General features: G+C 44.3%; 46 protein-coding genes, 1 tRNA gene and 1 riboswitch (2 of these 48 cut by a window edge). Of the genes, 30 read left to right on the top strand and 17 right to left on the bottom strand.

The annotated features are described in order from the left end of the window. The 5 genes from ssb to JO154_RS22515 form a co-directional block, all read left to right on the top strand. Positions 1 to 324 carry the 3' portion of a single-stranded DNA-binding protein gene (gene ssb / locus JO154_RS22535; RefSeq protein WP_291950015.1) on the top strand. 87 nt of this gene lie to the left of the window's left edge, so 324 of the gene's 411 nt are visible here — the last part of the coding sequence; its start codon lies off the left edge, out of view; it ends in the stop codon at positions 322 to 324. 639 nt (positions 325 to 963) lie between these two features. Beyond that, positions 964 to 1035, top strand: a tRNA-Met gene (locus JO154_RS22530). Between the two features lie 242 nt (positions 1036 to 1277). Continuing rightward, entirely contained in the window at positions 1278 to 2150 is an 873-nt protein-coding gene (gene era, locus JO154_RS22525; protein ID WP_291950012.1) for a GTPase Era, read from the top strand. Positions 2151 to 2225: 75 nt separating this feature from the next. After that, entirely contained in the window at positions 2226 to 3539 is a 1314-nt protein-coding gene (der, locus tag JO154_RS22520) for a ribosome biogenesis GTPase Der (protein WP_291950007.1), read from the top strand. An 87-nt stretch (positions 3540 to 3626) separates the two neighbouring features. Continuing rightward, a complete protein-coding gene (locus JO154_RS22515) occupies positions 3627 to 3848 on the top strand; it encodes a hypothetical protein (RefSeq protein ID WP_291950005.1) in 222 nt (73 codons plus the stop codon). A gap of 155 nt (positions 3849 to 4003) precedes the next feature. On the opposite strand, the gene JO154_RS22510 is transcribed toward JO154_RS22515, so the two are convergent. Then, complete coding sequence (locus JO154_RS22510) at positions 4004 to 4876, bottom strand: transglutaminase-like domain-containing protein (RefSeq protein WP_291950003.1); 873 nt, start codon at positions 4874 to 4876, stop codon at positions 4004 to 4006. A 55-nt stretch (positions 4877 to 4931) separates the two neighbouring features. Further along, entirely contained in the window at positions 4932 to 7283 is a 2352-nt protein-coding gene (gene topA, locus JO154_RS22505; RefSeq protein WP_291950001.1) for a type I DNA topoisomerase, read from the bottom strand. Between the two features lie 217 nt (positions 7284 to 7500). On the opposite strand from topA, the gene JO154_RS22500 reads away from it, so the two are divergent. Genes JO154_RS22500 through JO154_RS22485 form a run of 4 tightly spaced genes read left to right on the top strand, consistent with a single transcriptional unit; the run spans position 7501 to position 10383 of the window. Then, on the top strand, positions 7501 to 8274 hold the full coding sequence (locus JO154_RS22500; RefSeq protein WP_291950000.1) for a Rossmann-like and DUF2520 domain-containing protein: 774 nt from the start codon (positions 7501 to 7503) through the stop codon (positions 8272 to 8274). A gap of 36 nt (positions 8275 to 8310) precedes the next feature. Continuing rightward, positions 8311 to 8832, top strand: a complete 522-nt coding sequence (locus tag JO154_RS22495) for a 3-deoxy-D-manno-octulosonate 8-phosphate phosphatase (RefSeq protein WP_291949998.1) — start codon at positions 8311 to 8313, stop codon at positions 8830 to 8832. A 36-nt stretch (positions 8833 to 8868) separates the two neighbouring features. Next, positions 8869 to 9810: a geranylgeranylglycerol-phosphate geranylgeranyltransferase gene (locus tag JO154_RS22490; protein WP_291949996.1), complete on the top strand. Its 942-nt coding sequence runs from the start codon at positions 8869 to 8871 to the stop codon at positions 9808 to 9810. Beyond that, positions 9811 to 10383, top strand: a complete 573-nt coding sequence (locus tag JO154_RS22485) for a Maf family protein (RefSeq protein ID WP_291949994.1) — start codon at positions 9811 to 9813, stop codon at positions 10381 to 10383. Between the two features lie 136 nt (positions 10384 to 10519). Here the strand turns inward: JO154_RS22485 and JO154_RS22480 are convergent, their stop codons facing one another. The 3 genes from JO154_RS22480 to JO154_RS22470 all read right to left on the bottom strand — a co-directional run bounded on the left by JO154_RS22480 (position 10520) and on the right by JO154_RS22470 (position 13325). Continuing rightward, entirely contained in the window at positions 10520 to 10756 is a 237-nt protein-coding gene (locus JO154_RS22480) for a hypothetical protein (RefSeq protein ID WP_291949992.1), read from the bottom strand. 147 nt (positions 10757 to 10903) lie between these two features. Continuing rightward, positions 10904 to 12088: a homoserine dehydrogenase gene (locus JO154_RS22475; protein WP_291949990.1), complete on the bottom strand. Its 1185-nt coding sequence runs from the start codon at positions 12086 to 12088 to the stop codon at positions 10904 to 10906. Positions 12089 to 12146: 58 nt separating this feature from the next. Next, complete coding sequence (locus JO154_RS22470; RefSeq protein WP_291949987.1) at positions 12147 to 13325, bottom strand: PLP-dependent aspartate aminotransferase family protein; 1179 nt, start codon at positions 13323 to 13325, stop codon at positions 12147 to 12149. Between the two features lie 177 nt (positions 13326 to 13502). Further along, positions 13503 to 13618: riboswitch (SAM riboswitch) on the bottom strand. A 132-nt stretch (positions 13619 to 13750) separates the two neighbouring features. Here JO154_RS22470 and JO154_RS22465 point away from each other — a divergent pair. Further along, positions 13751 to 15046, top strand: coding sequence for a DUF2851 family protein (locus JO154_RS22465; RefSeq protein ID WP_291949986.1), 1296 nt, complete (start codon positions 13751 to 13753; stop codon positions 15044 to 15046). Between the two features lie 47 nt (positions 15047 to 15093). Here JO154_RS22465 and JO154_RS22460 read toward each other — a convergent pair whose 3' ends face one another. Continuing rightward, positions 15094 to 15501, bottom strand: a complete 408-nt coding sequence (locus JO154_RS22460; protein ID WP_291949975.1) for an OsmC family protein — start codon at positions 15499 to 15501, stop codon at positions 15094 to 15096. Positions 15502 to 15631: 130 nt separating this feature from the next. On the opposite strand from JO154_RS22460, the gene JO154_RS22455 reads away from it, so the two are divergent. The 5 genes from JO154_RS22455 to JO154_RS22435 all read left to right on the top strand — a co-directional run bounded on the left by JO154_RS22455 (position 15632) and on the right by JO154_RS22435 (position 23441). Next, positions 15632 to 16474, top strand: coding sequence for a hypothetical protein (locus JO154_RS22455; RefSeq protein WP_291949972.1), 843 nt, complete (start codon positions 15632 to 15634; stop codon positions 16472 to 16474). A gap of 37 nt (positions 16475 to 16511) precedes the next feature. Continuing rightward, positions 16512 to 17411: a lipoyl synthase gene (gene lipA, locus JO154_RS22450; protein WP_291949969.1), complete on the top strand. Its 900-nt coding sequence runs from the start codon at positions 16512 to 16514 to the stop codon at positions 17409 to 17411. Between the two features lie 339 nt (positions 17412 to 17750). Beyond that, a complete protein-coding gene (locus JO154_RS22445; protein ID WP_291949966.1) occupies positions 17751 to 19085 on the top strand; it encodes a TolC family protein in 1335 nt (444 codons plus the stop codon). Between the two features lie 18 nt (positions 19086 to 19103). After that, complete coding sequence (locus JO154_RS22440; protein ID WP_291949963.1) at positions 19104 to 20234, top strand: efflux RND transporter periplasmic adaptor subunit; 1131 nt, start codon at positions 19104 to 19106, stop codon at positions 20232 to 20234. 24 nt (positions 20235 to 20258) lie between these two features. Further along, the gene (locus JO154_RS22435; protein ID WP_291949960.1) at positions 20259 to 23441 is read left to right on the top strand and encodes an efflux RND transporter permease subunit; all 3183 of its coding nucleotides are present in this window, start codon (positions 20259 to 20261) and stop codon (positions 23439 to 23441) included. A 104-nt stretch (positions 23442 to 23545) separates the two neighbouring features. Here the strand turns inward: JO154_RS22435 and JO154_RS22430 are convergent, their stop codons facing one another. The 4 genes from JO154_RS22430 to JO154_RS22415 all read right to left on the bottom strand — a co-directional run bounded on the left by JO154_RS22430 (position 23546) and on the right by JO154_RS22415 (position 28910). Further along, a complete protein-coding gene (locus JO154_RS22430; RefSeq protein ID WP_291949957.1) occupies positions 23546 to 24292 on the bottom strand; it encodes a hypothetical protein in 747 nt (248 codons plus the stop codon). 63 nt (positions 24293 to 24355) lie between these two features. Beyond that, the gene (locus JO154_RS22425; RefSeq protein WP_291949953.1) at positions 24356 to 25576 is read right to left on the bottom strand and encodes an MFS transporter; all 1221 of its coding nucleotides are present in this window, start codon (positions 25574 to 25576) and stop codon (positions 24356 to 24358) included. A 66-nt stretch (positions 25577 to 25642) separates the two neighbouring features. Next, positions 25643 to 26032, bottom strand: a complete 390-nt coding sequence (locus JO154_RS22420; RefSeq protein WP_291949950.1) for an SdpI family protein — start codon at positions 26030 to 26032, stop codon at positions 25643 to 25645. 163 nt (positions 26033 to 26195) lie between these two features. After that, entirely contained in the window at positions 26196 to 28910 is a 2715-nt protein-coding gene (locus JO154_RS22415; RefSeq protein WP_291949947.1) for an AsmA-like C-terminal region-containing protein, read from the bottom strand. A gap of 83 nt (positions 28911 to 28993) precedes the next feature. Between JO154_RS22415 and JO154_RS22410 the strand changes: the two genes are divergently transcribed. Beyond that, positions 28994 to 29584, top strand: a complete 591-nt coding sequence (locus JO154_RS22410) for an RNA methyltransferase (protein ID WP_291949945.1) — start codon at positions 28994 to 28996, stop codon at positions 29582 to 29584. A gap of 150 nt (positions 29585 to 29734) precedes the next feature. Here the strand turns inward: JO154_RS22410 and JO154_RS22405 are convergent, their stop codons facing one another. The 3 genes from JO154_RS22405 to JO154_RS22395 form a co-directional block, all read right to left on the bottom strand. Then, on the bottom strand, positions 29735 to 33499 hold the full coding sequence (locus JO154_RS22405; RefSeq protein WP_291949943.1) for a DUF3857 domain-containing protein: 3765 nt from the start codon (positions 33497 to 33499) through the stop codon (positions 29735 to 29737). A gap of 299 nt (positions 33500 to 33798) precedes the next feature. Continuing rightward, positions 33799 to 36174: a ribonucleoside-diphosphate reductase subunit alpha gene (locus JO154_RS22400; RefSeq protein ID WP_291949941.1), complete on the bottom strand. Its 2376-nt coding sequence runs from the start codon at positions 36172 to 36174 to the stop codon at positions 33799 to 33801. Positions 36175 to 36204: 30 nt separating this feature from the next. Further along, positions 36205 to 37179 (bottom strand): ribonucleoside-diphosphate reductase small subunit, encoded by a 975-nt coding sequence (locus tag JO154_RS22395; RefSeq protein ID WP_291949939.1) that lies wholly within the window; start codon positions 37177 to 37179, stop codon positions 36205 to 36207. Positions 37180 to 37596: 417 nt separating this feature from the next. Here JO154_RS22395 and JO154_RS22390 point away from each other — a divergent pair, with 417 nt between their 5' ends. Together JO154_RS22390 and JO154_RS22385 are read left to right on the top strand one after the other, a co-directional pair. Continuing rightward, positions 37597 to 38238 carry an ABC transporter ATP-binding protein gene (locus JO154_RS22390; protein ID WP_291949936.1) on the top strand — a complete coding sequence of 214 codons (642 nt, stop codon included), beginning with the start codon at positions 37597 to 37599 and terminating at the stop codon, positions 38236 to 38238. 1 nt (position 38239) lies between these two features. Next, on the top strand, positions 38240 to 39352 hold the full coding sequence (locus JO154_RS22385) for a hypothetical protein (protein ID WP_291949933.1): 1113 nt from the start codon (positions 38240 to 38242) through the stop codon (positions 39350 to 39352). A 75-nt stretch (positions 39353 to 39427) separates the two neighbouring features. Here JO154_RS22385 and JO154_RS22380 read toward each other — a convergent pair whose 3' ends face one another. Continuing rightward, positions 39428 to 40906, bottom strand: coding sequence for a hypothetical protein (locus JO154_RS22380; protein WP_291949930.1), 1479 nt, complete (start codon positions 40904 to 40906; stop codon positions 39428 to 39430). A 229-nt stretch (positions 40907 to 41135) separates the two neighbouring features. On the opposite strand from JO154_RS22380, the gene leuC reads away from it, so the two are divergent. Genes leuC through JO154_RS22355 form a run of 5 tightly spaced genes read left to right on the top strand, consistent with a single transcriptional unit; the run spans position 41136 to position 46566 of the window. After that, on the top strand, positions 41136 to 42533 hold the full coding sequence (leuC, locus tag JO154_RS22375) for a 3-isopropylmalate dehydratase large subunit (RefSeq protein WP_291949927.1): 1398 nt from the start codon (positions 41136 to 41138) through the stop codon (positions 42531 to 42533). Positions 42534 to 42560: 27 nt separating this feature from the next. Continuing rightward, a complete protein-coding gene (locus tag JO154_RS22370; RefSeq protein ID WP_291949924.1) occupies positions 42561 to 43310 on the top strand; it encodes a class I SAM-dependent methyltransferase in 750 nt (249 codons plus the stop codon). A gap of 6 nt (positions 43311 to 43316) precedes the next feature. Continuing rightward, positions 43317 to 43916 (top strand): 3-isopropylmalate dehydratase small subunit, encoded by a 600-nt coding sequence (gene leuD, locus JO154_RS22365; protein WP_291949920.1) that lies wholly within the window; start codon positions 43317 to 43319, stop codon positions 43914 to 43916. A gap of 35 nt (positions 43917 to 43951) precedes the next feature. Continuing rightward, positions 43952 to 45031 (top strand): 3-isopropylmalate dehydrogenase, encoded by a 1080-nt coding sequence (gene leuB / locus JO154_RS22360; RefSeq protein ID WP_291949917.1) that lies wholly within the window; start codon positions 43952 to 43954, stop codon positions 45029 to 45031. A gap of 29 nt (positions 45032 to 45060) precedes the next feature. Continuing rightward, entirely contained in the window at positions 45061 to 46566 is a 1506-nt protein-coding gene (locus JO154_RS22355; RefSeq protein WP_291949914.1) for a 2-isopropylmalate synthase, read from the top strand. 198 nt (positions 46567 to 46764) lie between these two features. On the opposite strand, the gene JO154_RS22350 is transcribed toward JO154_RS22355, so the two are convergent. Continuing rightward, positions 46765 to 47598, bottom strand: coding sequence for an outer membrane beta-barrel protein (locus tag JO154_RS22350; protein ID WP_291949911.1), 834 nt, complete (start codon positions 47596 to 47598; stop codon positions 46765 to 46767). A gap of 56 nt (positions 47599 to 47654) precedes the next feature. Further along, positions 47655 to 51734: an MBG domain-containing protein gene (locus JO154_RS22345; RefSeq protein WP_291949908.1), complete on the bottom strand. Its 4080-nt coding sequence runs from the start codon at positions 51732 to 51734 to the stop codon at positions 47655 to 47657. A gap of 194 nt (positions 51735 to 51928) precedes the next feature. On the opposite strand from JO154_RS22345, the gene JO154_RS22340 reads away from it, so the two are divergent. Continuing rightward, positions 51929 to 52678, top strand: a complete 750-nt coding sequence (locus JO154_RS22340) for a hypothetical protein (RefSeq protein ID WP_291949905.1) — start codon at positions 51929 to 51931, stop codon at positions 52676 to 52678. Positions 52679 to 52799: 121 nt separating this feature from the next. Here JO154_RS22340 and JO154_RS22335 read toward each other — a convergent pair whose 3' ends face one another. Continuing rightward, a complete protein-coding gene (locus JO154_RS22335; RefSeq protein WP_291949902.1) occupies positions 52800 to 53483 on the bottom strand; it encodes a M15 family metallopeptidase in 684 nt (227 codons plus the stop codon). Positions 53484 to 53624: 141 nt separating this feature from the next. Between JO154_RS22335 and JO154_RS22330 the strand changes: the two genes are divergently transcribed. From JO154_RS22330 to JO154_RS22305, 6 genes are all read left to right on the top strand, one after another. Continuing rightward, positions 53625 to 54407 (top strand): SDR family NAD(P)-dependent oxidoreductase, encoded by a 783-nt coding sequence (locus tag JO154_RS22330; protein ID WP_291949899.1) that lies wholly within the window; start codon positions 53625 to 53627, stop codon positions 54405 to 54407. Positions 54408 to 54484: 77 nt separating this feature from the next. Then, positions 54485 to 55240, top strand: a complete 756-nt coding sequence (locus JO154_RS22325; RefSeq protein ID WP_291949897.1) for a hypothetical protein — start codon at positions 54485 to 54487, stop codon at positions 55238 to 55240. A 24-nt stretch (positions 55241 to 55264) separates the two neighbouring features. Continuing rightward, the gene (locus JO154_RS22320) at positions 55265 to 56116 is read left to right on the top strand and encodes a fumarylacetoacetate hydrolase family protein (RefSeq protein WP_291949894.1); all 852 of its coding nucleotides are present in this window, start codon (positions 55265 to 55267) and stop codon (positions 56114 to 56116) included. Between the two features lies 1 nt (position 56117). After that, positions 56118 to 56450 carry an L-rhamnose mutarotase gene (locus JO154_RS22315; RefSeq protein ID WP_291949891.1) on the top strand — a complete coding sequence of 111 codons (333 nt, stop codon included), beginning with the start codon at positions 56118 to 56120 and terminating at the stop codon, positions 56448 to 56450. A 56-nt stretch (positions 56451 to 56506) separates the two neighbouring features. Continuing rightward, complete coding sequence (locus JO154_RS22310) at positions 56507 to 57334, top strand: amidohydrolase family protein (protein WP_291949888.1); 828 nt, start codon at positions 56507 to 56509, stop codon at positions 57332 to 57334. A 12-nt stretch (positions 57335 to 57346) separates the two neighbouring features. Then, on the top strand, positions 57347 to 57671 hold the 5' end (the start) of the coding sequence (locus JO154_RS22305) for an SDR family oxidoreductase (protein ID WP_291949885.1). 458 nt of this gene lie beyond the right edge of the window; only the first 325 of its 783 coding nucleotides appear in the window; the start codon lies at positions 57347 to 57349; its stop codon lies beyond the right edge, outside the window.

Genomic DNA, 57671 nt, shown 5'->3' with positions numbered 1-57671 from the left:
GCCGCCAATGAACGATTTAGGAATGCCGCAGGTGTATTGCAAGAGCGCACTACATGGGTCGACTGCTCCTTATGGGATCGACTGAACATGGCACCCTACCTCTTACAGGGTACTATGGTGTATTTAGAAGGATCACCACGTGTAGACGCATATATCAGCAATAATACAGGTGTATTGTCTGGCGCCTTACATCTGCGGGTAGCCACTATACAACTGCTTAGTCGCAAGGACGAAGAGAAACGGAAGGCTACTGCCTCCAACATCCCTCCACTACCGGAAGGTATACCTGAGCAGGAAATGCCCGCAGACGATCTTCCGTTTTAAGAGCAAGATAGCCTGACGCTGAGGTTTTGATGCATGATTTGTGGTTATAGTCAATTTCAAAGTCACAAGGCTGCAGACTGTGAGCTGAAGCTTATGGCCTGTGCCTTGTGGCTATTATCAATATCGGTTATCTATTATGTATTATCTATTGTTGGATGGCTATTGCTTTATCTCTTTATAGGGATTTCAAATTGACGATCACTATAATTTGATCTCTTTTGCTTAAATTCTAATAGTAGGTGGCGCCGTTCTTTGATAAGTATAATTTGACCTCTAATGCTTAATTCGAATAGTAGGTGCCTCCGTTCTACGATCTGTAAAATTTGATCTCAAAATTCAATAATCGGATCTCCATGGTTTGATCTCCATCATTAGATCTTACTTGTGACGGTGCCATTAACTAGGGTTTAATTGCTTTAATAGGGGCTCTTTAGTTTGATCTCTTTTATTCCACCAGTTTTATTTTTAAGACCCTGTAATCATTAGTCAGATATCCTCAATGCCTTTACTGTGGCTCATTTATGTGGTTTATTATATAGCTATTATATGCTATGAGTCATGCAATTATGCGTGATTTATCCCTATTTATTTAAAATATATTTGGTGCTAATTGAAAAAGCCCTATCTTTGCACCCTCATTGCGAGGTAGAGCAGAGGTAGCTCGTCGGGCTCATAACCCGAAGGTCAGTGGTTCGAATCCGCTCCTCGCTACAAACAGATGTCATGTGCATCAAAGAAACAGAGCCGAAGAAATTCGGCTTTTTTTATTACAGGGAGTTCTCACAGCGTTTTTCTCGCATAGATACACCGCCGCGTAGATACAAAGATGATTGAACGGGACTTTTCCCGGGAAACAATACTGGCAACAAGGATTTTTTGATGGATATTTGAGTAAAGATTACACCTTACTCCTTTGCGCCTCTACGGGTAACAACACACAACTAAACAGGGATATGATGCATAAAGCAGGTTTTGTAAACATTTTCGGTAAACCCAATGCGGGGAAAAGCACACTGTTAAACGCTATCATCGGCGAGAAACTGGCTATTATTTCACCCAAGGTGCAAACCACCAGGCATCGTATTACCGGCGTTCTTACCGAACCCGGATATCAAATCGTATTTTCCGATACTCCCGGAATAATCGACCCTAAATACAAACTCCATGAAAAAATGATGGGCGCTGTAAAATCAGCACTCGAAGATGCAGACGTTGCTCTGCTCATCATGGACGCAAAAGATAACCTGGAAGAAAACCTAGAACTCTTCAGCTCCCTTAAATTAAAAGTACCTACCATCCTCGTCATCAATAAAATGGATAACCTCCTCCAAGAAGATGTGGATGCCCTGGTGAAAAAATGCCAAGAATGGGGTAAAGCCAAAGCTGTCGTTCCTATCTCTGCCAAACAAGGCAAAAATGTGAAAGACCTCATGGCTGCCATCGTTAATCTGCTCCCAGAAGCAAACCCATTCTATCCAGAAGATACACTAACGGACAAGTCTACACGCTTTTTTGTGGCAGAAATGATCCGTGAAAAAATCTTCCAATTATTCGAAGAGGAAATCCCTTATCATACTACAGTAATCGTGACGCAGTTCCAGGAAAAGGATACACTCACAAAAATTACTGCTGAAATAATTGTTACCAGAGAATCACAGAAAGCGATTATCCTTGGCGAAAAAGGAAAATCTATCCGTGAACTGGGAACAAGAGCCCGTCAGGATATTGAGAAATTTATCGAACGCAAAGTATTCCTTGAACTGTTTGTGAAAGTAAGAGGAAAATGGCGCGATAATGATCTCTTCCTGAAAGAATACGGGTACTGATTAATAAATTCCTGGACAGCAACAGTGCCGTCACAGGTGATTACGACAATCAATTAATTATTAAAAGAGATTATCATGGCTGGATTTACTGTTGCCATCGTTGGTCGCCCGAATGTGGGTAAATCAACATTGTTTAACCGCCTGCTGGAACAACGCAAGGCGATTGTGGATGATCAGAGCGGTGTTACCCGCGACCGCCAGTATGGTGTGGCTGATTGGAATGGAAAAACTTTCAACGTAATTGATACCGGCGGATTCGTTGCCGGAAGTGATGACGTTTTTGAACGTGAGATTCGCAAACAAGTGAAAATCGCTATGCAGGAAGCAAACGTCCTGCTGTTCTTGACAGATTGTACTACTGGTATTACTGACCTGGATTCGGAAGTAGCTGACCTGTTACGCCGTAGCTCCAAACCAGTATACCTGGTTGTAAATAAAGTGGATAACCAACAACGCGCCCTCGAAGCTACTGAATTCTACAGCCTCGGCTTCGAGCACGTATTCTTCCTCTCTTCTATGACAGGTAGCGGTACTGGCGAACTCCTTGATGAGGTAGTAAGTCATATCACGGATGATATGGGTGATGCTTCTATGGAATCAGATATCCCTAAAATTGCGATCATCGGTCAGCCTAACGTGGGAAAATCTTCCCTCCTGAATGCACTGATTGGTGAAGAACGTAATATCGTGTCTGATATCGCTGGTACTACCCGCGATACAATCCACACACACTATAACATGTTCCAAAAGGAATTCATGCTGATCGATACGGCTGGTATCCGTCGTAAAACGAAAGTGCAGGAAGACCTGGAATTCTATTCCGTAATCCGTGCCATCAAAGCCCTGGATGAGGCGGATGTAGTAATGCTCCTCCTGGATGCTGAAAAAGGTATCACCGCGCAAGACTTGAATATCTTCAGTCTCGCTGCAAGAAAAGGTAAAGGAGTTGTGGTGCTGGTAAACAAATGGGATCTCATGGAGAAAGCCACTAATACAGCGCGTGACTACGAGAAAGAACTCAAAAAACGCCTGGCTCCATTTTCTGACGTACCTATCATCTTCACGAGCGTGATAGAAAAACAACGTATTTTCAAAGCTATTGAAGTGGCATTGGAAGTATATGAGAACCGTACCCGCAAAATTCAGACTTCTAAACTGAATGACGTGATGCTGAAAGCAATTGAGGCATACCATCCTCCAGTGGTGCGCGGTATTCCTATCAGAATCAAATATGTTACCCAGTTGCCTACGCATACGCCTGCGTTTGCCTTTTTCTGTAACCTGCCAGATGATGTGAAAGCGCCTTACAGAAATTACCTGGAAAACCAGATCCGTACTAACTTTGACTTCAGAGGAGTACCAGTTAAAATATTCTTCAGAAAGAAATAATTCGACCAGTTGTAGGTATAAAAATTTTGTAATTTAAAATTATTCTATACCTTTGCGCCGGTTTTAAAAAACTATAAACAACACAAAATGAAAAAAGTATTTGTATTCGCAATCGCTGCTGGTATGTTCTTCGTAGCTTGCAATGGCGGTAAATCTGCTACCACTGACTCTACTGCTACTACCGTTGACACTATGGCTGCTCAACCAGTTGCTCCAGTTGCTGCTGATAGCGCTGCTCACGTTGATACTGCTGCTCACGCTCCAGTTGATACCGCTGCTAAAGCTGCTCCAGCTCCAGCTGCTAAGTAAGAGATTATTTATTGATAATATCTTTCTTGCAAGAAATTGAAAAGCTCATCGCTCTGCGGTGAGCTTTTTGACTTTTAGGATGCTTCGTAATCTTAATGGCATAAAAAAAGACCGGTTCATCGAACTGGTCTTTTTTATATATCTTCTATTTATTATCAATCATCTAGCAAACTGCACAAATTCATCAATTCCTGCTGCCTATAGGAGTCCTTTTCTTCCCGGAAACACTTAGACAGCTCTTCCAGCAACAACTGTATAATTCGCTTATTAGATTGTGGCTTGAAGAAAGAAGGCATCGATGGCACAGATACTCTCTTCAAATAGGTATCCACATCCTGTTGGGTGTAAATCTGCCCCTGGATCGGATCTATGAAGAAAAGAATCCGGTAGTCATCCGGCTCTATAGGCTCTGAAAAATCCACAAAGGTGTCGAAATACGCCAGGATAAACTGCCGGGGTATATTCACCGCATAAACAGGCAAATCCAGCATATTACATAATGCCTGATATATTATCCCGTTGGTATACGGGTTCCCCTTCTTGGATTCTACTACCTGGTTAATGAAAAACTGATTCTTCCGCTGATAGGAGATTTCTTCGCCCTTTAAACCGAAGTAGTTATAAATCATGCTGTTGAGCACGTTTATCTGCTCCAGTGGAGTGAGATAGTTGTTCAGTTCCAGCCAGATATTCCGTTTAATACGTTCTATTTCAGTATTTATCTGTCCGGGTACCAAATCAGGAAACTGATAGCGGGCAGTGAGAATAGCTCCCTGAAGGAGATCCTGTGACTCAGAAATGCTCCATTCACGTATGGCGACTTGTAAATCCTGGTAGTGCACACGATGAATGAGCAACTCTATTCTTTCCTGTATAGATTCGTCGATTGTATTCTCCCACAGATTCTCCAAATTTGGAATAATATCCTTACCGTACAGCAATATCTTGCTGGCAACGGTATCGAATACTTCCTGATCCGGATCATCCAACAGGTGGAACAAAGCGTTTATTTCTCTGTTTTCGTGCATGTCAACTGTGTAACAATGGTCAATCCCTTCGCCAGTTCCATGAAAATGGCTGTTATTAAGCCTTTTTCTTCCTTGGCGGAGCTTTCTTCTTAGGCGGATTTGCTTTGGCTTCTTCAATGATCGCCTTGGCTTCTTCCACGGTGATGTCTGCTGCGTGATCTATCCTTTCTTTAGGAATCTTGAAATTCTTCAGTCCTTGTTTGATATAAGGTCCGTAAGGGCCTTTCAGAATCTGGATTTTCTCTTTCTCAAATACTTTGATAGTACGCTCGTCTTTGGCAGTACGTTTTTCTACGATCAGCGGGGCTATCTCATCCAGTTCCACTGTGTAAGGGTCCATTTCCTTTTTGAGGGAATAGAATTTCTTGTCGTGCTGTGCGTATGGTCCAAAACGACCAATATTAATGATGACATCGGAATCTTCGAATTGTCCGAGGTTACGAGGCAGGCGGAATAGTTCCATCGCCTCATCCAGGGAAATCGTTTCGATGCTTTGTGTAGGTTTCAGTTTTGCGAAGCGTGGCTTCTCTTCATCTTCTGCCTGACCGATTTGGATCATTGGGCCATATCTACCCATACGGGCAACGATAGGTTTACCAGTAGATTCTTCAACACCCAACTGACGTTCCCCTTTTACGCGTTCTGCTTTTTCCAGGGTGTTTTCTACATCCTTATGGAAAGGTTGGTAGAATTCTGCCAGCATTTTGTTCCAAATCTTACGGCCATGGGCGATTTCGTCAAATTCTCCTTCAATTTTGGCAGTAAAACCATAATCCATTACGGAGTTGAAGTATTGATTGAGGAAATCTGTTACGATCATACCCAGATCTGTTGGGAACAATTTTGACTTTTCAGCACCAGTGTTCTCACTGTCGGTCTGTTTGGTGATTTTATCTGCTTTCAGACTAAGGATACGGAAATCTCTTTTCACGCCTTCTTTATCTCTCTTTTCTACGTAACCACGTTTCTGAATAGTGGTGATAGTAGGAGCATAAGTAGAAGGACGACCAATTCCCAGTTCTTCCAGTTTTTTAACGAGACTAGCCTCAGTATATCTTGGCGCAGGACGGGAGAAACGCTCGGTAGCTTTCATTTCCTTCAGGTCCAGTGACTGTTTTACGGCCAATGGAGGCAAGGAACCTTCCTGACTGTCATCTTCATTTACATCTTCATCGTCATGGCCTTCCATATATACTTTCAGGAAGCCGTCGAATTTCAGCACCTCTCCGCTGGCGGTCAGCTCTTCATGATTGGTGGAAATATCGATTTTAGCGATGGTCTTTTCCAGTTCTGCATCGGCCATCTGGCTAGCGATGGTACGCTTCCAGATGAGTTCATACAGCTTACGGGCATCCGCGTCATTTACAGTGGTATTTTCCATGTAAGTAGGACGGATGGCTTCGTGCGCTTCCTGGGCCGACTCATTCTTATTCTTGAACTTTCTATGTTGGTGGTATTTCTCTCCGTAGTTACCGGTGATCGCTTTCTGGATATCAGCTAAGGCAGTATCAGACAGGTTTACGGAGTCCGTACGCATATAGGTGATGTTACCGCTTTCATATAACTTCTGCGCGAGCAGCATCGTTTTGGAAACGCTGTAACCCAGTTTGCGGCTGGCTTCCTGCTGGAGCGTAGAAGTAGTGAAAGGTGCTGCGGGAGATTTCTTCCCTGGTTTCACCTGAATATCCTTCACGGTGTAAGCCGCGCCTACACATTGTTGCAGGAATTTCTCCGCATCTTCTGCGGTCTTAAATTTATTAGGACCTTCTGCTTTAAAGGAAATGCTCTTACCATTAATATCTTTACCGGTGAACCAGGCTTCTACCTTAAAAGTACTTACCGCATTGAATCCATTGATCTCCCTTTCTCTCTCCACAATCAATCGAACGGCAACAGACTGTACACGGCCGGCAGACAATGAGTTACGCATACTCATTTTACGCCAGAGTACAGGAGATAATTCAAAACCTACAATACGATCCAGTATACGGCGGGCCTGTTGTGCATTCACGCGATCCATATCCAGCTTACGCGGATGTTGAACGGCATTTTCAATGGCAGGCTTGGTGATTTCATGGAAAACAATACGTTTAGTATTTGTTGGATCGAGGCCCAAAACCTCGCACAAATGCCAAGAAATGGCTTCTCCCTCACGGTCCTCATCCGTTGCTAACCATACCTCATCGGTATCTTTGGCTAGCTTCTTCAGGTCTTTTACAACCTTTTCCTTATCTTCCGGTATAACATATTTAGGCTTGAAGTTATTATCGATGTCAATGCCCATGTCATCCTTCTCAAGGTCACGTATGTGACCAAAGCAGGATTTGACTTCAAAGTCCTTTCCCAGAATCTTTTCAATGGTTTTGGCCTTTGCTGGGGACTCAACTATAACTAAATTTTTTGCCATGTATGCTTCTTTAATATGCTGCTAAATACGCAAAATTTCGTAAAATAATAGGTATACGAATTCTGCAAGTATATAAAAGTACCTTGAAAATAAAAAATAAGGTACGCGATTGCGTTAAAATCAGTTGTAATGTAATGAAAAAAACGGGTACCGGCGCAAACGCTGTATATTGGCGGTCTGAATCCCTGTTTATCTACCATCAAATAAATTAATATTAATGGATATTGTAATAGTTGGTACCGGAAACATTGCTCATTGCTTCGGACATCTGCTTAAGCTGCATGGTCATCAGGTGTTACAGATTGTAGGTCGAAATCCGGCCCATGCCGCTGAACTGGGAGACCTCCTCCATGCGCCCTACACCACCGACCTGCTAGATATAAATATGGAGGCTGATATGTACCTACTGGCAGTTTCCGATAGTGCCATTCCCCTATTAAACGACGAATTGCGCCTAGGACGACGGATGGTGGCTCATACTGCTGGTGCTGTGCCGTTGAGTGCTATCTCCCGTATATCTACTAACACGGGTGTTATCTATCCGCTGCAGTCCATTAGAAAGGAATTGAAGAATTACCCTCCTATACCCATTATGCTGGAAGCGAGTAACGATGAGGTTTTAAAGAGACTCCAAGCCCTCGCGCAGAGTATCGCCTCTCGCATCACGGTGACAGACTCCCACCAGCGCCTGCAATATCATCTTACGGCGGTCCTTTGTAATAACTTTACGAACCACCTGATTGCTAGGGCTAAGGCATACTGCGAAAAAGAAGACCTGGACTTCACACTCCTGCAACCCATCATCAGGGAGACCTTCGACCGACTGGAGAAATTCCCCCCAGAATCGGTGCAAACAGGTCCTGCGATTCGTCAGGATGAAGCCACCATGGAATTACATCGTAACCTGCTGGCTGGAGATGAATATCTCCAATTGGTCTATAGCGTACTGTCGGACAGTATTTACAACTTCCATGAAAAGTCTAGTAAATAACAGTCTAATCCATAATTCGTATTTTCGCCGCCAACTATGAATATATTATCGCTTTTTAAACCGGTGACTACATTTGTACTGGATGTAGACGGTGTACTCACGGACGGTACACTCCAATTATTACCGGGTGGGGAAATGTCCCGCAAAATGAATATTAAAGATGGCTATGCCATGCAACTGGCTGTGAAAAAGGGTTATCGCGTGGTGATTATTTCAGGCGGTAAGTCTGAAAGCGTGGTAAGTCGCCTCCAGGGGCTCGGTATTAAAGATATATATGTAGGCGTGCAGGATAAAAAAGAAAAACTGCAAGACTACGTATTCGAAAATGATCTCCGCTGGGACGAAATCCTCTATATGGGCGATGATATTCCAGACTATGCGCCCATGCAGTTGGTAGGTCTAGCCACCTGCCCTACAGATGCGGCTCCTGAGATCAAAAGCATTTCCAGGTATGTATCCCCGTTAGGTGGTGGACAAGGTTGTGTAAGGGATATTATGGAAAAAGTACTCAAATTGAACGGCCACTGGCTGCTGGATGAAGGAATTGCATCCAAATAACTGTACATCTCACTACAATTATTAATTATTGATCCCATGAAACTCTGGGCTGCTTTTTTTAAACTGGTAAGATATCCCAATCTATTATATATCGCACTTACCCAGTTCCTGCTGCAGTATTGTGTAGTAGCGCCAGTACTGGAAAGTGCTGGGGAGGAACCGTCCCTGTCAGTAACCCAGTTCGTTTTACTGTGCCTATCTACCGTATTCGTGGCCGCTGCCGGTTATATTATCAACGATTATTTTGATATCAATATCGATATCGTGAATAAACCGGACAAAATGGTATTGGATAAGGTGATCAGTCGCCGATGGGCGATGGCCTGGCATACCATTCTGAATATGACAGGTGTGTCCCTAGGTTTTATCGTGGCCTGGAAAACAGGACAGATCTATCTGGGTTTCACACAGGTGGTTTGCTCCCTGCTGCTGTGGTTTTACAGTACCTCTTTTAAAAGACAGGTATTGATCGGAAATGTTGTCATCTCCCTACTCACTGCCCTGGCAGTTGTAGTAGTTGGCTTCTACGAAAAACAAATTTATCACAGCTTCGAAGCGATTATGTCGCCAGTAGGACGGAAACTCATCCAAATCATTGGGGTATATGCCCTGTTTGCGTTCATTATATCTATGGTCCGGGAAATTGTAAAAGACCTGGAGGATATGATCGGCGACAGTAAAGACGGCTGCCAGACCATTCCTATCATCTGGGGAGTACTACCCGCTAAACGTCTTTGCAATTCGTTGTTGTTGATTTTAATGATCACCGTAGTGATGGTGGAAATAAGGGTAGGGCTGTTTGGTTGGTTTACAGCCATCGGTTACTTGGTACTGTTTGTGCAGGCCCCATGCGTATACGTATACCTGCAACTGAAGAAAGCCACCACCGCAACAGATTATCACAAAGTCAGTTCCATGGTTAAACTGATTATGCTGACAGGTATTTTATCAATGATCTTTTTCAAAATATTGCTATAAATGTATACAGGTTCGCCGGTAATACTGGCCTCGCAGTCGCCCAGACGCAAACAATTGATGGAACAGGCAGGCATTCCTTTCGTTATTAAAGTAGCTGATACAGATGAATCTTTCCCTGATACCATGCCTATCTCGGAAGTACCGGTGTTTATAGCCCGACAAAAAGCCATCGTTATTCAGGCGATTTCCTCTCCGGAAGAAATTGTAGTAGCTGCGGATACCGTGGTAGTACTGGATAATACCATCATCGGCAAACCGCAGGATCGCGAAGATGCTATTCGTATCCTCACTGCCCTCAGCGGCCGTGAGCATCTGGTTATAACGGGGGTGGTTATACGTAGAGGCGATAAGGAAGTGGCTTTCTCCAAAGAGACTGGCGTCTTCTTTAATCCGCTAACACCCGAACAGATTGCCTATTATGTGGATAATTACAAACCTTATGACAAGGCAGGCGCATATGCCATCCAAGAATGGATTGGTGCAGTAGCCATAGACCGTATCGAAGGATGTTTCTATAATGTAATGGGATTACCGGTGAGTAGAGTAGTGGAGGAGTTGGAGCGGTTTGGTTAGGCGTTGTTAGCGCTAATGACTAGTGTCCTTAAATAACCAATACAAAGGTTTAAAATTAAATTTTGAGAGATCGCAAGAAGGTTGTCCCTTTTGCGATCTTTTTTGTTTTATACGTTTTTATAGAGATGATATACCCTTATTTTGTCACAATTATCAAGTCAGTATGTTCTTTGTCTTTATAATTAGACTTCCAATCTTTCAGGTGAGAATGATCATAGTCTCCCTTTATTTTAATCTGACTATGTTCTTCATACGCTTTTTTTAAAAACCCTATTAGATCCTGGATTTCGTCTAGTGTTACTAAAAGCGCGACTTCTGATAATTCTAAAGAAGTTAATTCTTCATCACCTGTTGCATAACCGTAAGCTTTCATATATAATTATACTTCTATTGTTTTTTGGAAAAAAATACGGCGCAGAGAACTGCGCCGCCGTTGGTTGGTTCCGCTATGCGGAAAAATGCATTGCGGTTGGTGTTTGATCGATTTGTTTTCCTTATACTTAATCTTGACAATGCAGTACTACTCTTCCAGTACCAGCAGATTCACATCTTTATTTTTCAGCCAATGTGCATCTTTCAGTTTCTGCAGATTGATGGTACCCACAACATAGCGATAAGTAGCAGACTCATATTTTTCAGAGATATTGAAAAACTCAGTCAGGTCCACTTGATCAGGCGTTTTGTAGCGGAGGTATACTTTCAATTTAACATCGTTGCTGAAAGCAGGCTGATTATTTTGTTTAATTTTTTTATACTCGTAACGATAATTGTAGAGCAGTGCGGAGATATCGGATAATACGGCACTACCAGTTGCGGTACCACCTGCGCCTTTACCTACAAAGAATTGTTTATCTGTGAACGCACTTTCCAGCAAGATACCGTTGTATTCATTGTATACATCGTAGAGCAGGTTATGTTCTTTCACGAGATGCGGCAGCACGAAAGCGTGTACGTTACCGTTGTTGCGGCGACAGTGACCAATCAATTTGATGGTACAGTTGCGGGATTTCGCGAATTCGATATCGAAGTCGTTCAGGTGATGAATACCGAAGTTGAAGACTTCTTCTGGTTTCACGAAAGTACCGAAAGCATGCAGCAGCAGGATAACGATTTTGAATTTAGGATCGAAACCTTCGATATCGAGGGTAGGATCAGTTTCTGCAAATCCCAGGTCCTGGGCTTGTTGCAGGGCTGTTTCGAAGCTGAGATTTTCTTCGAATATTTTAGTGAGAATATAATTAGTAGATCCGTTGCAGATACCTTCTACTGCGTTCAGCAGATCATTATCGTAGTATTCTTCCAGGTTACGGATGATAGGAATACTAGCGCAGCTAGATGCTTCGTAGAGGAAAGGCACTTTATTTTCTGACTGCAATTGGTAGAGGGAAGCCATGTTTTCAGCAATCATACGTTTGCTGGCGCTTACTACCGCTTTACCGTTACGGAGTGCAGTGCTGACGATTTCAAATGCTGCATCAGTTTCGTTGATGAGTTCCACAACCACGTCAATGGTAGGATCTTCGAGGATTTCATTTTTATCCGTAGTAAAGTAACTGCTGTCGATTGGTCTTGCTTTGTTAGGGTCTTTAATGCAGATTTTTTTGATTCTTGCATTAATACCTTTTGTTCTGTTCAAAACTTCGTACAATCCTTGTCCTACACAGCCGAATCCGAAAATACCTAAATTGATGATCTTGTTTTCCATACTTTTTTCAAACTTGTTGCGGTCATCAATCAGCCTTGCAGCTATTTATACCGCTTTTTTATTGTAAAACAGTTATTTGCTTTCCGGCAGGAGAGTTTAATCTGTCCAGTGCCTGTTTAAGGTCATTGATAAGATCTTCCGCATCTTCGATTCCTAGGGAGAGTCGGATGGTGGAGTCCTGCAGACCGGTTTTTTTCCGGAAGTCTTCCGGTATATTACGATGTGTCATAGTGGCCGGATGGGCCAGCATGCTTTTCACGCCGCCAAAGCTTTCCGCGAGTTTAAACAGCTTGGTCGCGTTTACAATGCGGATGGCGTTTTTGATGTTATCGCTTTTCAGGGAGAAGCTCACGAGTCCGCCGTAGTTTTTTTGTTGTTTACGTGCGATGTGGTGATTTTTATGGGTGGCGAGCCCAGGATAATACACCTTATCAATCGCAGGATGTGTGCTGAGCCAGTTGGCCACAGCGGTGGCATTCGCGCATTGTTTTTCCAATCGGAGGGCGAGTGTTTCGATGCCTCTGATGGTGAGCCATGCTTCGAATGGGCTGAGAATACTACCGGAGATATTCTGGTTATATCGTATTTGATCAGCCAATGCTTTGGAATTCGCGACAACCAATCCTGCAATGACATCGCAATGTCCGCTGAGGTACTTGGAAGCGCTATGAATCACGATATCGGCGCCTAGTGTAAGTGGTTGCTGCAGCAGTGGCGTGCTGAAGGTATTATCTACCACTAGGAGGATATTATGTTGTTTGGCGATTTTGCTAACAGATTTGATATCTGTGATGCGCAAAGTGGGATTTGTAGGGGATTCCAGCCAGATCACGCGTGTTTTTGGTGTGATCGCAGCCAGCACTTTATCCATATTGCTGGTGTCTACAAAATTCACTTTGATGCCGAAGCGTTCGAACATATGGTTGAATATCTGGAAGATGCCACCATAGGTGTCTTCCACGGCCATAATTTCGTCGCCAGTTTTGAGTAATTTTAAAACAGCGTCAATGGCAGACATGCCACTGGCAAAGGCGAAACCTGCATAACCTTCTTCGAGGTTGCAGATCAGGTCTTCCAATACTTTCCTGGTAGGGTTGTTGGCCCTGGAAAACTCGAAACCTTTGTTAATGCCTGGTGATTCCTGCACAAAAGTGGACGTTTGATAGATCGGTACGGAAATCGCACCTGTCAGTTCGTCTACCGGAATGCTGTGAATCAGTTGTGTTGCTGTTTTCATTGTCAGAACTGTTTTAATGATGTCAGAATAAGGAAATATATTCTGCAACTTTATCATTAAAAATCAACTTAAACAACCACAAATCCATGAGGGGGTGGGGAGGAGCAAAAAAAAAGCTCTTCCTGGTGTTGGAAGAGCCTTTCAAATATATTTATCAGGTGAAGATTAATCTCTGCCAACTTATCTTTCCCTGGTAATACCAGGGCAGGAATTAGCACCTTTTTCCTGATGATCAATCAGGAAAGGTTGCTAAGGCATCATCGGGCCAGACCCTCCGCCTTTCTGGATAAGTGATGTGTAAGAACTGGGTGCAAAGGTAATGGCACTTATATCAAATTTCCAAATACTGTTTCAAAATTTTTTTTCAGGGAGACACGTTTCCCTACTTTTTCTGACATATTTTCGTATCAACCAACCATATCTGTATGCCTGTTAACCCATTGCTCCCAGAGGAGCTACTGCATTTTATTTGGCAGCACCGGCTGTTTCGTCAGCAACCCTTATTTACCACGGGTGGAGATCCCATTCGGATTTTATGTCCTGGTATTCATAATCATCATGATGGACCTGATTTTTCCCATGCTAGTATTCATATCGGCACCACTCGATGGGTCGGAAATGTAGAACTGCATGTACGTAGCTCCGATTGGTACCGGCATCTCCATCATCATAATCCAAAATATGTTAATATCATCCTACATGTCGTTTTTGTGGATGACAAGGAAAAACAACATTTTCCAGCGCCTTGCCTGGAATTGCAGGAGCATATATCGAAATTGATGTTGCGGCATTATTCGGCCTTGAAAAATAATACGGCCTTCATTCCTTGTGCAGGCCTAGCTTCCAGGGTGCCACCATTGCATTGGATGGCATGGGAAGAACGCCTGTTGGCGGATCGTTGGGAGCAAAAAATGCAGCAGTGGCAGCAGTGGTTAGTGGAAACACGGTATAACTGGGATGAACTCTGTAACTTCGTATTGGCGGAGGCGTTCGGGCTTCCTCAGAATGCGGCTACCATGTTGCAATTGGCCCAATCGATTCCTTGGAAATTGCTACTTCGTTATCGACATGATTTGCAATTGACAGAGGCGTTATTGTTTGGTCAGGCGGGCATGCTGGACATAGAACATCCAGATGGCTATACGCAAGCACTACAACGGCATTATTCCTGGTTATGTCATAAACATCAATTGACGCCGATTCCTGGCTCCAACTGGAAATGGCTGCGGATAAGACCTTCCAGTTTCCCCTCTATGCGTATTGCCTGCTTTGCAGCGCTCTTGCACAGACATCCGCGTTTATTTGCCGGGCTGTTGGATATCACTACTGTTGCCGCTTTGCAGGAAATCTTTTTCGTAGAGCCATCCCCGTATTGGCGAACGCATTATCGTTTGAGTGGCAGCGAGCAGGCTACCACGGCCACTATCGGGCAGCAAGGGGTCAATAGTATCATTATCAATGCCGTACTGCCATTATTGTTTTTCTATGGCCAGGTTTGTAATTCCTATTATCGGCGACAATTAGCCCTGGAATGGCTATTGCAGTTGCCCGCAGAGGATAACAAGATCATAAAAGGATGGAAGAAAATTGGTATATATCCACACAATGCCCTCGAATCTCAGGGATTATTACATTTAAAAAAATATTACTGCAATGAGAAAAAATGCCTGCAATGCGCAGTAGGAGCAAGATTGATGATGAAGGAAGGCATCACAGTGTGAAGATTTAGGGAGACACGGATACGTCGGGAGTCCGTGTCTCCCTGGAATTACCAGTTAAACACTACATTTTGTACGATATCTGGATGGATGCTTTTCGCCACTGGGCAGGTCATTGCGGCTCTTTCCAAGATGGTTCTATCTTTCTCTTCAAGACCGTTGCCGGCAGGCATATCAAAAGTAACATCGATGCCTACAATACGGCGAGGCTCTGTACCCATAATTTTCTTGATACTTACCTTGGTGCCTTCTATTTTCCATTGGTTATCCCTTGCTTTGATACCCATGATGGTGAGCATACAGGAACCGAGGGCGGTAGCCACCAGGTCGGTAGGGGAAAACTTTTGGCCAAGTCCGTTGTTATCAACGGGAGCGTCGGATTCAATGATGGTGCCAGATTGCAGATGAGTGGCTACTGTGCGTAATTCTCCTTGGTATATAATTTCAGCAGTTTGCATGTTATATGTTTTGATTTTATTGCAAGTTACAGATTGTGATCAAACCATAAAATAAGTGTATTTTTAATATTCGTAACATAACAATACCTTTAATCAAGCGTTTTACTAATATATCAACAGCCCAATTACTGTGAAAAAATTATACTTGATAATCCTTATTTCAGCTATCAGCGGGTCTTTGAGTGCCCAATCCACGTCTTCGGAAAGCCCTTCCAAAACTGCTGCTAAGTCAGAAAAAGAGCAGCGAAAGCTGAAACGCATAAAAGTATTCAAAGAACAGGAAGAAGGTGAAAATGTATTCCAGCGTGATTTTTCGTTGGGCGGCCGCCTCAATACTGACGGCTGGACAGGATTTTTTGAGCTGGGATACCGTAAGAGCCGTAAGGTAGTCAACTATTTCCAATTTGAGTTCTCTGAGAAAAAGAGCCTGAAAGAATATAAGCAGCAGGGATTTGCGCCTACCTCTATGGGTATTGCTTCTCGCCCTTATATCTATGGCAAACAGAATAATTTCTATCCAGTAAAACTGGGTGTAGGGCAGCGCTACCTGATTGGGGGCAAAGCCAATAAAAATGGGGTGGAAGTAAGTGCCATCTACTATGGCGGTATTTCTATCGGTCTGCTGAAACCTTATTACCTCAATGTGGCCATCGGCAACGATCAGATTAAAGAAATCAAGTATGACCCTAATGGCCCTTATGCAGACGCCTTCCTGGATGATAAAGCGATCACTGGTGGCGCTGGCTTCGGGAAAGGCTGGGGCGAAGTGAGTGTTATCCCTGGATTACATGCCAAACTGGGTATGCGATTCGACTGGGCCCATTTCAATGAAGTGGTGAGTGCATTAGAGGTGGGGGTGAATGCGGAGGCATATACCAAAAAGATCCCTATTATGGTCAATAATGATAATAAACAGTTCATTTTCAATGCATACTTAGGCATTCAGTTCGGTAAGCGCTGGAATAAGAGATAAGTTATTACCTTTGTTTTCCTAAAGAAAGGAGTAAGCGATGCAAGAATTACCCGTAATAGCTGCCGAACCGGCCACCGCAAGAGTGAAAAAGCCCGACTGGCTGCGTGTAAAATTACCAATAGGCGAGAACTACAAACAGGTTAGAAACCTCGTAGATACCCATAAATTACATACCATCTGTGAAAGCGGCAACTGTCCTAATATGGGCGAATGCTGGGGCGCCGGCACTGCTACTTTCATGATCCTTGGAAATGTCTGCACCCGCAGTTGCGGCTTCTGTGCCGTTGCTACCGGTCGTCCGGACCCAGTGGATCACGATGAACCACAACGCGTAGCGGAAGCGATCTACCTGATGAAGGTAAAACACGCTGTTATCACCTCTGTAGACCGCGATGAGCTGAAAGATGGCGGTTCTATCATCTGGGCAAATACCATTAAAGCAGTACGCGCCCTGAACCCACAAACCACCATGGAAACACTCATCCCTGATTTCCGTGGCCAATGGGAAAATCTCCAACGTATCATTGACGTGGCTCCTGAAATCGTTTCCCATAACCTGGAAACGGTAGAACGCCTCACCAAACAAGTGCGTATCCAAGCAAAATATCACCGCAGTCTGGAAGTAATCCGTCGACTGAAAGAAGGTGGTATGCGTACCAAATCTGGTATCATGCTGGGCCTCGGCGAAACAAAAGAAGAAGTAATCCAGGCGATGCAGGATCTGTATGATAATGGTTGTGATGTAGTTACACTCGGCCAATATCTGCAACCTACCCCTAAACACTTGCCGGTAGTACGCTTCGTACATCCTGATGAATTTGCAGAACTGCGCGAAATAGGATATAAGATTGGTCTCGACTACGTAGAGGCTGGACCGTTAGTAAGATCTTCCTATCATGCAGAAAAACATATTGTCAGCGGTCGTAATCAAGGATGATCGGCCCTGAATTTCACCTAATTGTTAAAATCCACCCTAGGGGTGGATTTTTCTTTTTAGAATATTATCTTAGCGCCTCGTTTGAAATAACCTGAGTAACAGTGGACCTACTGTAACCCACTACATTTTTTATTATTTACCTGAACACCTACCTGTTATCTGCGGCTGCACTGCATTAGCAATACTATGCACTGAAAATAATTTTGTTGTGCCTTAAAGGGGCAACATACTTAGACGATAATCTGGCTTAACACTATGTATCTGCGTATATACATATACGTTATTCCTCCTTGTTGTCTGCGATTGGAACAAAGAAGAACTGAATGTCAAAAGCCTTTTATGAAAAGAGCATTTTACTTGTTAGCTGTGTCGTGTGGAGTAACGTTTTCCGGCCAACTTCACGCACAGCAATCTACGGACCCTCTGCCAACGACCGCTTCCCTGCAGGATTGTATCCGATATGCATTGGAGCATCAGCCAGTGATTCATCAGTCCGTCATCGATGAAGCCATTACGGACCGCAGTGTGAAAAGTAAACTGGCCGACTGGTACCCACAAGTACAGTTGGACGCCAACTTACAACACTACCTGGATTTGCCTACTTCCATTTTTGGTGGCAATCCTACTAAAGTGGGTGTGGCCAACAACTCTGCTGCTACCTTTACACTGAACCAGAACCTGTTTACCCGCGATCTCCTGCTCGCCACTAATACGGCAAAGGATATACGAAAACAGATCAAACAAACCACTACCCGCAATAAGATTGACGTAGTGGCGGATGTGAGCAAAGCATACTATGATGTGCTCCTGACCCAACAACAAATCAATGTATTATCGGAAGACATTGTACGGCTGGAACGCAGTCTGAAAGACGCTGTGAATCAATACCAGAGCGGCGTAGTGGACAAAATAGATTCCAAGCGCGCTACTATCTCCCTAAATAATGCTAAAGCACAACGCAAATCCGCCCTGGAACTGCTGATTGCCAAACAAGCTTATCTCAAGAACTTGATGGGGTATCCTGCCAATCTCGGAGACATTCCCGTTTCCAGCGATACTACCAAAATGGTGGCAGAAGTGAATAGCAGCGATACCTCCGTGGTAGCCGACTATCACAACAGGATAGAATATCAATTGCTGAAAACACAGGAAAGCCTGCTGCAAGCAAATGTGAAATACAATAAGTGGGGCTATCTCCCCTCTGTATCTGCATTTGTGAACTATGCTTTCGCATGGCAGAACCAGAGCTTCGGACAACTGTATAGCAACAATTACCCTAACTCTTTGATGGGTATCAAATTATCCCTGCCCATTTTCCAAGGGGGGAAAAGAGTGCATAATATCAGAATGGCCGAACTCCAGTTGGAACGTAATAAGTGGGACTTTGAATCACTCACTAATGCTGTCAATACCCAGTATTCACAGGCAATGGCGGCATACAGGAGTAACCTGAACGACTATCTGACGCTGAAAGAGAATGTGGCAATGGCACAAGATGTATATAACCTGCTGCAACTGCAATACAAGGAAGGTATTAAAACCTACCTGGATGTGCTGATCTCAGAAACAGAACTGCGTACCGCACAACTCAGCTATTATAATGCGATGTACCAGGTACTGAGCAGTAAAATAGACCTGCAGAAAGCATTAGGAACCTTAACTGTAAATTATTAAATGGTAACCGGAACGGATATGAAAAAAATGAATCACCTTGTCTTTTTAAGTGCTGCTGGCATTTTGGCCTTTTCTGCCTGCAAGGGCCCCGGTCAGAAAAGCGCTCCTGTAATGCCCCCAACATCGGTGAGTATTACAGAAGCTACTGTGGCGCCAGCCGTTTATTACGATAAATACCCAGCGTCAGTGGTAGCACTGAACCAGGTAGAACTGCGCTCCCAAGTAGCTGGTTTTATCACCGGTCTCTTTTTCAAAGAAGGAGAGGTGGTACAAAAAGGCAAGCCCCTATATGAAATAGATCGTCGTAAATATGAAGCGGCATTCCGCCAGGCAGAAGCCGGCGTTGCTAGCGCTCAGGCCAACTATAACAAAGCGAAAAAAGATGACGACCGCTATAAGCGCCTGGCAGAACAGGATGCGGTAGCTCGTCAAATCCTGGATAATGCAGAAGCGGCCCTGGAAACCTCTCGCAGTCAACTCGCTGCTGCACAAGCAGTACTCCTCGCTGCGCGTACTGATCTGGATTATTCCCTCATCAAAGCGCCGTTTACAGGTCGTATTGGGATTTCGCAGGTGAAATTGGGCGCACAGGTGAGTCCGGGTACCACGTTGTTGAATACTATCTCCAGCGAAAATCCAATTGCAGTAGACTTTGTGGTGAATGAATCCGATGTGTCCCGCTTCGCGGAGATGCAAACCAAAACGGCCAGCGACAGCACTTTCCGCCTCACGTTGCCGGATGGTACCAATTATCCACATGCAGGTCATATCCTCGCTATTGATCGTGGTATTGATAACCAAACAGCCACTATTAAAGTGCGCGTGGAATTTGCCAACCCAGATAATAAACTGATTGCGGGTATGAGCTCTGTGCTGAATGTACTGAACCAACAGTCGGGTCAGCGTCTCATTATCCCATCAAAAGCCCTTACAGAGCAAATGGGTGAATTCTTTGTATTCCTGGCGAAAGATAGTTTTGCTATCCAACGTAAAGTACATCTCGGACCAAAAATGCGCGATCAAGTCGTAATCATGGATGGTATAGAGCAAGGCGATAAGGTTATTACAGAAGGCTTCCAACGTCTGCGCGACAGCGGGAAGATAATGATTGGCATGCCTCCTCATCAAGGAGCTGCACCGAAGAAATAAGTTCACCAGATTCAACTTTAGATCATGATTGCAAATACTTTTATTAAAAGACCGGTAACTGCAATAGTTATTTCTGTTGTGTTGGTACTGGTGGGCATATTGGCGATGATGAACCTGCCGATAGGCCAATATCCGGAGATCTCTCCACCCACCGTACAGGTAACCGGTACCTACACTGGCGCGGATGCGCAAACCGTTGAACAAACGGTGGCCACGCCCGTGGAAGTACAGGTAAACGGTACCCCCGGTATGACATATATCTCTACCAACAACACCAGCAGTGGCCAGATGAGCATGACGGTGAACTTTGAAGTGGGTACTGATATCAATATCGCAGCATTGGACGTACAGAACCGTGTGGGTATCGCACAGCCTACCCTGCCACAGGAAGTACAGCGTTTAGGGCTTACCGTTAGAAAGCGTAACCCAAGTATCCTCATGTTGGTGGCGTTGTATTCACCTAAAGGCACACACGATATTACTTTCCTGGATAACTATACCAACGTATATGTAAAGGATGCATTGCTCCGTGCAAAAGGGGTGGGTGATATCTTCACCCGTGCAGACGACTTCTCCATGCGTATCTGGCTGAAGCCTGATAAGCTTGCGCAGATGGGCGTTACGGCAGATGATATCCGTGCTGCACTCCAGGAACAGAATGCGCAGATTACAGCAGGTTCCGTAGGTGCGCCTCCGCAACCAACCGGACAAACATTTGAATACAACATCTTCACACAAGGACGTCTGCAAACGCCGGAAGAATTTGGTAACATCGTGGTGAAAACCCGTCCTAGTGATGGTTCCCTCGTATACCTGAAAGACGTAGCCCGCATTCAATTGGGTAAATTCAACTACGCCGGTAACAACTTCGTGGATGGTAAACGCGCTGCCTACCTCCTGATCTATCAGGCCCCTGGCAGTAACGCGATCGAAACCGCTGCCAACGTAACCGCCGCTATGGAGGAACTGAAGAAATCATTCCCGAACGATGTCGCTTACGTAGTACCTTTCGAATCCGTTTCCGTGGTGAAAGTATCCATCGAAGAGGTGGTACATACCCTCGTGGAAGCGTTGATGCTGGTGGTGATGGTGGTGTTCCTCTTCTTGCAAAGCTGGAGAGCTACCATTATCCCGATCTTGGCGATCCCGGTATCGATTATCGCTACCTTTATCTTCTTCCTGCCATTAGGCTTTACTATCAATACCTTGACCCTCTTCGGTTTCGTACTGGCGATCGGGATCGTGGTGGATGATGCGATCGTAGTGGTGGAAGCGGTACAGCATAATATAGATCATGAGAAGATGACGCCTAAGGATGCTACCATCCAGGCGATGAAGGAAATCTCCGGGCCGGTAATTGCTATTGCGTTGATATTAGCGGCCGTATTCGTACCGGTAGGATTTATTCCAGGTATCGTAGGCCGACTCTATCAGCAGTTCGCCATCACTATTGCGATTTCTGTATTGATCTCTGCTTTCGTGGCTTTATCCCTCACACCGGCACTTTGTATCCTTATCCTCCGTCCGATGCATCTGGATAAAGACTCCAAAGGTTTGAACAAGTTTTTCTACAAGTTCAACCGCTGGTTTGGTCATACTACTTCCAGGTATTCTATGGGCGTGAAGAAGAGTATAAAATATGCTCGCTATGTAGTGATCCTGCTGCTCTGCATTTTCGTAGGTACGGTGATGTTATTCAAGGGTAAACCAACAGGCTTTATTCCTACAGAGGATGATGGTCGTATCATCATTACATTCGACTTGCCAGAGTCTTCTTCTACAGAACGTACAGTAGAAATCCTGCACAAGATGATGAAAGACTTGGATGAAACGCCTGGTATTGCTCACTATGCAGCGTTGGGTGGATTGAATGCGGTAAGTTTCTCTACTAAATCCAACAGTGGTACTTTGTTCTGTCAGTTGAAGCCATGGAGTGAGCGTAAAGCGGATTCCTTACAGGTATTCGGACTGGTAGCTACCTTGCAGAAAAAGCTCTCAAAATATAAGGAAGCCAATGTGGTGGTAATTCCTCCTCCGGCCATTCCAGGTCTGGGTCAGACGGCTGGTTTCTCTTTTGTATTGCAGCAGCGTACTGCCGGCGATATTAAAGCCTTTGAAAAAGTGCTCCGAACTTTTGTGGACTCTGTAAACAGACGTCCTGAAATTGCAAAAGCATTTACTTTCTTCACGGCTCGTACACCAGGTTATCAATTGGATATTGATCGTGAGAAAGCGAAGAAAATGGGTGTGAAAATCTCTGACATTGCTTCTACCCTGCAAACCTATATGGGTAGTGCTTATATCAATGATTTCACTATTTATGGCCGTAACTTCCGCGTGGTAACGCAGGCGGATTCCACTTATCGTGGAGATATCAAGAACCTCAGTGGATTCTTTGTGCGCAACAGTGCTGGTACCATGGTGCCACTGAGCGCCCTCACTTCGTATAAGGTAGTGGAAAATGCACCGGTTATCTCCCATTATAACCTCTTCCGTTCTGCTGAAATCAACGGTAACCCTGCACCAGGGTATAGTTCCGGAGATGCCATCAATGCGCTGAAAGATGTGGCGGCGAAGGTGTTGCCAGATGGTTATGGATATGAGTTTTCTGGTTTGAGTAGGGAGGAAATATTATCCGGCAGTAAGACCGTTTACATTTTTGCACTGTCTATCATCTTCGTATTCCTCTTCCTGGCTGCATTGTACGAAAGCTGGTCCGTACCATTCTCGGTACTGTTGGCGGTGCCTATCGGGGCATTTGGAGCGATTACGGTATTGACTTTCCTGCCTAAATTAAGCAACAACGTATATGCGCAAATCGGTCTGATTACCTTGATTGGTTTGTCGGCTAAGAATGCGATCTTGATTGTGGAGTTTGCGAAAGAGCGTGTAGACAGAGGAATGGACGTTGTTACTTCCGCTGTGGAAGCTGCTAAGCTGCGTCTACGACCTATTATCATGACCTCCCTGGCCTTCCTGTTGGGTATTATGCCGCTGGTGCTGGCCTCTGGCGCGGGTGCGGAAGCACGTAAAACAATGGGTTGGACGGTACTAGGCGGTATGTTCACAGCTACCTTCCTGGCGATCTTTATTGTGCCGGTGCTCTTCGTAGTTATTACAAGACTGGCTTACGGTAAAGAAAAGCTGGCGAAGATGAAAGAAAATTATCATGCTATTCCTGACCATGATGTGCAGGGACATGGTTGATAAAACGTTCCTGTCTGTCGTCCCTGCCCAGCGGGCAGGGACGACGAAAATAAAAAAATGGGCCGTGACGTCGCAGACGTCACGGCCCATTTTTTTAGATATAATTAGGCTTTCAGCGTTGCCAACTCTTTCCTGGACAGCCATACCCATTTGCGGATGGTACGTCTGATATATCTTGGATGCAGGCCGATTTCCGCCTTGGTTCTTTCGAATTGGGCTTTGGCTTCGGTGTTGCGTCCTTGTTTGCGTAGCATTAGTCCGTAGTAATACATGGCTTCTAATGAGTGATGTACCTGGATGATCTTTTGGTAGGCCTTTTCTGCTTTTTCAGCTTCCATAGTAGCTTCCAGGGCTTGTGCATACATCAGTTCATCGGCTACATTGCTCATTCTTACGCCTGGCATTTTATTCAACTTATCGAAGTTAGCGAGGCTATCTGCGTATTGTTGGTTCATGAATTGGAACCTAGCCAGTTGCAGTAAAATACCTTGATCGGAGGAGTAGGAGGCTGCACAAGATTGCGCCAGTGCGATTGCTTTGTCGTAATGATTTTGTGTGGCATATGCGGCAGCCAGCTCCATCCTATTGGTAACAGTATCAGATACTTGTACCCGTTTTTCCCACTCCCTGATGCGGCCATTCGGAGAAATAAACCGTAATAACTGCTGGCCGATTGTACCATTGGTAATATCAGGCAATATCTCCATGACAAAATATAAACCAGCGCCTATTCCTGGCAGGAAAATCAATAGGTAAACGGCTTCGCGGTTACCGCTTCTGATAGCGTGAACAAGACATGCTAATTGCAGTACAATAACGAGATAATAGTAATCACTCCAAAATGGAATCATAGGTAAATCGACAATCAGGGGTCTGTGGCTGATTGCGGTAAAAATAATAAAATAAAAAATAGTTTAGTGAGACACGTTTCGTTTGTTTAATACATTCACCCTATACATCACAAGAATAGAGGCGAGTATCAGTAACAGATAGCTAACCCCCAGGTTACCGCCGTCTTTCGCTGGTAACACATAGGTGATCAGGTAACTGAGGAAAGACACGATTACATAACACAAACCACCTGTTAATCCCCCTGCAATACCTGCATTTTTCGGGAATTTAGCCAGGCAATAGGTGAAATAGTTGTTATAGGTAAACCCTGCACCCACATGGACAAGAAAGGCAAAAACCAGTATTACGGGGAGTGTATTCAATCGCTGTAATGTCAATAACATCAAGGTGGCGAATAGTAACTGTAACACCACGTTCGTATTCATTTTACGAGTGAATGGCCGGTCGATCATTGCTTTGCCTGTAAAGCCACCAACCATCCAGGCCAAACCTAGCAGCAGGGAGCAATAGCCGGTAACAACCGGAGACAGGTTAAAATGATGCTCAATAATGAACGGACCAGACATGTTATATACCATGATCATGCTGTAACCTAGTCCCAGCATCACTATACCGAGTACAAAGCTGCCGGTACGCAACATATTAGTGTAAATTCGGATAATACTCCCCAGATGGAAGGGGATTGCATGTTGCAAGGATTCTCCGCTGAAAATTAATTCCCCAATGAATAAAAGGGCGGCAATCCCCGCGAGGAAGTAAAAGTTAGATTCCCATCCAAAGCTGACTTCCAGGTAACCGCCAATGAAAGGGGCTACAATAGGCCCTGTAGACCAGATAATAGTAAAAAGACTGAGATAGTGTTTAAGCTTTTCTCCAGTGAATAAGTCCACGAAGAAAGCGCGTTTGGCCACTACCATGGCGGCAATGGTGATGCCGTGAATAATACGCATCGCATAAATGACATATATGCTATGTGTATTGGCAATGGTGATACAACTGACGAGAAATACAAGTATTGCTGCCAGGGAGATACGATATCTTCCGTAGCTATCGAGTAACCCGCCCACAAAGAGTTGGGATACACCATAGCTGATTAAAAATAGACTGAGGGTGAGCTGCGCTTGACTGCTGCTAATACCAAGAGCAGCGGTCATTCCAGGGAGGGAGGGCAGGTAAATGTCTGTAGCGAACCCCGACATGGGGATCATGGCAAAAGCCAATAAAGTAGCGATTCCTAAGTTTTTTTTCTTAATTGAGCCTAAATGAATGGTGCTGTCTGTCATAGATTCGTTGCTTGTTTCTTCAGACCGCAAAGTTGGGTCATAAGAAAATAAGAATTGTCATATAACCTACAGTTTTGGTGGAATACGCCGTTTGCCTTCCTCATCAAACTCGTTGCTTAGCATCCATTCTGTGTAGCCAGCAATATAGAGGGCTCCTGCTACTACCGCGCCAACAGTGATGTACATAAACCAATCGGACTTTCGCTCGAAGAACAGGGCGCAGCAAATGCCTAGTAATATGAGTATAAATCCTACTTTCCGGGAAACCATGGCGGCGTCTTTGTTGCCGGCATCCCACATTTCTTGGTTGCGAGTGGAAAGGAAAGTACGGTATCCATACCAGGTCTTAATACTCTTGGGAGGAAAACGCCTGATGAGATAGCCCATTACCAGGAATATCGATCCAGCTAACAAGGCTGCATTGCACCACGTACTGTGAAGGATGTTTGTTATCATGGCGAATGGGTTTTGGGTTTCTATAAGTTACGAATTTTTCTTTTGGTATTACTGTGCCAGTAGGCATAAATAAAAAAACGGATTGACGTCGCAGACGTCAATCCGTTTTTTATTTCGTCGCCCCTGCCCAGCGGGCAGGGGCGACAGGCAGTAAGTTAAATTATTAGTGTTTAGTAGTATCTGTAGCAGGTTGCTGCTTTTTCTTACCAAACAGGCCATTCAGCACGCCTTTGGCAGATTCGCCGGCTTGCTTGCCGAGATTTTGTACGCCATTACCGTTGGAAGTACTGTCTTTTTTACCCAGTAACTGGTTTTTCAGTTCATCTTTAACGGTGTTCACCGCCTGATTTTTCAGGGAGTTAACAGAATCGCGCACAGTGTGTTTGATGGTGTCTACTTTATCTTTCACGAGCTGCGTAGCTTGTGCTTTCAGGTTGTTAGCGCTTTCACGGAGATCTGTTTTCAGGGCAGGTTTCATGATATTACCACCCATCGTAACAGCCAGGTGAACGCTGTCGCCCACATTTACATTCACGCCTCTGCTCTGTGCTTGTGAAGCCAGATTGTTGACCAGGGTATTACCGGCAGTACCCATCAGACTGCGTGGCAGGGCCAGTTGCAGGCTGTAGTCCAGCGATTGGTCAAATCCATGAGAACCGGCAATATCCATGCGAATACCCGCTACGGTCACTTTGAATGGATTCACTTTTACGCGGCCATTTTCGAAAGCGAAGTAGTTTTTAATATCACGGAGACTCACATCTTTCAATTGAGAGATATTCAGTGTGCTGGCGAGCTGATCTACCGGAGCGAATTGTTTCAGTACCCCTTCAATCAGCAGGAGATTACCATCACCAGTGAGGGTATTCATTTCCGGCATCATGTCTTTGCCCAGTTTACCATGCATGGTCAGTTGGGAAGAGATTTTGCCGTTCAGGAATTTACCGATAGGCATCAGGCTACGAACAGTATTGAACGCATTAAATGCCTGTTGAATATCGATGCGCTGTACATCGTAGGTGAGGTTGATATCTGGATTCAGTTTGCTCACTTTAGTACTGTAGCTACCAGTGATCGCCATTGAACCTTGTAAAGCATCCGCTTTCAGTTGCTGCATGGATACGGTTTCATCTTTTACCGTCAACGCACCAACGAGATTATTCAGGTCTACTTTATCATAGTGTACTTTGCCTACATTGGCATTCATGGCGATATTCAGGTTCGCAGGAACCGGGAATGGCGCACTACCAGCGGCGGCGGCTTCTCCTTCTTTCTTTTCAGCAGGAGCTGGTGCAGGAGTAGTACCGGAAGTAGCCATCCATTTATCCAGGTTGATCTGGTCTGCTTTTACATTGAATTTACCATCCAGGGCTTCGTTTTTCAGCGTGTAGGCGAGGAGGTTATTCACTTCACCGTCAGCTTGGAAATGAGAGCCAAGATATTCCGCATTCAGATCCTTCACGGTTACGTTTTTAGGATTGAATTGGAGGAACAGGTTATTCACTTTTACGCCGTCAGGATAATCTTTGCTTTTATAGAGCATATTGCTCAGTTGCAAGGTGCCGGCAGCATAGAATTTATCATATTGCTGTTTTTCGATAGCGCTCATGTTACCTTTTGCACTGATATCTGCATCGAGGAGACCTTGGAGAGCTGTACCTGTGGCCAGTTTTACATACTGGGGAATTGTAGAGAGATCCAATTTACCTTTTGCGGCCGCGTCTACATACATATCAGAAATCGGGGTCTGCACCAGTACCCGCATATCTACAGGGGTATTGTCCATTTCCAGGTGGCCTTTAGACATATTGATCACCGTATGATCTGGAACGCCGTCAGGATTGGAGATCTTAACCGCCAATTGGATGTTTTTAACTGGTTTTGGCAGATCAGGATATTGGAAGAAACCATCGGTTACTGCCAGGTTCAAGCCGAAAGAAGGCATTTGTTTCGGAGAGTAATTTCCTTTTACAAAACCATCGAAAGCGGCTTTACCACTGGTTTTGATCTTATTGAAATCAGCCGCGTAAATGGCAGGTACCAGCGACAGGAAGTCTTTAAAATCATTACCTGGCGCTTTAAAGGTAAAGTCCATGCCGTAGGTAGAATCATTTACAATGTGGAACAGACCTCCGAAATTCAATGCCAGGTTGTTCAGGGATGCTTTAGCATCTTTCAGCGTGTAGGTGCTGGTGGTATTATCGATCTGGATATCTGCATCCAGCGCGGTTTTTACGCTGTTCAAATATGGAATCAGACCATATTTGAAGGTAATACCATTGGCATCTGTATGGGTATTCAGGGTGAATTTATCTTGCGTGAAATCGCCGCTACCTTTGTGATTTAGGCCGGCTACTTCCAGGAACATATTACCCTGGCGATCGTCGTAGCTGATATAGGCATCTTCGATGCTATATTGTTTGAGACTGAGGGCAAAACTGCTTTTGCTGGTATCAGTCGGGGTTTTGGTGGCAGTATCCGGCTTGGTGATATCCCAGTTCGGATGGCCGTCTTTATCCACAATAGCGTGTATACGTGGCTGTACCAGCGCGATGTTGTAGATATCCATCTGTTTACCTTTGATAACGCTCATCAGATTGAGGGCTACATCAATTTTGTGTACAGAAAGGAGGGTATCATCTTTGAAACGATCCTTGCCAGTGATTTGTAGGTCTTCGAGGCCAACTGCCAGTCGAGGGAAATGCCGTATCAGGCTGATATCCACGTCTTTAAAGTCTACTTTGGCATTCAGCTTGTCGTTGAGTTCCGACTTCACTTTGGCCATGATTTTGTCCTTAAAGAAGTAGGGAATAGCAATAGCAGCTAGCAACAGGATAATAAAGGTGATGCCCGTAAATTTGAGTATCTTTTTGAGCATAGGTTTTGTCTGATTTTAAGATTGTGCGGTGAAATTACCTTATTTCGTAATTTTACGCCCTTCAGGATAAATAATTTTTTTATATGACACCAGAAAGACGGGAAAGATTATTGTCTGTACTGAATAAACGGCAGGGAAATTTGACGGTGGTATTGGAAAATGTGCAAGATCCGCACAATATTTCCGCTGTTATGCGTACATGCGATGCTGTTGGGATACAAGAGATCTATGTACTAAACACCAAAATTCCCCGGCATAAAAAATGGGGTGCCAAAAGTAGCAGTTCTGCCGCCAAGTGGCTAACCGTGCATCAATTTGACAATATTGATGCCTGTTTTACCGCTTTACGCGCCAAATATGATAAAATTTTAGCCACGCACCTAGCACACGATGCCGTAAGTCTCTATGATATTGACTTTACAGGTTCTGTAGCCTTGGTTTTCGGCAATGAACATGCGGGCGTGAGTGAGGAATTGATCGAAAAGGTAGACGGTAATTTTATCATCCCTCAGATGGGAATTATCAAGTCGCTCAATATTTCTGTGGCCTGTGCCGTGAGCATTTACGAAGCGATGCGTCAGAAAACCCTCGCAGGGCATTATGACAAACCTGGATTACCAGAGGCGCAGTATAATCAACTCCTGGACCAGTGGGGCTTTGAAGAGGAAGAGTAGATCGTGTCTCCCGAAATTATTATAAATCAGGATGCTCCTGCCTGTCGTCCCTGCCAAGTGGGCAGGGACGACGAAAAACAAAAAGCGCAATTGACGTCGTAGACGTCAATTGCGCTTTTTTATTATACGGCAGGCAGGAACGTTTTACCTTTATCTGAAAGAGATATACTTCTGCTCTGCTTTGATGATGCCATTGAAGAAGGTTTCCAGTTCCTTCATTTCGGCTGCGGTGAGCGTTTTGTTGCTATTGGTGGTAAAGCGTCTGGTTACCACTAGGTGGTCGTCTGCTACTTTATTGAACTCCAGCGCGTATACCATATCGCCCATTTTCAGGTTAACAGTAGCCGGTACCTGGTCAAATTTCTTGGCATCGGAAAGGCGTATGTGCATTTCCGTTAGATAGTTATCTACCGCTTCATAATCGCGGTACATAAACGGATACTGCCTTGCTTCCGGCGTAAAGATGTTGGCAGTAGCAATTACTTCCATGAAAGGCAATTTGATCATGTTGATATCGCCCACACTGATGACCTCATTTTTAACTGTGAAGTGAGCATTGAGCCAGAGTGAGTCTGCAAGGTTATCCAGATTACTGAAGTTATACTTATCTAGTACTACCTGGTTTTTGAAATTTCTGCCTACCTGTGTTTGAACGCCATCTTTGGTCTCGTCCGGTGTTTTATGGAGATAGTCAGCTCTCAAGCCTTCCGTTAGCTCACCTACATAAGCGCAATTGGACTGAATGACCGCATCCGCATCCTTCAATGTTACCTCCATCCGACGATAAATGGATTTCGGTGAATAATTGCTGGTGGGAATCATGGTCAGCTTTTCACCTGGTTTATAATCGTACGGGATGTTCAGTATCTGCGCGCCAGCCAGTGATGACGGCAGTACGCCAAATGGCAATGTGTTGGAAGTCAGCTCCTGGTAATACGTTTTGTTATTCGCTTTGAATGCAATGATGCAATGGTTGAAGTCCAGCGATGGTAACTGCATATTATGCTCTCCATTTTCGCGGGTACTTACCAGGATAAGGTTTGCCGGCAGGCCAGCTTTACGGGCAAATGCAAGGAACAAAGTAGAGAGGTCTTTACAGTCGCCCAGTTTGGTAACCAACGTTTTACCGGCTTTCTGAGGTACGTAAGCACCTTGTCTGAATGATACAGAGCTGTAAGAGATATTCTTCTCTATATAATCATAAATTTTCTTCGCTTTCGTTTGGTCGTCTACGTTAGCCGTTCCATTTGGGAATATTTCCTTGAATGCCTCGTTGACTTCGTAATTTTCATTGGATTGTTCACGGGTGATATCGCTGTACCATTCTCCAATCACATCCCAGTCTTTTACAGTAGAAACATGGAGTACCTTCCCTATTTCCGTAATGCCTGGCATATAAAACTCAGTACGGATGGGAGGCACATTTTCCTCTCTCCAACTGTACATTTTAAACTGTTCATGCTGGGTGATTGTTGGTTTTGCATTACCGCCATTTCTGTATTCATAATATAACGGAATGGTATCTGCAACGAGAATGTTGTAGGTAGAGATATTAGTAGGCACATAGTCAGAGAGATAGAATTTATCCCAGAACTCCCGTTTCAGTCGGCCGCGCCCTACGCTGGTCACTTTATAGCTATAGTACACCACATCGCCTACATCCAGTTTGGTAAAGACAATTTGGTTTTCCTCTGTTTCTGCTGGAATCCTTGCTCCGCTGGGTTTTATGACTTCCGCTTTCACGATCATCATATCTTGGTAAACGCCATTGTAAGGGAGTGAAATTTCTTTCCAGCGATTAATACCCTTTTTGTTTTGGATATAGATGGCGGTGTTGATCATTTGTTCACCAGCGCCTTCCGGATATAATACTACATTCTTCTCATCGAAGATGAAGGAATAAGGTTGGGTGCTGTCCTGGGGTTTTTGGGTATACTTCTCAATTTCTTTGTAGTAATCCATTGTTGGGAAGTACTTATCTACCTGCTGTCTGTTTTCCAGCATACGCAGTTGTTCCCGATATCCAAATCCTCCTGCATGGAGTGCCAGTGCTTTCTTGAAATAGAGAATAGCAGAGTCTTTTTCTTTCATTTGCGCATAGCTCGTGGCTATATCTCCGAGGGGGCCATGAAAGTAAGGACTGATCTGATGTTCAATGTTCAGATAGTGGATAGCAGAGTCATATTTCTGACTGGCAAAATAGTACTTCACTAATGGTGTGTAATATTCCAATTGATAAGGGGCAGTACTGATCATTTTCTTCATCTTCGCTACTGCTGCATCGGTTTTCCCCTGGTTCAGATATACTTTTATCAGTAAGTTATTCATGCCATAATCGTAGAATTTTTCACAGAATTTCTCCAGCACAGCTATTCCTTTTGCGGGGTCGTTGTTCATCTGTGTTTCGTACTGGTACATCGTTTGCACGATCTGTGAATTATCAGGGTACTTGGCATATGCATCTTTGAGCAGTTGCACCATGCTATCTATTTTCTCCTGTTCTCCAAACAGCTCCAGCTTTTTAATAGTGGTCAGTTCTCTTTCGCCTTGCATGCTGATTAATTTGTTCAGCAGCTCCTGGGCTTCTGTGTAATTTTTCTCTCCTTCCAGCTTTAAGAGCTTTGCATACACTGTCCAATAGTTATCTGGCGTCAGGGTTTTGAATGTTTCCAAACTTTCTGCAAAGTCGCTCTTGTCGTTGGTACCAGACATGCAATCCAAATAGTAATTCGTAATGAAAGCATCCTTTGGATAAGCTTTCAGCAATTTTGCCATGACTGATTTTGCTTTGTCCCATTCCTGGTTGCGGATATATACCCTGCTCAGCATGATGGAATGAATCAGGTCTTCTGGTTGTGCAGCGATCTGTTTTTTGAAATATTCTTCTGCAAAATGTGGAATGAGTGTGGGTTGATCTTTGGACTGGTCTATCTGGTATTTTTCAGGAGATGTCTGGGATGCAATCCCATTGATAGCCCTATAGTTTTGGTCTGTTAACCGCACGATGAAGTTCTGACGGGCGTTATCTTCTGTAAAGCCTATCTGTACTAGGATGCGGTTAAAGCCTTTGTTCAAATGTACTTTTGCTTTCCACCAGTCCATTTCCGTTGTACGTTCTTCAGGCTGACTGATAATGAGTTTATCGTTTACCCAAACTTTCATGGCGCCGGTACTACCGAGGCATAGAATTGGGTCCATATCTGTGGTAGCATTCACAAACGTTTGTGCATAAGTGACAGCGCTTTTCACTGGGAAGAAAGACCCGATGGTATTCCAGCCCTCATAGCTCGTATACAACGGTACGAACCAGTTTACTGGGCTGTTATTGTTGCTGCTAACGAACGCAGGACCAGTGGGCTTGTTGACAGGGCCATAATCCTTATCAAAACCGCTCCCCATCACATTGTCGAATGGACCTACATACGCCCATTTTTCCAGCGCGTATACTCGGTTATAAGAAGGCTTCGCCAGGTCAGCACGGTCACTGAGTTGGTGGTTAATGCCAATGAAATAAGCCGCGGCTGCGTTCATGGAGCCGTTGTAGTTCAGAGAATCTGACAGTATGCGCTGCAGGTTTTCCATTTGGACACCTTGTTTCGGCCCGTACTCGCCCAGTAAGGCATTAAAAAACCACATGGCATACGTATATGGCGCCGGGTGCTGTAATTCTTTCAGGGGATTGAAATACAGTTTTGTGAAATCGGCATCATAACCTGTCATGTTATTGAGCAGTACTAAGGTAGCGATGGCACTGTTCTTTTTAGGACCTCCCGCCTTGATGGCTTTTTGGAGATAGATAGTGGCAGATTTAAAATCATTTTTGTGAATAGCCTCCCAGGCTTTTTCATAGTCGCCTGCAAAAAGTAAAAGGGGGCAAAGGGTTAACAGAATAATAGTGCTAACAGCTCTTTTCATGGGTAAAGGATTTAACATCACAAAAATAAATATTTGATTCTACGTATTTATCATACTAACACTGCCAGTAGCACGGATTTGCTGTGAAATTATCTTGTCGATAGGATTTTATCAGCCTTGCTAACATGTCTGTGGGATGTGGATTGATGGCACAAAAAATTAGGGGTTGATTGTCGAGATCAACCCCTAATGTGGTATCCATTTTTTCTTTTCTAGTAGGTAGGGAGGACGGTGGAAATAAAAAAGGGCGCCTGGATAAGAGGCGCCCTTTTTATGTACTTACATTTTGATAACCCAGATTATGCGGAGCAGGTCACGCAACCTTCTTCCATGGTGCATACAGCGCCCACCGGTATTTCATCGATGGAAGGATCTGCACCAGCAGCTACCACTGGTTGCATTTGTTGACCGCCTTGTTTTTCAACGGTGAACTGAACAGCCTGTGTAGCAGCTTGTGTACGGAGATAATACATACCTGTTTTCAGTCCTTTCTTCCAAGCGTAGAAGTGCATAGAAGTCAGTTTACCAGCGGTAGGTGTATCTACGAACAGGTTGAGTGATTGTGACTGGCAGATGAACGCACCGCGATCTGCAGCCATATCGATGATATTACGTTGTTTGATTTCCCATACTGTTTTGTACAGTTCCTTGATATTGGTAGGGATTTCGTTGATATTTTGGATAGATCCGTTGGAAGCAATGATTTTGTTTTTCATGTCATTGTCCCAGAGGCCCAGTTCTACTAAGTCTTTCAGCAGGTGTTTGTTTACTACCACGAACTCGCCACTCAATACACGACGGGTGTAGATGTTGGAAGTATATGGTTCAAAGCACTCGTTGTTGCCGAGGATCTGAGAAGTAGAAGCTGTTGGCATTGGGGCCAGCAGCAGGGAGTTGCGGATACCGTGTTTTTTTACGGAAGCTTTCAGGGTATCCCAATTCCAGCGTGCAGAAGGTGTTACACCCCACATATCAAACTGGAAGATACCTTTGGAAGCAGGTGAGCCAGCGAAGGTAGCGTAAGCGCCATCTTTTTTCGCCAGGTCATTGGAAGCGTTCATGGCAGCGAAGTAGATGGTTTCAAATATTTCGCTGTTCAGTTTTTTCGCTTCATCGCTTTCGAATGGATAACGCATGAGGATGAAAGCATCCGCGAGACCTTGTACGCCCAATCCGATAGGACGGTGGCGGAGGTTACTGTTGCGGGCTTCTTCCACAGGGTAATAGTTATGATCGATGATTTTGTTCAAGTTGATAGTAGCCTGGTAGGTTACTTCATACAGTTTTTCATGATCAAACTGACCATCGGTTACGAAGCGTGGCAGTGCCAGGGAAGCGAGGTTACAAACCGCTACTTCATTCGCATCTGTATATTCGATGATTTCTGTACAGAGGTTGGAGCTCTTGATAGTACCCAGGTTCTGCTGGTTGGATTTGCGGTTGGCCGCATCTTTATACAGCAGGTAAGGAGTACCAGTTTCGATCTGTGCATCCAGGATTGCGAACCACAGTTCTTGTGCTTTCACTGTTTTGCGTGCACGACCTTCTTGCTCATATTTCTGGAAGAGTTGTTCAAATTCTTCACCCCAGCATTCATGGAGTCCTGGTGCTTCGTGCGGGCAGAACAGGGACCATTCGCCGTTTTCTTCTACGCGTTTCATGAACAGGTCTGGAACCCAGAGGGCATAGAACAGGTCACGGGCGCGGAGTTCCTCTTTACCGTGGTTTTTACGCAGGTCGAGGAATTCGAAGATATCTGCATGCCAAGGTTCCAGGTAGATGGCGAATGCGCCTTTGCGCTTACCACCGCCTTGGTCTACGTAGCGGGCAGTATCGTTGAATACGCGCAGCATAGGGATGATACCATTGCTGGTACCGTTGGTGCCGCTGATATAAGAACCTGTTGCACGGATGTTATGGATGCTTAGTCCGATACCACCAGCGCTCTGGGAGATTTTCGCTGTTTGTTTGAGGGTATCGTAGATACCTTCGATGCTATCATCCTGCATAGTGAGGAGGAAGCAGGAAGACATCTGCGGTTTAGGTGTACCTGCGTTGAACAGGGTAGGAGTAGCGTGTGTAAACCAACGCTCACTCATCAAGTTATATGTTTTGATTGCAGACTCGATATCTTCTTTGTGGATACCAACGGAAACGCGCATGAACATATGTTGTGGGCGTTCCTGAATGCGACCATCTGTTTTCAGCAAGTAAGAGCGTTCCAGCGTTTTGAAACCGAAGTAGTCAAAAGCGAAATCGCGGTCGTAGATGATATTGGAATCCAGCATTTCTGCATTTTTTTCGATGATTTCCCAAACATCATCAGAGAGCAGGGCTGCCGACTTACCAGTTTTTGGATCGATATAGTCGTACAGTTTTTTCATCGTTTTGGAGAACGATTTTTCTGTATTCTTATGGAGGTTGCTCACTGCAATGCGAGAAGCCAGCAGGGCATAGTCCGGGTGTTTAGTAGTGAGGGATGCCGCAGTTTCGGCAGCCAGGTTGTCCAGTTCGGTTGTTGTTACGCCATCGTATATTCCCTGAATCACTTTTTTTGCAACGTCAATTGCGTCTACGTATTCCGTATTGAAGCCATAACATAGCTTTTCAATACGGGCAGTGATTTTATCAAATTTCACTGCTTCTTTTCTGCCATCTCTTTTGATTACGAACATGGGGGGTGAATTTAAGAGGTTAGAAAAACTTTAGAAATCTTCTTCCAGACTGAAAGTCTGTGATTCTTTACTGCCGCCGAGAACGCCGGCTTTCTGATAGTCACCTACACGTTTTTCAAAGAAATTGGTTTTTCCTTGGAGGGAAATCATTTCCATGAAATCGAAAGGATTGGAAGCGTTGAACAATTTAGTGTATCCGAGTTCAGATAACCATCTGTCGGCCACGAATTCAATATACTGTTGCATCAGTCGTGCGTTCATACCAATCAGGTCAACAGGCAGGGACTCGGAAACGAATTCTTTTTCAATTTCCACTGCGTTGCCGATGATCTGATGTACTTGTTCTTCGCTCAGTTTATTTTGCAGCATGCTATAGAGCAAGCAAGCAAATTCACAGTGCAGTCCTTCGTCTCTGCTGATCAATTCATTGGAGAAGGTGAGGCCTGGCATCAGTCCACGTTTTTTCAGCCAGAAGATAGAGCAGAAGCTACCAGAGAAGAAGATACCTTCTACTGCGGCAAATGCTACCAGTCTTTCTGCGAAAGAGCCATTTTCAATCCAGCGTAAAGCCCATTCTGCTTTTTTCTTCACAGCAGGCACTGTTTCGATGGCGTGGAATAATCTGTCTTTTTCCACTGGATCTTTTACATAAGTATCGATCAGCAGTGCATATGTTTCAGAGTGAATATTTTCCATCATGATTTGGAAACCGTAGAAGCAGCGTGCTTCTGGAATCTGGACTTCACTCATAAAGTTTACAGCCAGGTTCTCATTTACGATACCATCACTGGCAGCAAAAAATGCCAGTACATGCGATATAAAATGGCGTTCCCCATCATTCAAATTGGCCCAGTCTTTTAAATCACTGCCCAAATCTATCTCTTCCGCCGTCCAGAAACTCGCTTCATGTTTTTTATATTGCTCCCAAATTTTAGGATAATTGATTGGCAATAACACAAAGCGATCCTTGTTCTCTTTTAAAAGAATTTCATTCTCGTTGTTCATATAAATATTTTATGGGTACTGTCGAAGGTTTCTGATTTCTCAATAGGGGGTTAGCATGACTAAAAATCATTATACCACACTACATTCATTCCGTCATTTTAGCTTCTGAAATCCAAACGCCCAGGATTACAAATGTAAGTGCGATATCTTAGTGAGCTACTTTTAGTTTTCCACGGGTGTGGAAAAAGAGTGTGAGTATTCTTGGACATCAGAACTGCATTGGGTTTGAGAGGGGTGTGGATAACGCACATCTATATATTTTTTATGTGTGTAAACAACGGGGATATATACCTGTTTTTTATACTGTTTTACCTAAAGTGATGAGCTTCAATAGAAAAAAAGTAGCAGAAAATTTTTGACAATTTCAGGATATATATCCCACAATTTTTCATATTTACAGTATTAATCATTTTTTATATGTCCGATCCGGTAATTTCACTCCAACAGGTCCGTAAGCATTATCAGGATGTTCCCGTGCTGGACATACCACAACTGGAGCTTAATGCCGGCATCTACTGGCTCAAAGGAGAAAATGGCGCTGGCAAAACCACTTGCATGAAGGTGATGGCTGGTTTACTCCCCTTCCAAGGAGATATTACCATCAATAACACCGTGAACGCCCGCCAACACCCGGTACAGTTCCGTCGCCTCATCAACTATGCGGAAGCGGAACCCCTGTACCCCGCATTCCTCACCGGCCGAGACCTGCTACAGCTCTATTTCCGCACGAAAGGAGGCCCACAAGAGCCCATCCTGGAACTAGCCGAAAGAATGGGTGTGGATAACTTTGTGAATAACCCGGTGAGCAGTTATTCCAGTGGTATGCTTAAAAAATTAAGTCTTTTGCTGGCATTTGCCGGCAACCCGGCCATTATATTGCTGGACGAACCACTTATCACCATCGATACCAGAACCCTGGCCATCTTGTATGATGTGATCCGCACCTGGAGCCAGTCGGGCGCCTCTTTTTTGATTACCTCCCATCAGCCACTGGACACAAATGAACTGACCGTGGCCGGAACACTCACTATCGCCAACAGAAATATTACTTTGAATTAACATGGGAATTTTCAGGAGGATATTCACCGGTAGATTTTACGTGGAAAACACAGGGTTTTTCCTGGTGTTATTTTACTTTCTCTTTGGGATCGTTAATGCTTCCAATCTGCTTTATTATCATATGGGATTAATGATTGGCTTTCTCTCCAGTTGGTCCTTCCTCATCTTGGTATTGGCTTTATGGCTGCTGTACAACCTTCGGATAACGGGTTTTGTCATCAAAACATTGGAACAACCGCAATATAGTTTTCTCTATAGTACCATGACTTGCATGGATGATCAGGAGAGACGCGGCCGCTGGCTGCGGCTACAGTTCCAAATGTACCTGCCGGTATTCGTGTACGGCCTGATAGCTGCTGTAGTTGGCATCTTCCGACATTATTACCTGGCCGCTACTATCATCCTAGTATTTAATATAGTGATGTGCATCTGGCCTATTCGCTTCTATGAGAAAAAACTCTGGCAACCAGATGTGTTTTTCTTTATGACCCGTTTTTCCCGCTGGCTAGACCGGCACTTTGTGAAACCGCCCGTGCTCTACTTTTACTACGAATTGTTTACGGCCTTCCCCCGGAAAATATTCACCACCAAACTTTGGTCTGCCGGCGTACTATGGCTCACTTTCTTCCTCATGCATCAAAGCGATTTCCTGGATCTGCGCGCGCTGCAATTAGGAATGATTGCTTGCGTATTACTGCATACACAACTGATGATTCACCACCGGGCTTTTGAGGAGATATACTTGCCGTTTATGTCGAATCTTCCTATCAGTACGCTCCGGAGCTATTCGCGGGTGATCGGTTTTTATGTGTTGCTACTAGTGCCGGAAATCATCATTATTTTTTTTCAGAGTAATGGTCGTTTTTCTACGACAGCTATCGGGACTGCTGCTATCACCGGCATGACGATGTTGCTGTTATTCAGAGTGCTCCTGTATTTCCCCCGTATGAATGCGGAAGTGCATTTACGCTGGATATTAGTGATTGCTTTTGTAGTGCTTTTTATGATACTCGGAGGGGCAGTATGGTACGCTGTTGCAGGGATGCAACTTGTTTCGGCATTGATATTCTTCAAGCAATTCCGGGAATATGAACCCTGGATAGATATAGAATGAGGTTGCAGGTTATTTATTTTGTCGCCCCAGCCCAGGCAGGGACGACAAAATAAAGCACGAGGGTTTCGTGTCTCCCTAAATTCTTTTCTCTTTATTCAAAAATTTCCGTTGTATCACATCCTGTACAGGAATGCCTTCGATTTTACTTTCCAGCCATGAAATAATATCCAGATAGAGGAAAGACCTGCGTTCGTATGGGTCTTGCGAAATCACTTCCAGCCTGCTTTTCAAATCCAGGAAGGCATTGCGCAATTCCTTCGGATTGGCATAAATATATTTACGAAGGAATTTCATAATTTCTTCCATCACCAATCCCAAATCCTTATGTTTGGAAATGAAGTGATAAACAGATTTGATCAGATATTCCACCAAACTGTAATTCTCCAATTCGTAATGTGCAATCAGGTGCAGGATACGGGCAAAACATTGAATATCTGCCCGCAAGTTGCCGATTTTTAAATTGATAATTTTGTTGAGATAAATGATTGCTTTGCTATTATCCCCACTTCCAAAATAAAGACAGGCAATTTTGTAATAAAACACCAATACCCGGTGTTGGTCAATCTTTAGCGTATGATTGCTGATTTCTGTTTCCAGTTCAGGAACCATCGCCAAACCCTGTGTGAACGTGCCCTCTAGGAAATACCGGTTGATCTTCGCCGTGTAGAGGTACACGAAAGCAGAAGTGCGGGTATTCTCATGGAAACATTCCTCATTCGTTGCGATGAAATTTTCCAACTCACAGAGCGCTGTTTTGAATTTCTCAAAATTGGAAGTGTAGAAATGGGCGGTCAGCAGGTTATGCTGCGCTTTGATATACAGGTCCATATCCGTCTGTTGCAAGGAAGGGTATTGCTTGAACAGATCTACCCATTTCTGCGTGTAACGGTAATACATGACGAAGTCCTGCAAAATATAGAAATACCAGCAAGAAGCCTGGTACATATACACTTTCTCATAGAAGCTCATTTCCGCCATGCGCATGGGAGGCAGTTGACTTTCAAAGAAAGATTTCACCATTTCTGCATCGCGCTCATTGCGGGCATGCCCCAGCTTCAGGTACAGGCCATACATACGCAGCGAAAGGGTAGACAACATACTGATATTGGTCAGTTGTTGTTGTATTTGTTTGGACTCCGCACTAAGTGCTTCCGCCCTATTCTCCAAACTACGCGTGATATGCCTGGATTCTATCAGTTTTTCAAATTCTACTATTTCATATCCCAGCATGACTTCTTCTTGGTCAAATGCCATGGCTTTGGCCTTGCCCAAGATCTTCAAACTTTGGTTATACAACCCTTTATTGTACAACACCCGGGCATAGTCCAATTGCTCCCGTAAATCAATGACAGGATCTTTCTGTTTATACAACTGACGCAAACTAGTCAGCAGATGTTTGTACAGGTGCGCCTTTACATTGGACAACTGCTGCTTTTTCAGGTCAGGTACCTTCCTCAGTATCTGCTCCTCATCGTAGTCTTTCATTTTGTCCAGTGTGGTGAACAACTGGATGAAAAGTACGTCTTCCTTGGTATTATTCTTATTAAAAGCCAACTGAAAACTGCGTTTTTCAGCTTTTGTTAGGGTTTTTATTAATATGAATAATGCATCACTTTGACTGTTGGGCATCGTTAATAAAATCTTATAAGTAATTGACAAACAGTATGTTGGCGTTTATCGATCGCGTTTATAGGTTGTAATTAAGACAAATTTAGCGATATGTCAAATATATATCGTCCATTAGATTTGAAGGTATAAACAATTTAAAAAGGAAGCAATAAGGATGGGAAAAACGTTATTTGACAAAATCTGGGACAGCCATATCGTGATGAGCAAACCGGGACACCCGGATGCAGTGTACATCAACACGCATTTTATTCACGAGGTAACCAGTCCACAGGCGTTTGACGGTTTACGTAAACGTGGTATTCCGGTATTCCGCCCTGAGAAAACCAGAGCCACCGCAGACCACAACGTGCCTACAATGGATCAGCATCTGCCCATTAAGGAGGCGTTGAGTCGCCACCAGGTGGAAATGCTCACCAAAAATACTGCTGAATTTGGCGTGGAACTCTACGGCCTGGGCCATCCATACCAGGGTATTGTTCACGTGATAGGCCCTGAGCTGGGGATTACCCTGCCAGGTATGACGATCGTTTGTGGAGACAGCCATACCTCGACCCATGGTGCCTTTGGCGCTATTGCGTTTGGGATCGGCACCTCCGAAGTGGAACAAGTACTGGCTACCCAGTGCATCCTGCAGTATAAGCCAAAACGTATGAAAATTGAGGTGAACGGCACCCTGAAAAATGGCGTTCTCTCTAAAGATATCATCCTCTATATCATCTCTAAAATCTCTGCATCCGGCGCTACTGGCTACTTTGTGGAATATGCCGGCGAGGCTATCCGCAGCCTGAGCATGGAAGCCCGTATGACCATCTGCAATATGAGCATCGAAATGGGTGCCCGCGGTGGTATGATCGCTCCAGACGATACTACCTTTGCTTATATCAAAGGCCGTGAATTTGCCCCACAAGGCGAAGCATGGGATAAAGCACTGGCATACTGGAAAACACTCTACTCCGATGCAGACGCACAGTTCGACGTGGTACTCACCTTCGACGCTGCCGATATAGAACCACAGATTACTTACGGTACCAATCCAGGTATGGGCATGGGTATCACCCAGCACATTCCGGCCCTGAGCCAACTCGACGAAAAAGAAGTGCCTTCCTTTAAGAAGTCGCTCGACTATATGGACCTCCAGCCTGGCGCTCCGCTTCTCGGCAAAAAAATCGATTACGTATTCATTGGTAGCTGTACTAACTCCCGTATTGAAGACCTCCGACTGGTGGCTGATTTCGTGAAAGGTAAACAGAAAGCCGAAGACGTAGTGGTTTGGATTGTACCGGGTTCCAAACAGGTGGAAGCACAAGCCAAAGCAGAAGGCATTGATAAAGTGCTGATGGCGGCAGGTTTCCAACTGCGTGAGCCAGGATGCTCTGCCTGCCTGGGTATGAACGAAGATAAAGTGCCTGCAGGTATGTATTGCATCTCTACCTCCAACCGCAACTTCGAAGGTCGTCAGGGACCAAATGCCCGCACCTTCCTGGCTAGCCCGCTTACCGCTGCTGCTGCCGCCATCACTGGTCGCGTAACAGATGTAAGGGAAATGGTGTAATTAACTGCCACGACTAAACGTATTACCATGAACTACTGGAATGCCGACTTATACAAAGATCAACACGCCTTCGTGTTCGAACAGGGGAATAGTCTGATTGAATGGTTGCAGCCAAAGCCCGGATCTACCATCCTGGACCTGGGTTGCGGCACCGGCGAACTGACCGCCAAACTGGCGGAAACAGGAGCAAATGTTACAGGACTGGATGCTTCCGAAAGCATGATTGCCAGCGCCAGAAAGCATTTTCCAAATATCCATTTTGAGATAGCCGACGGTACTGAGTTTCAGTTGCCTACCCAGTTCGATGGTATTTTCTCGAATGCCACCCTTCACTGGATACGCGAACCAGAAAAAGTGATTGAACGCATGTACGCTCATCTCAAACCTGGCGGCCGACTGGCCTTCGAAATGGGCGGAAAAGGTAATGTCAACAGCATTCTCAGAGAATTGGAATACGTGATGCAGGAAAAAGGATATACCTACGAACCACTCTGGTATTTCCCCTCTCCAGCAGAATATTGCACCCTGCTAGAAAAAGCAGGATTCACCATAGAACGAGTATCCTTCTTTGACAGGCCCACCAAACTCCATGATCCGCAGAACGGCATCAGCACCTGGCTGGAAATGTTCGGCGATCATTTCTTCGCAGCAGTACCAGAAAAGGTGAAAAAGGAAATCCTGCAAGAAGTACAACAGGAGCTGGGACCAGCTTTGACAAGAGAAGGTAATTTATATGCAGACTACGTCCGGCTGAGAGTAGCTGCCGTCAAAAAATAATTAATAATGAGCAAAATATTTCAACACTTAGTTTCTTCAGCGGTACCTGTACCCATTGAAAATATCGATACAGACCAGATCATCCCTGCACGCTTCCTGAAAGCTACCACCAGGGACGGTTTCGGAGAAAACCTGTTCCGCGACTGGCGCTTTGAGGCAGATAACACGCCTAAAGCAGATTTCGTCCTCAACAATCCTATCTATAGCGGCAAAATCCTAGTAGCCGGTAAAAACTTTGGCTGTGGCTCTTCTCGTGAACACGCTGCTTGGGCAATCGCAGATTATGGCTTCAAAGTAGTAGTGAGCAGCTTTTTTGCAGATATCTTCAAAAATAATGCACTCAACAACTTCATTCTCCCTGTACAAGTGAGTGAGGCCTTCCTGGATAAAATTTTCAAAGCCATTGAAAATGATCCTAAAGCTGCGATAGAAGTAGATCTGGAAAATCAGTTCATCAAAATCAATGCTACCGGCGAACAGGAAAAATTTGATATCAATCCATACAAAAAAACCTGTCTGCTCAACGGCTATGATGACATTGATTATCTGCTGAGTCTGCGCAAAGAGATTGAAACATACGAGCAATCCAGACCATTCAATTTTTAAGCACACCATAACCATCAAAATAAAGTACACTCTACATGGGCGTTGAAAAGAAAATATTAGTAATACCAGGCGATGGTATTGGACAGGAAGTAACAGCATGGGGTCAGAAAGTATTGGCTACTATCGCTAACAACTATCATCATACTTTTCATTTTGAAGAGGGCATGATGGGGCACGTAGCGATTGAAGCTACCGGTGAGCCTTTACCGGATTCCACCCTGGACAAAGCGAGGAACAGCGATGCCATTCTATTTGGGGCTATCGGTCATGCGAAATATGACAATGATCCTACGCTGAAAGTAAGACCAGAACAAGGGCTGCTGAAGATCCGTAAGGAACTGGGATTATATGCCAACCTGCGTCCAATCAAACTGTTTGACGAACTGCTGGAAGCATCCAGTATCAAACCGGAAATCCTTCGTGGTGCTGATATTCTCTTTTTCCGCGAACTGACTGGTGACGTTTATTTTGGTGAAAAGAAAAGATCAGAAGATCGCAGTAGCGCTTCTGACCTGATGATCTACCATCGTTACGAAGTAGAGCGTATTGCCCGTAAAGCATACGAAGCTGCCCGTACCCGTCGTAGTAAACTGTGTTCTGTAGATAAAGCAAACGTACTAGAAGCAAGTCGTCTGTGGAGAGAAGTGGTACAGGAAATAGCGAAAGAATACCCTGATGTAGAAACAGAGCATATGTTCATTGACAACGCCGCTATGCAGTTGATCAAAGATCCTAAACGCTTTGATGTGGTACTGACAGGTAACCTCTTCGGAGATATCCTGACAGATGAAGCCTCTCAGATCGCGGGTTCTATGGGGATGCTGGCATCTGCCTCTGTGGGTGATAAAGTAGGTTTCTACGAACCGATCCATGGCTCTGCACATGATATTGCTGGTAAAGGCATTGCCAATCCGCTGGCCTCTATCTTATCTGTTGCACTGATGCTGGATATTTCATTCGGTCTGAAAACAGAATCACAGCGCGTGATCAAAGCGGTAGAAGCTACACTGCGCCAGGGTTACAGAACAATGGATATTGCCAACAAACATACGGTGAACGAATTCATTATGGGTACAGACGCCATGGGTGCGAAAGTACTGGAGAACCTGAACTAATCTTACTAAACCGAAAAAGTTACGCTATCATGGATAAAAATCGTGTATACGTCTTTGATACCACCCTGCGCGATGGTGAACAGGTACCAGGATGCCAGTTAACTACTGTAGAAAAAATTGAAATCGCGAAGAAGCTGGAAGCGCTTGGCGTGGATATTATCGAGGCTGGTTTTCCTATCTCCAGCCCTGGCGATTTCCAGAGTGTTGTGGAAATTTCCAAAGCCATCTCAGAACCAGTTATTTGCGCCCTTACCCGCGCTAATACCAAAGATATAGACGCTGCTGCAGATGCGCTCCGCTTTGCAAAACGTGGCCGTATTCATACCGGTATCGGATCTTCCGATATGCATATCAAATACAAATTCAACAGCACCCGTGAGGAAATCCTCCAACGTGCAGTAGATGCAGTAAAATATGCCCGCAAATTCACAGATGATGTGGAATTTTATGCAGAAGATGCTGGTCGCGCTGATAATGCGTATCTCGCACAGATGATTGAAGCAGTGATCGCCGCAGGCGCTACTACTGTTAATATTCCTGATACCAACGGCTATTGCTTACCTGATCAATATGGTGCTAAAATTAAGTACCTGATGGATCATGTGTCCAATATCGATAAAGCCATCATCTCTGTTCACTGTCATAATGACCTCGGACTGGCTACTGCCAATACGATTGCAGGTATTCAAAACGGTGCACGCCAGGTAGAATGTACCATCAACGGTATAGGAGAACGTGCAGGTAATACTTCTCTGGAAGAAGTAGCCATGATTCTGAAAACGCATCATGCCCTCGGTTATCATACCAATATCAATTCAAAAGGTATCTACGAAATCAGTAACATGGTTTCTACGATGATGCGTATGCCAGTGCAGCCAAACAAAGCGATCGTGGGTCGCAATGCGTTTGCGCACAGCTCCGGTATCCACCAGGATGGCGTATTGAAACACCGTGAAAACTACGAAATCCTGAATCCAGAAGATGTGGGTATTAACTCCAATGCGATTATCCTGACAGCACGTAGTGGCCGTCATGCATTGAAACATCACCTGGAGCGCCTCGGTTATAAAATCGATAAAATCAACCTGGATGAAGTTTACGAACGCTTCCTCTTGATGGCAGATAAAAAGAAAGAAATCTCCGATGCTGATCTGTTGCAACTGATGGGCGATGGCGATACTAAAACATACGATGATAAAGGTATCAAAGTTACCCTGTTACAAGTGGTATGCGGCGATCCGCTGCGCCCAATGGCTACTGTGAAACTGCTGGTAAACGGTCAGGAGAAAGAAGCCAGTGCAGCAGGTAATGGTCCTGTGAATGCTACTATCAATGCTATTCACGAGATCATTAAAGACGACATCGATCTGGATGAATTCAGTATCCAGGCGATGCATGGAGGTTCTGAAGATGTAAGTAAAGTAAATATGCGCGTGAAATATAACGGGCAGTCTTACTACGGCTTCGGTTACTCTACCGACATCGTGAATGCTTCTGTACATGCCTATGTAGATGCATTGAATAAAATCTACTAGTATTCATAACGATTGATTTACGTTTGATTTCGGCCGCTGAAGTAGTGCCTCAGCGGCCATTTTTATTTATAAGAGGTAGGTATTGGCTCCCCCTCCCTGTCGACCCTTCCCAGCAGGCAGGGTCGACGAAAAAAAGAAGGAAAATGGTGTCGCAGACACCATTTTCCTTCTTTTTTTCGTCCATATTTTTGGGAGATACTATTTCCTGGTAGGAATGCCTAATCGCACTTGAATGCCATACCCTAGCAGTTTAGCGCTCTCCATGCCATTCCTTTTTAATATGCTATTGGCATGCATGTTATTGATACCTGAGGAAGAATAGGTGACCAAAGTGCCGTCACTAGGCTTGTCTGCGAGATTGTTGAGTCCGTAGTCCATGTAGATGCCTGTATACAACCGGAAATCATTCCATTCAAAACTAATACCTGTTGCCGCACTGATGGTAGCAGTAGCCTTCAGGGAAAGTGCGCCTTTATCGCTTCTCCAGTTGTTGACAGTGCCAAAGCCCAGATGCGGTAGGTCTTTCAGTAGAATGTTATAATCAGGATAAAATCCTGTTGTGATCACTTGAGTGGCGCTGGAAGTATATTTCCCACTGAATGGAAAGAGCAATTTGGCGCCGCCATTGATGTACCACTGGGTTTTACCGCTTGTATGATACTGCAGCATTACAGGAATTCCCGCTGCGATGAAACGTTGTTGTTCTTTGTATCCATTGATGGTAACATTATAGATAAAGGCGGATCCAGATTCATCTACCTCGTAAGAGTTAAAAGCGTGTTGCCCATTTAGCACTATTTCGGAAGTATAGGTTCCACAAGTAATGCCTGAGATAATGCCCAAATTTTTTCCTAACGGAAATGTATATCCGATATCCAGGATAGTCCCTGCTTTAAGTTGACTGTTTTGTTGGTTGAATTTGTATTGTAGCCCTTGCATGCCGCCGCTAAGCCCGATTCCTAATTCCTGTGCCATCGCAGTTGTGGAGAGGAGTACCAGGCAAATACAGGTGGTTATAATAATTCTGATCATTTGATGTAGATTAAATCCGAGAGAAAATAAGACCGGTAGACCGGTCTTATTTTTCTTTAGTGAACGATAACATTGGTAGTAATCTTCTGTCCATTGGCCATTTGCAATGTGATGATGTAAAATCCACTATTTGCAGGCATTTGTATGGTTGTGATCGGATGTACATTTTTCAATTGGTCGATAGCGTTACCTCTGATATCAGTGATATATAGCATAGCGCCGATGAGTGCATCTTCTGTGAAGTTGCAGGTGAGGGTAGCGCTTTGTCCTTTGATCGCAGGATTTGGAGAAACCCTGATACCGGCAATTCTGGCGGTAGCCGCGCTTACCTGGATCGGACATGATTGTATGTTATTACCATTCTTGTCTGTAGCTATTACGGAATAAGATCCATTTAATCCCGTTGGATCACTGAAATACGCGTTGGTAGCTCCTGGTATAGAAATGTTGTTTTTATACCATTGCCAGGTCAGGTAATTATTGTTGCTGTTATCGAAGATCAATAAATTATTCAGTTGCTGTCTTACGGCTGATGGTAACATTACTTTCAGCTCTTTGCTAACTGAAGCAGCAGCTTCGTAATTGTTATCACCATCCTGGGTGGCTGTTACAGCTACAATGCCAATAGTATTAGCGGTTAAGCTGTTGCCGCTAAGTGTAGCGATATCGTTATTGGCGATACTGTATGTTACTGGTAAACCGCTGTTAGTAGCTGCGTTGAGTTGGATAGTATTGATTCCATTACAACCGATATTCAAGTCCTGCGTCCAGGTGATGGATTGTGGCGCCTTGGAAATAGTGAATGTATTAGCGGTGAAATTAAAGGTGTAGTTATTGCTAGGGTTTATGCTTCCCTGACTGATAGTGTAAATGCCAGCATTTTCACCCGCGTCTCTACTTAAACTTCCAATGATCTTATCTCCGCTGATTAATCCGGTAGTGGTATATGTCAATACAGGATCATTACTACCATATACTTTCAATTTCGCATCAGCGATAATTTGCAATGCAGCAGGTGTGATATTCAGTGTATTGTTATTGAATGTTAGGTTGTAATTATTCCCGGCAGATAACGAACCTTGTGTAATGGTGTAACTGCCTACGTTTTCGCCTGCATTTCGGCTTAATGTGCCGCTGATTTTATCTCCGCCAACAAGCCCGGTAGCAGTATAGGTGAGGATTGGATCATTCGTGCCATAAACTTTTGATTTGGCGTCGGCGGTAACTGTTAGCGTTGCCGGCGCAATATTCAGGTTATTACCATTGAAAACAAAATTGTAATTATCACCTGCTTTTACACTGCCTTGTGTAATGGCATAACTACCGGCATTTTCGCCCGCTACTCTGGTTAATGTACCAGTGATTTTATCATTATTAACTAATCCGGAAACAGTATAGGTAAAAGCTGGATCAACTGTGCCGTAAACTTTTGATTTGGCATCAGCAGTAACGGTTACCGTAGTTGGCGTAATAATCAGATTATTACTGTTGAAAACAAGATTGTAATTATCACTTGCATTCACACTGCCTTGTGTAATGGCATAACTACCAGCATTTTCGCCCGCTACTCTGGTTAATGTACCAGTGATTTTATCATTATTAGCTAATCCGGAAACAGTATAAGTCAAAGCCGGATCAACTGTGCCATATACCTTCGTTTTTGCATCCGCAGTAATGGTTAAATTGGCAGGTGTAATTTTCAGGTTTTTGCTATTGAAGGATACATTATAGTTGCTACTTGCAGATAAAGTGCCTTGTAAGATGGCATATTCGCCAATATTTTCACCTGGCATTCTGGTCAATGAACCTGTGACGATTTCATTATTCACTAAACCGGTTACAGTATAGGCTAATACAGGATCTGGTGCACCGTAGACTTTCGATTGTTCTTCCGTATTAATAGTTAAAGCAACTGGTGTGATAGTCAGGTTGCTGCCAGTGAAGTTGATCGTATAGTTATTATCGGCAGATATAGATCCTTGCGTGATGGCATAAGTACCTGCATTTTCACCTGGTACTCTGCTCAGTTTTCCCATAACGGTGTCCTTCCTGACTAATCCCGTGGCGGTAAAGGTCAGTACCGGATCTTGACTGCCATAACTTTTGCTTTTAGGATCGGCGATGATCGTTAAAGCAGTTGGATTAATAGTAAGATTATTGCTATTAAAAGTGATGCTATAATTATTTCCGGCAGACACGGAACCCTGTGTGATGCCGTAGTTACCTACGTTTTCGCCTGGGAGTCTGCTGAGGCTACCGGTTAAAGTATCATTATTGATTAATCCTGATGAGGTATAGGTTAATGCAGGATCAGTTGTGCCATATATTTTCGTTTGTGCATTTACGTTAACTGTAATTGCTTTCGGCGCAATGTTCAGTGTTAAGCTAATTGGAGTAGCAGTGGTAAAGTTATCATTACCATCCTGACTAACAGTGATCATAGCTGTGCCTACTCCGTTTACAGTCACTTTCCCTGCATTATCGATGCTGGCTACGCTGGTATTATTACTACTGTAAACTATCGGTAATGAAGATGTAGAGGTGGCTGTAGCACTGATAGCATTATCTCCATATTTAGCAGATACGGTACTTCCGGCTGTTTGTGAAGTGAAAGTCAGCGTTTGTGGCTGTCTGACAGTAAGTGTTACCGGATCGCTGCTACGAGAACAGTTACTAAAGGGAATACAAATGTATTGGTAACCGTTCATATCTGCGGTAACCTTACTGATAATTAATTGTCCAGTGTGGCTGCGGCTGTAGGTAGCATCGTCAGAGATATTGTAATAGAAGCCATCCGTTTTTATTACCTTCCAATCATAGCCACTTATAGTCCAGTCGTTTATTGTGGCTTTTATACTAAAGCTGGTACTGTCGCCAATGTTAGCAGTTGTATTGACAGGGGCTAGCGTAATGACAGGCTTTTCCAGCGCTTTGACAGTGAATGGAACAGATACTGGACTAACACATCCCGAAGCTTTATGTACTGACTGTGCGTAGAAGGTCCGATTCCGGTTTAATTGAGGAGTATAAAACCCACCATCTTCGGAATAGGAAGTTTCACCACTATCACTGGTCCATCGTACACCTGCATTATAAGAAGGTGTAGCATTAAGTTTAATGTAATCTCCCATACAACCCACCGTATTATCAGTTGCTAATGTAGGAGGCGCTACAATTCTGGCGACATAATAAATAACTACAGACTGTTTGGCAATTGGGCTGTTTTTCAAACCAATTCTGACGTTGTAACACGCTGCTCCTGGGACGAATTTTATATAAGCATTGCTACCATCAATAGTAGCCTGATTATTATTAATTAATGTTGTCAGACTTTTGACATCATTGTTCTCATTTAGCGATGATTGTCCGACATTGGCATCACGGCCAGATGAAATCAGAATGTTATCGTAATTGGGCAGATCATCCAGATTGCCTATACCAAGTTTTATTGTAATTGTATCTGTGGCACTTGATGAAAAATAAGCCCTGACGCCACAGGACGAATCACTGGAAGCCTTCTTGGCAGTTAAAATGGAATAGGTCGTTGTATCTGTATCAGCGAATAATTGAGCATCCTGTACCCAACCCATAATCTGTAATATAAAATCTTTAGGGTCGGACGGAATTTCTTCCCGGTAGTTAACAGGAACATCACAGACAATATCCCTTGCCGAATGCCAGACGATTTTATAGTTATAATAGCGCCAGTCCATATCTACATTGTAGTATGCTTTGCCTGTACTTTTATCAATATTATACTCTACAACGAAAACTGTATAAGGAACTCCGGTTGTTGGTTCCACATAACTGGCGAAATTATCCGATCCTGTATATACACATTTCCAATTAGACCATTGGTCGCCTACCTGGAACTCTGTTCCCACAGCGGGAAAACTTGCAAAATCCGGATAGGAGCCTCTGCCCCAAAAAACAGCTCTCTTTTCCCCATTTCCATTCTGCCAATTAAAATAGAGGGTAGGACTGGCATTATCACTCGCCTGCACCCAAGAGGCCTGTACAGTAGGCGCACTCACCTGGGCGTTTGAAAGTTTAGGAAATAAAATGCTGCAACAGCATACCAGTACAAAAAATAATCGCGCTACAGCGATCGACCTCGGTTTGCTCTCCGATTTCATAGGTAAGGATTAAAAATAATGATGGCGCAAAGCTAGATATAATTTAATGTAGGCATGCAATTATTGATATACATGATAAGAAAAAACAAATAGCGAAGAAACCAATCCATTTGATGGCTACTGGATTAACAAGGATTTCATGTCCGGGAAATATCTATTATTCCTAATTTTGCTCCACCTAAATAAACCTTCCTATGAAAAAAATCTTACTGGGCATATTCGCCGTGAGCATGATAATATCTTGTTCTAAGCCTGTTGAACCCATGATACCAAATGAACCTAAGCCAGGTACTGGAACAGATACTCCCACTCCTCCAGCAGAAAAAGTAAAACTTTATCCTGTACAGATATTGGATCCAATAGACAGCTTCGTCTATGAATACAATACAGATAAAACAATGAAGCGCATGGCCTATTTCCGTCATAATTCAGATGGATTCCATTCTTATGTGGCATTTGATCGACAGTTATCGTATGAGAACGGAAGATTAACCCAAATGGGTAACTGGATCATCTATTACAATAGCAATGGCGAGATGGTAGACGCACCTGGAGGAACTACAAGGTACGTATTTGATGCACAGCATCGCCAAACTGAAATGTACTATGGTACTGAGTTAGTAGAAAAACTCTACTGGGACGGAAAGAACATTATCAAACAAGAAAGATATGCTAGTGGGCGCGTTACCAGCACGCGTGAATACAAATATGATAAAGCGCCAAATGGCTATTATAGCTTGTTGGGAGCAATATCTGCCGACTATCGTACTTTCTACAGTGAGAATAATGTTTTGGAAGAAAAAGTAACGGATGGTAGTGGATCCTATGTGATATATTATAAATATAAATATAACGATTCTGGCTATCCTGTCGAAATTGAATATCACCCAGATAGCCCGGATGGTGCAGCGGTACATGTCACTAAAATCACTTACACTAAATAATTCTCTATAGCCTGTCGTCCTTGCCCAGCGGGCAGGAACGACGAAAAAATAAGGAAGGGAAATGATGTCGCAGACGTTATTTCCCTTCCTTATTTTTTTGATACAGCCCTTTTTGGGTTTTTTAAAACACAATATCCATCAACGGATATTTTTTATAATTCGGGAGATAGTAATGCCACCATTCCGTACTAGACCCTTTAAACCCACAGCGTATCATAGTCTCCCGCAATAACTGCCGATTGGCCGCCACCACTGGGTCTGCGGGTTTATAATTTTCATGTGCCTTGTGTGTGAAGTCGTCAAAATCAGTAGGCATTGGCACAGGTTTGCCTGTCTTCAAATCCACCATACTCAAATCTACCGCTACACCGCGGTTATGTCCCGATCCTTTGCGAGGATCTGCAGCATACAGATCGTTCGGAACTATCTTAAACATCAACTCCGTACAACGATAAGGTCTATAAGCATCATAAATTAATAAGCCGAAACCTTTCTTGTGCAGTATCTCCTGCACTTTCTTCAGCGCAATAGCCGCCGGTCGGCGTAAATAAATGCCGGTGGAAGTATATAGTCGCTGATGAGTAAAGTTGTTGGTAGTCGCGTACCGGACGTCTTTCCTTATACCCGGTATAAATTTCTCCAGATCTACCAACTGTTGACTACTGTCTTTCTTTATCAGTTGTTCATATTGCTGCTTGTCCTGTAAAACGGCCAATCCATACTTGTTTAGAGGGATTTGTTGGGCAGACGCCATCCTAAAGAGGCCAATTCCAGTACACAGTAAAATCCAGGATTTCAATCTCATATCGGTCATAAATTCACATAAATACCTCAAAAATTACGGAATATTGTGAAAATTAGGCAAGAAAGTATAAAATACAGCGAAAATACAATTGCTAAACACTTGCTATAATAGGTATTTTAGAACCCTTAAATTTTTATAAAAATGGAGCTGTTCAGATTAGATAATAAAGTGGCAGTTATCACCGGTGGTGGTAGCGGCATAGGACAGGCAATTGCGAAGAGTTTTGGCGCACAGGGTGCAGCAGTGCATATCCTGGAATTGAATGAAGATGGTGGCAAAGGAACTGCCGCCGAAATTATTGCCGATGGTGGAAAGGCACAGGTACATGCCTGCAACGTGGCCGACCAAGCCGCAGTGATTGCCGTGATGAATAATATTATCCAATCTGCTGGTAAGCTGGATATCCTGGTAAACTGTGCAGGCATTGCCCACGTAGGCAAGCTGGAAGGCACTGCTGAACAGGATTTCGACAGAGTTTACCAAGTGAATGTGAAAGGTACCTACAACTGTATGTACGCAGTAATTGAGCAAATGAAAAAACAAGGTGGCGGCGTAATCCTGAATATTGCTTCTATCGCTTCTAGTGTAGGTATACCAGACAGGTTTGCTTATTCTATGAGTAAAGGTGCGGTACTTACCATGACCCTCTCCGTTGCGAAAGATTACCTGGGCCATAATATCCGCTGCAACTGTGTTTCTCCTGCAAGGGTACATACGCCGTTTGTAGATGGCTTTATCGCTAAAAACTACCCTGGTAAAGAAGCGGAAATGTTCGATAAACTCAGCAAAACCCAGCCTATAGGTCGTATGGCTAAACCTGCGGAAGTAGGTAACTTGGCCCTCTACCTTTGCTCGGATGAGGCTGGCTTTATCACAGGCTGCGATTACCCAATTGACGGTGGATTTATCAGACTGAATAACTAGAAAGTTAAATGTGATGGACGTAACTTTAGGCCGAATGCCTATATTTAAACTTATTCATCACAAATTTTGAAACTTCCATGAAACACGTTCCCGTTTACCTGGCGATGGCCGCTTTAGGGTTTGCCGCTTGCAACAATCAACAGAAATCGGCAAATGGCGCCAGCCAGCAATCTGATTCCGTTCCTATGACACCTGCTACAGCAGCAGGAAAAGTGGACGTAACCATTAAGAACAGGAATAAAGATACCGCCGAAGTAGTCATTAAATTCGCTATCAACGGCCAGGAAAAGGAAAAATCATTCGAGCAACCTGTACTCCAGGAAGGAGCCGAAAATGATGTGATCCGCATCGCCTGGGATAAGCCGAATAGTGCTTACATCGGCGTAGTAAAGCCTAACCGTACACCAAGATACTACCATGCCAGCGTTGACAGCAGCAGTGGCGGCCTGAAAATTTTCTGGGCTACCGTTCCGCCAAAACCAGTATGGCTGTATATGGAAAATGTACAAGGACTTGGAAAAGTGGCTGCTGCCGGATCTTCCACCAATGCGTACAGAAAGAATATCAAATCCGGCAATATCATAGAAGACTTCATTGTCAACATCAAACCTACAGACAATCCGGACGAGGTAGTCCTCTACGTTGAATTTGCAGGGGTGAATAAAACAATGACCATGCCGGTACCTAAAGGTTATAAACCTACTATTCAAACTACCGCCAAACCAGAACTAGTTTATTTCTCTATGGAAAAAGACGGAAAACTGGATGCTGTAATGGAACTGAAAGTAGAGGACGGACACCTCCAGGTGCAGCATATTAAAGAAGTAAAATAATAGCAAACAAATAAAAATATTGTAATGAAACTTATCAGGTTTGGTTTACCAGGTGCAGAGAAACCAGGTGTTGTTACTGACGCTGGAATGTTTGATGTCAGCGCATTTGGCGAGGATTACGGCGAGAAATTTTTTGAAACAGATGGGCTGACCCGTCTGGAGGCCTGGTGGTCTGCCAATGCCAACAACTGCCCACAAGTACCTGCTGGTACTCGTCTGGGCGCTGCTGTGCAACGTCCTTCCAAAATTGTGTGCATCGGCCTGAACTATGCTGATCACGCTAGAGAAACAAATGCACAGATCCCTGCTGAACCAATCGTATTTTTCAAAAGTACTTCCTCCCTGGTAGGTCCTAACGATAACCTGGTCATTCCTCGTAACTCTGAAAAAACTGACTGGGAAGTGGAACTGGCAGTAGTTATCGGGAAGAAAGCCAGCTATGTAGACGAGAAAGATGCTATGGATTACGTGGCCGGTTACTGCCTGCACAACGACTATAGCGAGCGTGCTTTCCAACTGGAAAGAGGCGGTCAGTGGGTGAAAGGTAAAAGTGCTGATACTTTCGCTCCTTTAGGCCCATGGATGGCTACTAAAGATGAAATCGCAGATGTAGACAACATGCGCCTCTGGCTCACCGTGAACGGTCAAAAGATGCAGGATGGTAACACTTCTAACTTCATCTTTAAAGTACCTTTCCTAGTGCACTACCTGAGCCAGTTTATGACACTGCTCCCAGGCGATGTTATCTCCACTGGTACACCTGCAGGTGTTGGTCTGGGTATGAACCCACAGGTGTATATCAAACCAGGAGATGTAATTGAACTGGGTATTGATGGCCTGGGTACTTCCAAACAAACAGCCGTAGCTTACAAATAATATGACAAACAGATATTGCCTGGCATTGGATCTGGTCAACGACCCGCAACTGATCGGCGAGTACGAAGCCTATCATCGCGATGTATGGCCAGAAATCAAGAAAAGTATCACGGACAGCGGTATCACCGCGATGGAAATATATCGCGCTGGCAACCGCCTGTTTATGATAATGGAAACAGATGCGTCCTTCTCCTTTGAGCGCAAAGGAGCTATGGATGCCACTAATCCCAAAGTACAGGAATGGGAACAGTTGATGTGGAAATATCAACAAGCGATCCCTGTGGCGAAAGAAGGGGAGAAGTGGGTAATGATGGACAGGATTTTTTCTTTATAGACTTATTTACGCCACGGCCCAAACTTTGTGCCGTGGCGTATCTGTAAACAGCCGTTATGATTATTGATGCGCACCAACATTTCTGGAAGTATGATCCCATCCGTGATGCATGGATAGATGATACCATGGAAGTGATCCGGAATGATTTCTTCCCGGAACACCTGGCACCCGTGTTCAAAGCACATGGCATTGATGGTTGCGTTGCCGTTCAGGCAGACCAGTCTGAGAAGGAATCAGCATTCCTGCTGGACCTGGCCGCAAAACATGATTTTATCAAAGGGGTAGTAGGATGGACAGACCTCCGCTCTCCTGATATACACGCGCAACTGGCACACTATGCCAGCTTTCCGCGCATGAAAGGATTTCGTCATATTGTACAGGGGGAACCAGATCCCATGTTCCTGCTGAGGGAAGATTTTTGCCATGGGATACTGGCCCTTGCACAATATGATTTTACCTACGATATTCTCGTATATCCGAAACAGTTACCCGCCGTAGAACAGTTCGTAAAGCGTTTCCCGGAACAACGATTGATTATCGACCACCTGGCCAAACCCGATTTCAAATCAGGAGAGCTAGCCGAATGGGCTGCCTCCATGAAGCGGATTGCTGAGTCGCCTAATGTTTACTGCAAAGTAAGCGGACTGGTAACAGAGGCGGATTGGCAACATTGGGAGGCCAGACACTTTGCTCCCTTCCTAGATATTGCCCTGGAGGCCTTTGGGGCGGACAGACTAGTATACGGGTCCGATTGGCCAGTATGCCTGCTCGCTGCCGAATATGGAGAAGTGAAAGGTATCATTACTGATTTTATCAGCCAGTTGAGCATAACAGAACAGCAGCAAATAATGGGTGGCAATGCCATCGCATTCTATCATTTATAATATTTTGATGACATGGATTTAGGATTACAGGATAAAGTGATTATTGTTACCGGTGGCGCCAAAGGTATTGGAGAAGCGATCTCCCGTCTGATTGCAGAAGAAGGTGGTGTGGCAGTTATCGCAGGTCGCAATGCGGCAGATAATGAGAAAACCGCCAACGCTATTATTGCTGCAGGTGGTAAAGCCTTCGCCATCTCCAGTGAACTGGGCAAAGTGGACGACTGTAAAAAAGTAATTGATGCTACCGTTGAGAAATATGGTAAGATAGATGGTCTGGTGAACAATGCTGGCGCTAACGATGGCGTAGGCCTGGAAAATGGCAGTCCTGAAGGATTTA

This window comes from Chitinophaga sp., from assembly GCF_019236475.1.
GTDB lineage: Bacteria > Bacteroidota > Bacteroidia > Chitinophagales > Chitinophagaceae > Chitinophaga.
The sequence above is the reverse complement of the archived record's forward strand: the minus strand, read 5'-3'. Positions and strand labels throughout refer to the sequence as shown.

Excerpts from the sequence above, each read along its gene's own strand:
- era (WP_291950012.1), top strand. The coding sequence starts at position 1,278 with ATGATGCATAAAGCAGGTTTTGTAAACATTTTCGGTAAACCCAATGCG.
- der (WP_291950007.1), top strand. The coding sequence starts at position 2,226 with ATGGCTGGATTTACTGTTGCCATCGTTGGTCGCCCGAATGTGGGTAAA.
- JO154_RS22515 (WP_291950005.1), top strand. The coding sequence starts at position 3,627 with ATGAAAAAAGTATTTGTATTCGCAATCGCTGCTGGTATGTTCTTCGTA.
- JO154_RS22510 (WP_291950003.1), bottom strand. The coding sequence starts at position 4,876 with ATGCACGAAAACAGAGAAATAAACGCTTTGTTCCACCTGTTGGATGAT.
- topA (WP_291950001.1), bottom strand. The coding sequence starts at position 7,283 with ATGGCAAAAAATTTAGTTATAGTTGAGTCCCCAGCAAAGGCCAAAACC.
- JO154_RS22500 (WP_291950000.1), top strand. The coding sequence starts at position 7,501 with ATGGATATTGTAATAGTTGGTACCGGAAACATTGCTCATTGCTTCGGA.
- JO154_RS22495 (WP_291949998.1), top strand. The coding sequence starts at position 8,311 with ATGAATATATTATCGCTTTTTAAACCGGTGACTACATTTGTACTGGAT.
- JO154_RS22490 (WP_291949996.1), top strand. The coding sequence starts at position 8,869 with ATGAAACTCTGGGCTGCTTTTTTTAAACTGGTAAGATATCCCAATCTA.
- JO154_RS22485 (WP_291949994.1), top strand. The coding sequence starts at position 9,811 with ATGTATACAGGTTCGCCGGTAATACTGGCCTCGCAGTCGCCCAGACGC.
- JO154_RS22480 (WP_291949992.1), bottom strand. The coding sequence starts at position 10,756 with ATGAAAGCTTACGGTTATGCAACAGGTGATGAAGAATTAACTTCTTTA.
- JO154_RS22475 (WP_291949990.1), bottom strand. The coding sequence starts at position 12,088 with ATGGAAAACAAGATCATCAATTTAGGTATTTTCGGATTCGGCTGTGTA.
- JO154_RS22470 (WP_291949987.1), bottom strand. The coding sequence starts at position 13,325 with ATGAAAACAGCAACACAACTGATTCACAGCATTCCGGTAGACGAACTG.
- JO154_RS22465 (WP_291949986.1), top strand. The coding sequence starts at position 13,751 with ATGCCTGTTAACCCATTGCTCCCAGAGGAGCTACTGCATTTTATTTGG.
- JO154_RS22460 (WP_291949975.1), bottom strand. The coding sequence starts at position 15,501 with ATGCAAACTGCTGAAATTATATACCAAGGAGAATTACGCACAGTAGCC.
- lipA (WP_291949969.1), top strand. The coding sequence starts at position 16,512 with ATGCAAGAATTACCCGTAATAGCTGCCGAACCGGCCACCGCAAGAGTG.
- JO154_RS22445 (WP_291949966.1), top strand. The coding sequence starts at position 17,751 with ATGAAAAGAGCATTTTACTTGTTAGCTGTGTCGTGTGGAGTAACGTTT.
- JO154_RS22440 (WP_291949963.1), top strand. The coding sequence starts at position 19,104 with ATGAAAAAAATGAATCACCTTGTCTTTTTAAGTGCTGCTGGCATTTTG.
- JO154_RS22435 (WP_291949960.1), top strand. The coding sequence starts at position 20,259 with ATGATTGCAAATACTTTTATTAAAAGACCGGTAACTGCAATAGTTATT.
- JO154_RS22430 (WP_291949957.1), bottom strand. The coding sequence starts at position 24,292 with ATGATTCCATTTTGGAGTGATTACTATTATCTCGTTATTGTACTGCAA.
- JO154_RS22425 (WP_291949953.1), bottom strand. The coding sequence starts at position 25,576 with ATGACAGACAGCACCATTCATTTAGGCTCAATTAAGAAAAAAAACTTA.
- JO154_RS22420 (WP_291949950.1), bottom strand. The coding sequence starts at position 26,032 with ATGATAACAAACATCCTTCACAGTACGTGGTGCAATGCAGCCTTGTTA.
- JO154_RS22415 (WP_291949947.1), bottom strand. The coding sequence starts at position 28,910 with ATGCTCAAAAAGATACTCAAATTTACGGGCATCACCTTTATTATCCTG.
- JO154_RS22410 (WP_291949945.1), top strand. The coding sequence starts at position 28,994 with ATGACACCAGAAAGACGGGAAAGATTATTGTCTGTACTGAATAAACGG.
- JO154_RS22405 (WP_291949943.1), bottom strand. The coding sequence starts at position 33,499 with ATGAAAAGAGCTGTTAGCACTATTATTCTGTTAACCCTTTGCCCCCTT.
- JO154_RS22400 (WP_291949941.1), bottom strand. The coding sequence starts at position 36,174 with ATGTTCGTAATCAAAAGAGATGGCAGAAAAGAAGCAGTGAAATTTGAT.
- JO154_RS22395 (WP_291949939.1), bottom strand. The coding sequence starts at position 37,179 with ATGAACAACGAGAATGAAATTCTTTTAAAAGAGAACAAGGATCGCTTT.
- JO154_RS22390 (WP_291949936.1), top strand. The coding sequence starts at position 37,597 with ATGTCCGATCCGGTAATTTCACTCCAACAGGTCCGTAAGCATTATCAG.
- JO154_RS22385 (WP_291949933.1), top strand. The coding sequence starts at position 38,240 with ATGGGAATTTTCAGGAGGATATTCACCGGTAGATTTTACGTGGAAAAC.
- leuC (WP_291949927.1), top strand. The coding sequence starts at position 41,136 with ATGGGAAAAACGTTATTTGACAAAATCTGGGACAGCCATATCGTGATG.
- JO154_RS22370 (WP_291949924.1), top strand. The coding sequence starts at position 42,561 with ATGAACTACTGGAATGCCGACTTATACAAAGATCAACACGCCTTCGTG.
- leuD (WP_291949920.1), top strand. The coding sequence starts at position 43,317 with ATGAGCAAAATATTTCAACACTTAGTTTCTTCAGCGGTACCTGTACCC.
- leuB (WP_291949917.1), top strand. The coding sequence starts at position 43,952 with ATGGGCGTTGAAAAGAAAATATTAGTAATACCAGGCGATGGTATTGGA.
- JO154_RS22355 (WP_291949914.1), top strand. The coding sequence starts at position 45,061 with ATGGATAAAAATCGTGTATACGTCTTTGATACCACCCTGCGCGATGGT.
- JO154_RS22350 (WP_291949911.1), bottom strand. The coding sequence starts at position 47,598 with ATGATCAGAATTATTATAACCACCTGTATTTGCCTGGTACTCCTCTCC.
- JO154_RS22345 (WP_291949908.1), bottom strand. The coding sequence starts at position 51,734 with ATGAAATCGGAGAGCAAACCGAGGTCGATCGCTGTAGCGCGATTATTT.
- JO154_RS22340 (WP_291949905.1), top strand. The coding sequence starts at position 51,929 with ATGAAAAAAATCTTACTGGGCATATTCGCCGTGAGCATGATAATATCT.
- JO154_RS22335 (WP_291949902.1), bottom strand. The coding sequence starts at position 53,483 with ATGAGATTGAAATCCTGGATTTTACTGTGTACTGGAATTGGCCTCTTT.
- JO154_RS22330 (WP_291949899.1), top strand. The coding sequence starts at position 53,625 with ATGGAGCTGTTCAGATTAGATAATAAAGTGGCAGTTATCACCGGTGGT.
- JO154_RS22325 (WP_291949897.1), top strand. The coding sequence starts at position 54,485 with ATGAAACACGTTCCCGTTTACCTGGCGATGGCCGCTTTAGGGTTTGCC.
- JO154_RS22320 (WP_291949894.1), top strand. The coding sequence starts at position 55,265 with ATGAAACTTATCAGGTTTGGTTTACCAGGTGCAGAGAAACCAGGTGTT.
- JO154_RS22315 (WP_291949891.1), top strand. The coding sequence starts at position 56,118 with ATGACAAACAGATATTGCCTGGCATTGGATCTGGTCAACGACCCGCAA.
- JO154_RS22310 (WP_291949888.1), top strand. The coding sequence starts at position 56,507 with ATGATTATTGATGCGCACCAACATTTCTGGAAGTATGATCCCATCCGT.